This window comes from Acinetobacter populi (assembly GCF_002174125.1).
GTDB classification, from domain to species: Bacteria; Pseudomonadota; Gammaproteobacteria; order Pseudomonadales; family Moraxellaceae; genus Acinetobacter; species Acinetobacter populi.
In genome coordinates this window covers 1-57,671 of sequence record NZ_NEXX01000004.1, presented here as the reverse complement: position 1 = coordinate 57,671, position 57,671 = coordinate 1, and the positions used below count along the sequence as shown (strand labels likewise).

The 57,671-nt window shown below is 39.4% G+C and carries 54 protein-coding genes and 4 tRNA genes; 35 read left to right on the top strand and 23 right to left on the bottom strand.

Annotated features, from left to right (window positions below; translation table 11 throughout):
- The first annotated feature begins 166 nt into the window (after positions 1-166).
- From CAP51_RS11415 to CAP51_RS11395, 6 genes are all read left to right on the top strand, one after another.
- Positions 167-427, top strand: coding sequence for an FAD assembly factor SdhE (locus tag CAP51_RS11415; RefSeq protein ID WP_087620890.1), 261 nt, complete (start codon positions 167-169; stop codon positions 425-427).
- A complete protein-coding gene (locus CAP51_RS11410; protein WP_087620889.1) occupies positions 424-822 on the top strand; it encodes a hypothetical protein in 399 nt (132 codons plus the stop codon). The genes CAP51_RS11415 and CAP51_RS11410 overlap by 4 nt, the downstream gene beginning before the upstream one ends.
- Before the next feature lie 206 nt (positions 823-1,028).
- Positions 1,029-1,160, top strand: coding sequence for a hypothetical protein (locus tag CAP51_RS17615; protein ID WP_281249278.1), 132 nt, complete (start codon positions 1,029-1,031; stop codon positions 1,158-1,160).
- Between the two features lie 219 nt (positions 1,161-1,379).
- Complete coding sequence (locus CAP51_RS11405; RefSeq protein WP_245809143.1) at positions 1,380-2,552, top strand: hypothetical protein; 1,173 nt, start codon at positions 1,380-1,382, stop codon at positions 2,550-2,552.
- Positions 2,553-2,564: 12 nt separating this feature from the next.
- Positions 2,565-3,155 (top strand): rhombosortase, encoded by a 591-nt coding sequence (gene rrtA / locus CAP51_RS11400; protein WP_087620888.1) that lies wholly within the window; start codon positions 2,565-2,567, stop codon positions 3,153-3,155.
- 171 nt (positions 3,156-3,326) lie between these two features.
- A complete protein-coding gene (locus CAP51_RS11395; RefSeq protein WP_087620887.1) occupies positions 3,327-5,498 on the top strand; it encodes a TRAP transporter large permease subunit in 2,172 nt (723 codons plus the stop codon).
- A gap of 77 nt (positions 5,499-5,575) precedes the next feature.
- Here the strand turns inward: CAP51_RS11395 and CAP51_RS11390 are convergent, their stop codons facing one another.
- The 4 genes from CAP51_RS11390 to CAP51_RS11375 all read right to left on the bottom strand — a co-directional run bounded on the left by CAP51_RS11390 (position 5,576) and on the right by CAP51_RS11375 (position 9,253).
- Positions 5,576-6,442 carry a DMT family transporter gene (locus CAP51_RS11390; protein ID WP_087620886.1) on the bottom strand — a complete coding sequence of 289 codons (867 nt, stop codon included), beginning with the start codon at positions 6,440-6,442 and terminating at the stop codon, positions 5,576-5,578.
- Positions 6,443-6,526: 84 nt separating this feature from the next.
- On the bottom strand, positions 6,527-6,958 hold the full coding sequence (locus CAP51_RS11385; protein WP_087620885.1) for a hypothetical protein: 432 nt from the start codon (positions 6,956-6,958) through the stop codon (positions 6,527-6,529).
- 21 nt (positions 6,959-6,979) lie between these two features.
- Entirely contained in the window at positions 6,980-7,189 is a 210-nt protein-coding gene (locus CAP51_RS11380) for a YheV family putative zinc ribbon protein (RefSeq protein WP_087620884.1), read from the bottom strand.
- Between the two features lie 36 nt (positions 7,190-7,225).
- Positions 7,226-9,253, bottom strand: coding sequence for a M3 family metallopeptidase (locus CAP51_RS11375; protein ID WP_087620883.1), 2,028 nt, complete (start codon positions 9,251-9,253; stop codon positions 7,226-7,228).
- A 169-nt stretch (positions 9,254-9,422) separates the two neighbouring features.
- Here CAP51_RS11375 and CAP51_RS11370 point away from each other — a divergent pair, with 169 nt between their 5' ends.
- A complete protein-coding gene (locus CAP51_RS11370; protein WP_087621145.1) occupies positions 9,423-10,031 on the top strand; it encodes an alpha/beta hydrolase in 609 nt (202 codons plus the stop codon).
- 27 nt (positions 10,032-10,058) lie between these two features.
- Here CAP51_RS11370 and CAP51_RS11365 read toward each other — a convergent pair whose 3' ends face one another.
- On the bottom strand, positions 10,059-10,745 hold the full coding sequence (locus CAP51_RS11365; protein WP_087620882.1) for a FadR/GntR family transcriptional regulator: 687 nt from the start codon (positions 10,743-10,745) through the stop codon (positions 10,059-10,061).
- Between the two features lie 187 nt (positions 10,746-10,932).
- Here CAP51_RS11365 and CAP51_RS11360 point away from each other — a divergent pair, with 187 nt between their 5' ends.
- Positions 10,933-11,826, top strand: a complete 894-nt coding sequence (locus CAP51_RS11360; protein WP_087621144.1) for an ATP-binding protein — start codon at positions 10,933-10,935, stop codon at positions 11,824-11,826.
- Positions 11,827-11,913: 87 nt separating this feature from the next.
- Here the strand turns inward: CAP51_RS11360 and rnr are convergent, their stop codons facing one another.
- A complete protein-coding gene (gene rnr / locus CAP51_RS11355) occupies positions 11,914-14,553 on the bottom strand; it encodes a ribonuclease R (RefSeq protein ID WP_087620881.1) in 2,640 nt (879 codons plus the stop codon).
- Positions 14,554-14,765: 212 nt separating this feature from the next.
- On the opposite strand from rnr, the gene CAP51_RS11350 reads away from it, so the two are divergent.
- From CAP51_RS11350 to CAP51_RS11305, 10 genes are all read left to right on the top strand, one after another.
- A tRNA-Ser gene (locus tag CAP51_RS11350) sits at positions 14,766-14,857 on the top strand.
- A gap of 63 nt (positions 14,858-14,920) precedes the next feature.
- A tRNA-Arg gene (locus CAP51_RS11345) sits at positions 14,921-14,997 on the top strand.
- Between the two features lie 38 nt (positions 14,998-15,035).
- A tRNA-Arg gene (locus CAP51_RS11340) sits at positions 15,036-15,112 on the top strand.
- Positions 15,113-15,536: 424 nt separating this feature from the next.
- Positions 15,537-16,061, top strand: a complete 525-nt coding sequence (locus tag CAP51_RS11335; protein WP_087620880.1) for a ClbS/DfsB family four-helix bundle protein — start codon at positions 15,537-15,539, stop codon at positions 16,059-16,061.
- 88 nt (positions 16,062-16,149) lie between these two features.
- Positions 16,150-16,226 (top strand) — tRNA-Arg (locus CAP51_RS11330).
- Between the two features lie 234 nt (positions 16,227-16,460).
- A complete protein-coding gene (locus CAP51_RS11325; RefSeq protein WP_087620879.1) occupies positions 16,461-17,462 on the top strand; it encodes an AraC family transcriptional regulator in 1,002 nt (333 codons plus the stop codon).
- A 138-nt stretch (positions 17,463-17,600) separates the two neighbouring features.
- Positions 17,601-18,785, top strand: a complete 1,185-nt coding sequence (gene acmB / locus CAP51_RS11320) for a methyl acetate hydrolase AcmB (protein WP_087620878.1) — start codon at positions 17,601-17,603, stop codon at positions 18,783-18,785.
- Between the two features lie 55 nt (positions 18,786-18,840).
- Positions 18,841-19,710: a transporter gene (locus CAP51_RS11315; RefSeq protein WP_087620877.1), complete on the top strand. Its 870-nt coding sequence runs from the start codon at positions 18,841-18,843 to the stop codon at positions 19,708-19,710.
- Positions 19,711-19,861: 151 nt separating this feature from the next.
- Entirely contained in the window at positions 19,862-20,362 is a 501-nt protein-coding gene (locus tag CAP51_RS11310) for a hypothetical protein (RefSeq protein ID WP_087620876.1), read from the top strand.
- A 75-nt stretch (positions 20,363-20,437) separates the two neighbouring features.
- Positions 20,438-21,076: a fumarylacetoacetate hydrolase family protein gene (locus CAP51_RS11305; RefSeq protein WP_087620875.1), complete on the top strand. Its 639-nt coding sequence runs from the start codon at positions 20,438-20,440 to the stop codon at positions 21,074-21,076.
- A 47-nt stretch (positions 21,077-21,123) separates the two neighbouring features.
- Here the strand turns inward: CAP51_RS11305 and CAP51_RS11300 are convergent, their stop codons facing one another.
- Complete coding sequence (locus CAP51_RS11300) at positions 21,124-21,723, bottom strand: NAD(P)H-dependent oxidoreductase (protein WP_087620874.1); 600 nt, start codon at positions 21,721-21,723, stop codon at positions 21,124-21,126.
- Positions 21,724-21,822: 99 nt separating this feature from the next.
- On the opposite strand from CAP51_RS11300, the gene CAP51_RS11295 reads away from it, so the two are divergent.
- On the top strand, positions 21,823-22,173 hold the full coding sequence (locus tag CAP51_RS11295; protein ID WP_087620873.1) for a winged helix-turn-helix transcriptional regulator: 351 nt from the start codon (positions 21,823-21,825) through the stop codon (positions 22,171-22,173).
- A gap of 34 nt (positions 22,174-22,207) precedes the next feature.
- Here CAP51_RS11295 and CAP51_RS11290 read toward each other — a convergent pair whose 3' ends face one another.
- On the bottom strand, positions 22,208-23,452 hold the full coding sequence (locus tag CAP51_RS11290; protein WP_087620872.1) for a YihY family inner membrane protein: 1,245 nt from the start codon (positions 23,450-23,452) through the stop codon (positions 22,208-22,210).
- Between the two features lie 118 nt (positions 23,453-23,570).
- Here CAP51_RS11290 and wrbA point away from each other — a divergent pair, with 118 nt between their 5' ends.
- The gene (gene wrbA, locus CAP51_RS11285; protein ID WP_087621143.1) at positions 23,571-24,164 is read left to right on the top strand and encodes an NAD(P)H:quinone oxidoreductase; all 594 of its coding nucleotides are present in this window, start codon (positions 23,571-23,573) and stop codon (positions 24,162-24,164) included.
- Positions 24,165-24,211: 47 nt separating this feature from the next.
- Here wrbA and CAP51_RS11280 read toward each other — a convergent pair whose 3' ends face one another.
- The 4 genes from CAP51_RS11280 to CAP51_RS11265 all read right to left on the bottom strand — a co-directional run bounded on the left by CAP51_RS11280 (position 24,212) and on the right by CAP51_RS11265 (position 27,328).
- Positions 24,212-24,880 (bottom strand): O-methyltransferase, encoded by a 669-nt coding sequence (locus CAP51_RS11280; RefSeq protein WP_087620871.1) that lies wholly within the window; start codon positions 24,878-24,880, stop codon positions 24,212-24,214.
- A gap of 204 nt (positions 24,881-25,084) precedes the next feature.
- Positions 25,085-25,660: a xanthine phosphoribosyltransferase gene (locus CAP51_RS11275; RefSeq protein WP_087620870.1), complete on the bottom strand. Its 576-nt coding sequence runs from the start codon at positions 25,658-25,660 to the stop codon at positions 25,085-25,087.
- Between the two features lie 150 nt (positions 25,661-25,810).
- Complete coding sequence (locus CAP51_RS11270; protein WP_087620869.1) at positions 25,811-26,509, bottom strand: DUF3108 domain-containing protein; 699 nt, start codon at positions 26,507-26,509, stop codon at positions 25,811-25,813.
- A 141-nt stretch (positions 26,510-26,650) separates the two neighbouring features.
- A complete protein-coding gene (locus CAP51_RS11265; protein WP_087620868.1) occupies positions 26,651-27,328 on the bottom strand; it encodes a hypothetical protein in 678 nt (225 codons plus the stop codon).
- 296 nt (positions 27,329-27,624) lie between these two features.
- Between CAP51_RS11265 and CAP51_RS11260 the strand changes: the two genes are divergently transcribed.
- The 4 genes from CAP51_RS11260 (at position 27,625) to CAP51_RS11245 (ending at position 34,891) form a co-directional block, all read left to right on the top strand.
- Complete coding sequence (locus CAP51_RS11260; protein WP_087621142.1) at positions 27,625-28,434, top strand: energy transducer TonB; 810 nt, start codon at positions 27,625-27,627, stop codon at positions 28,432-28,434.
- 237 nt (positions 28,435-28,671) lie between these two features.
- Entirely contained in the window at positions 28,672-31,851 is a 3,180-nt protein-coding gene (locus tag CAP51_RS11255; RefSeq protein ID WP_087620867.1) for a TonB-dependent receptor, read from the top strand.
- A gap of 607 nt (positions 31,852-32,458) precedes the next feature.
- Complete coding sequence (locus tag CAP51_RS11250; protein ID WP_087620866.1) at positions 32,459-33,307, top strand: Slam-dependent surface lipoprotein; 849 nt, start codon at positions 32,459-32,461, stop codon at positions 33,305-33,307.
- A 72-nt stretch (positions 33,308-33,379) separates the two neighbouring features.
- Positions 33,380-34,891, top strand: a complete 1,512-nt coding sequence (locus CAP51_RS11245) for a surface lipoprotein assembly modifier (RefSeq protein WP_087620865.1) — start codon at positions 33,380-33,382, stop codon at positions 34,889-34,891.
- Between the two features lie 81 nt (positions 34,892-34,972).
- Here CAP51_RS11245 and CAP51_RS11240 read toward each other — a convergent pair whose 3' ends face one another.
- Positions 34,973-35,173, bottom strand: coding sequence for a hypothetical protein (locus CAP51_RS11240; RefSeq protein ID WP_087620864.1), 201 nt, complete (start codon positions 35,171-35,173; stop codon positions 34,973-34,975).
- Between the two features lie 814 nt (positions 35,174-35,987).
- Positions 35,988-36,254 carry a GIY-YIG nuclease family protein gene (locus CAP51_RS11235; protein ID WP_245809142.1) on the bottom strand — a complete coding sequence of 89 codons (267 nt, stop codon included), beginning with the start codon at positions 36,252-36,254 and terminating at the stop codon, positions 35,988-35,990.
- A 599-nt stretch (positions 36,255-36,853) separates the two neighbouring features.
- Here CAP51_RS11235 and CAP51_RS11230 point away from each other — a divergent pair.
- On the top strand, positions 36,854-38,044 hold the full coding sequence (locus CAP51_RS11230; RefSeq protein WP_087620862.1) for a Fic family protein: 1,191 nt from the start codon (positions 36,854-36,856) through the stop codon (positions 38,042-38,044).
- Positions 38,045-38,103: 59 nt separating this feature from the next.
- Here the strand turns inward: CAP51_RS11230 and CAP51_RS11225 are convergent, their stop codons facing one another.
- Together CAP51_RS11225 and CAP51_RS11220 are read right to left on the bottom strand one after the other, a co-directional pair.
- Positions 38,104-39,132 carry a FecR family protein gene (locus CAP51_RS11225; RefSeq protein ID WP_087620861.1) on the bottom strand — a complete coding sequence of 343 codons (1,029 nt, stop codon included), beginning with the start codon at positions 39,130-39,132 and terminating at the stop codon, positions 38,104-38,106.
- Positions 39,125-39,676 (bottom strand): sigma-70 family RNA polymerase sigma factor, encoded by a 552-nt coding sequence (locus tag CAP51_RS11220; protein ID WP_087620860.1) that lies wholly within the window; start codon positions 39,674-39,676, stop codon positions 39,125-39,127. The genes CAP51_RS11225 and CAP51_RS11220 overlap by 8 nt, the downstream gene beginning before the upstream one ends.
- Positions 39,677-39,954: 278 nt before the next feature.
- On the opposite strand from CAP51_RS11220, the gene CAP51_RS11215 reads away from it, so the two are divergent.
- From CAP51_RS11215 to CAP51_RS11200, 4 genes are all read left to right on the top strand, one after another.
- Complete coding sequence (locus tag CAP51_RS11215; RefSeq protein WP_087620859.1) at positions 39,955-40,878, top strand: energy transducer TonB family protein; 924 nt, start codon at positions 39,955-39,957, stop codon at positions 40,876-40,878.
- A gap of 100 nt (positions 40,879-40,978) precedes the next feature.
- Positions 40,979-41,566, top strand: coding sequence for a biliverdin-producing heme oxygenase (locus CAP51_RS11210; protein ID WP_087620858.1), 588 nt, complete (start codon positions 40,979-40,981; stop codon positions 41,564-41,566).
- Positions 41,567-41,575: 9 nt separating this feature from the next.
- On the top strand, positions 41,576-42,004 hold the full coding sequence (locus CAP51_RS11205; protein WP_087620857.1) for a YbaN family protein: 429 nt from the start codon (positions 41,576-41,578) through the stop codon (positions 42,002-42,004).
- Positions 42,005-42,312: 308 nt separating this feature from the next.
- Complete coding sequence (locus CAP51_RS11200; protein ID WP_087620856.1) at positions 42,313-44,460, top strand: TonB-dependent siderophore receptor; 2,148 nt, start codon at positions 42,313-42,315, stop codon at positions 44,458-44,460.
- A gap of 51 nt (positions 44,461-44,511) precedes the next feature.
- Here the strand turns inward: CAP51_RS11200 and ybeY are convergent, their stop codons facing one another.
- Genes ybeY through miaB form a run of 3 tightly spaced genes read right to left on the bottom strand, consistent with a single transcriptional unit; the run spans position 44,512 to position 47,589 of the window.
- Positions 44,512-44,991: an rRNA maturation RNase YbeY gene (ybeY, locus tag CAP51_RS11195; RefSeq protein ID WP_087620855.1), complete on the bottom strand. Its 480-nt coding sequence runs from the start codon at positions 44,989-44,991 to the stop codon at positions 44,512-44,514.
- Between the two features lie 3 nt (positions 44,992-44,994).
- Positions 44,995-46,092, bottom strand: coding sequence for a PhoH family protein (locus CAP51_RS11190; RefSeq protein ID WP_087620854.1), 1,098 nt, complete (start codon positions 46,090-46,092; stop codon positions 44,995-44,997).
- A 39-nt stretch (positions 46,093-46,131) separates the two neighbouring features.
- Positions 46,132-47,589 (bottom strand): tRNA (N6-isopentenyl adenosine(37)-C2)-methylthiotransferase MiaB, encoded by a 1,458-nt coding sequence (gene miaB / locus CAP51_RS11185; RefSeq protein ID WP_087620853.1) that lies wholly within the window; start codon positions 47,587-47,589, stop codon positions 46,132-46,134.
- 465 nt (positions 47,590-48,054) lie between these two features.
- Here miaB and CAP51_RS11180 point away from each other — a divergent pair, with 465 nt between their 5' ends.
- The 4 genes from CAP51_RS11180 to CAP51_RS11165 all read left to right on the top strand — a co-directional run bounded on the left by CAP51_RS11180 (position 48,055) and on the right by CAP51_RS11165 (position 52,222).
- A complete protein-coding gene (locus CAP51_RS11180) occupies positions 48,055-49,962 on the top strand; it encodes a lytic transglycosylase domain-containing protein (protein WP_087621141.1) in 1,908 nt (635 codons plus the stop codon).
- Positions 49,963-49,969: 7 nt separating this feature from the next.
- A complete protein-coding gene (locus tag CAP51_RS11175) occupies positions 49,970-50,650 on the top strand; it encodes a ribonuclease T2 family protein (protein ID WP_245809140.1) in 681 nt (226 codons plus the stop codon).
- A gap of 171 nt (positions 50,651-50,821) precedes the next feature.
- Positions 50,822-51,811, top strand: a complete 990-nt coding sequence (locus CAP51_RS11170) for a malate dehydrogenase (RefSeq protein WP_087620852.1) — start codon at positions 50,822-50,824, stop codon at positions 51,809-51,811.
- 162 nt (positions 51,812-51,973) lie between these two features.
- Positions 51,974-52,222 (top strand): DUF2789 family protein, encoded by a 249-nt coding sequence (locus tag CAP51_RS11165; RefSeq protein ID WP_087620851.1) that lies wholly within the window; start codon positions 51,974-51,976, stop codon positions 52,220-52,222.
- 29 nt (positions 52,223-52,251) lie between these two features.
- Here CAP51_RS11165 and CAP51_RS11160 read toward each other — a convergent pair whose 3' ends face one another.
- From CAP51_RS11160 to CAP51_RS11150, 3 genes are all read right to left on the bottom strand, one after another.
- Positions 52,252-52,776 carry a hypothetical protein gene (locus CAP51_RS11160; protein ID WP_087620850.1) on the bottom strand — a complete coding sequence of 175 codons (525 nt, stop codon included), beginning with the start codon at positions 52,774-52,776 and terminating at the stop codon, positions 52,252-52,254.
- Positions 52,777-52,935: 159 nt separating this feature from the next.
- Positions 52,936-53,928 (bottom strand): hypothetical protein, encoded by a 993-nt coding sequence (locus tag CAP51_RS11155; protein WP_087620849.1) that lies wholly within the window; start codon positions 53,926-53,928, stop codon positions 52,936-52,938.
- Between the two features lie 170 nt (positions 53,929-54,098).
- Positions 54,099-54,704 (bottom strand): 2OG-Fe(II) oxygenase, encoded by a 606-nt coding sequence (locus CAP51_RS11150; RefSeq protein ID WP_087620848.1) that lies wholly within the window; start codon positions 54,702-54,704, stop codon positions 54,099-54,101.
- 115 nt (positions 54,705-54,819) lie between these two features.
- Between CAP51_RS11150 and CAP51_RS11145 the strand changes: the two genes are divergently transcribed.
- Together CAP51_RS11145 and pssA are read left to right on the top strand one after the other, a co-directional pair.
- Complete coding sequence (locus CAP51_RS11145) at positions 54,820-55,677, top strand: 23S rRNA (adenine(2030)-N(6))-methyltransferase RlmJ (RefSeq protein ID WP_087620847.1); 858 nt, start codon at positions 54,820-54,822, stop codon at positions 55,675-55,677.
- Positions 55,678-55,698: 21 nt separating this feature from the next.
- A complete protein-coding gene (gene pssA / locus CAP51_RS11140) occupies positions 55,699-56,499 on the top strand; it encodes a CDP-diacylglycerol--serine O-phosphatidyltransferase (protein ID WP_087620846.1) in 801 nt (266 codons plus the stop codon).
- Between the two features lie 77 nt (positions 56,500-56,576).
- Here the strand turns inward: pssA and CAP51_RS11135 are convergent, their stop codons facing one another.
- Positions 56,577-57,347 carry a class I SAM-dependent methyltransferase gene (locus tag CAP51_RS11135; protein ID WP_087620845.1) on the bottom strand — a complete coding sequence of 257 codons (771 nt, stop codon included), beginning with the start codon at positions 57,345-57,347 and terminating at the stop codon, positions 56,577-56,579.
- Positions 57,348-57,671: the final 324 nt, after the last annotated feature.

The window sequence follows — 57,671 nt, the reverse complement described above, 5'->3', positions numbered from 1 at the left end:
TGTTCTTTTCTGCAATATGCGGATTGCTCAATTCGGTGGTTTAATTGGTAACTTTTGCCAAAATAAGATTATCTTATACCTGAACTATTTTTAAGATTTAACTAGAGAAGGGCAGCATGCTTGCGTTACAATTCAACCTGATATGTTATGGTCAAGGAATAATAAGATGTCGTACGAACCTACTCTGGAAGAGCGCAAGGTCATTTACCGTTCTCGACGTGGCTTAAAAGAGCTCGATATTTATTTTGATCCTTATGTCAGAAATCATTATCTTAATGCACCAAGTGAAGAGAAAGCCTTATTTGCCGAGCTTATTGAGCAGGAAGATCCGGATTTACTGGATTGGTTCATGATGGTTGACGAACCGCCAAAACCAGAATTGAAAGCACTCATTATCAAACTGAAAAAACAATTGCATGAGCAATGAGTTATCAACTTTTATCTTTTCATTTAAGACCAAGCCTGCTGAAAGTTTTTCTGCGTAGCATGGTAGTGCTGTGTTTTGTCGTATTGGCCGCAATGATGTTGCAGCCAATACTACTTTACGCCACAACAGCCCTATTGCTGGTACTGGTATTTCTATGTCGCGATAAAAATCAGGTCGCTCAACTGGCATATCTGAGCGATGATCTCTGGACCCTGCAACTGCAATCCAAGACTTCTCTGTCCATGCAGTTGAGTGCTGTACAGCAGTTGGGTTATATTATATTTTTACATTTTGTTGATGAAGATCAGCAACAATCACGGTCAATCTGTATTGCTCGCGATCAGTTAAATTTAAAACAATGGCAGATGTTAAAACGCTTTGTTTATTTAAGATAAATTATTTTCCAGTTTTTTGTTCAACAAAAAGATGTTTTTAACCATATAACAATTTGAATATTAACCATTAAAATAAATTGTCTAACAATCTATCTAACCATTAATCGTATTTAAAAAATTGTCGAACAAAACTGGCGGTTTCATCCGTAAATATTGCTATGTTAGTTCATACATCGACTGAGATGTTTTCCTATCGGAGGTATAATATGATGATTCCTACATATGCGTTTCTTGCAATCGCCATTATTTTAGCCATTGTCATTGGTCGTGCTGGAACGATTTTAAGAGAAAATATCACGCATGATCTGAAAAAATCACGCAGTGAGAAGCTTCTTTAAGTTTTACTTATCCTCAAAAATACAAACAAGTCTATTCTCCCATAGGCTTGTTTTTTATTTAAAAAGAATAAAAATTTAAAAACATTTATTTTTTGGCTAGGGACGATTGACTTTATTGCGCATAATTTTTGGCAAAGTGGTCTTTTCATGCGTAATACTCTTTGTTATGGTGTGACAAAAGGACATTCATCAAAAAACGATTAGATAGAGGACGTCTACATGTCTAAAGTCCAAAAACTGTGCCAAGGTATGGCGCTGGCTGTGACGACTATGGTTACTTTTTCCGGTTGTTCATATGTGGTTAAGACTGGTGCAAATGTAAGTTTGGGATTTGCAGAAAATCATATTGTTCCCCCTATTTTGGCCATGGACGATGCCGATATGGCTTGTGCAACGGGGAATTCGCTGACACCAGCGATTATGGCAACCAAAGATATGGGTGCAGATCCAACGCGTATGGCAGTGTTAATGTATTCTGCTGCGGGTTTATGTGCAGAAAATCATGCACTGGAATCCGAGTTGCGTTATATTCGCTCCTCTAAAGCAGGTAATGTCACAGAAGCACAAGATGCTAGAGTAGAGCAAAAGCGCTGGGCTGCGTTGGCTGCCAAACGACAATATAGTGGTTATCTACTTTTTGCAGAACGTTGGGAAAGCAAATACCGCTTTAAACTGGGTGAATCTTGCCCAAGTATGAAAAAAGATCTGGACAAGACCGTTTATCTGCTTGGTCTAATCAGTGGTTTACAAGCCGTGACCAATGATATTAATTCTGGTGGTCAGGTCAATGTTCCCAAAGATATTGCCGCGATTGTTGAGCGTGGAATGGCGTGTCTGGACAATAACCAGTTCTGGGGCACACCAAATGCAACACGTGCGGTGATCTGGACCTTGTTACCGGGTGCAGGTGATAATAAACCTGATCCTTATCAGACCTTAAAACAATCCATGCAATTGGGTGAACGTGGTGGCGTGCGCTTACCGCATGCCTTATATGCAGTTGCAGCACAAGCCAGCGGTGATAATGCCCGGATTCGTGATGCTTTACGGAGTTATGGTCAATCTATCGGTGAGGACAAAGCCGTCAATCCGGATTATCGGTTACTCAATACTATGGCTGGTTTGATGGTTCGTGCTGTTGCCGATCGTTATTGGACTGAAAATACTGGCGTGCGTATGGCAGATGATAGTGGTTATAGCACTTTCTGGGATGAAACACCTGATGACGGTTTAGGTGATTTGGGTATTGATTTATTTGATGATGGTCCATCGACACCCGCTTCAGATGAAACACCGGCAGAAGAATTACAGGAAGCGTCAGAAATTGATCAAGATCAAAGTCAGGATTCTGAATTGGATCAATCGATTGATGACCAATCCGAAGCACCTTAATGTTGTTAATCTATGATGTCTGTTGAACAGCGAAATAAAATATGCTTTATTGCAGCAAGTGTCCTACTTGCTGCAATGCTCCAAATCAAGCCAGAATGGTTTATCTATTCAAAATTCGAGATGATATCGCAACCCTGGCGTTTTTTTACAGCACATTGGGTTCATGTCGGATGGATGCATTATTTCCTCAATATGATCGCTTTTGTCTGCTTACCTTTTATTTTTCCAAAAATCAAAACTTCCATATTGCTCATTTTGGTGATTTTATTACCTTTATTGATCAGTTTAATTTTTTATTGTTTTTATCCTAATATTGAACTTTATGCGGGTTTTTCCGGTGTATTGCATGGTTTGTATTGTATGGCTGCGCTGATCAGCCTGACTGATCACAAAGAGCGTGGCTTTGCAGTTTTAATCCTATTTGGTTTAATGATTAAGTTATTGTGGGAAGCAATTGTTGGTGAGTTATCTGCGACGGCACGTTTAATTGGTAGCCCAGTATTGATTGAAGCGCACCAGTTAGGTGTTGGGATTAGTCTAGTGTTATTTATTATTTTGATGATATATAAGAAGAAAAAATTAAAAGTTGATTTTTTAAAATAAGCGAATTGACTAAATAATTTTTGTAAAGTGCTTTTAAAGCTATTTTTTTAGGGTGTGATTTAAGGCAAAGTGACGATAGGTATATCTATACCGAAACGGACAGCAAGATTGTAGGACGACAATAAGAGCAGGCTATTGAAAGACATAGTCTGTATATAAAGTGGGATGCTTATGCAAGAGAATGCTTTAGAAAAACAGGATCATGGCAAGCCTAAGAATGGCTTTGAATGGCTGTCTACAGTCATTATTTTCTTCCTTTTGGTCTTGACCCTCATTATCGGTACTGGTGAGATGATCCATGGGCAGTTATTGCGCATGGGTGAAAAACTCTATGGTGATCCAGATACAGGAATGCAGTATTCATTCTTGCGAGCTGAACCACAACAACCGAGCTGTGAGCGTAATATCAATATTGATGCACAAGTGCAAAAGCAATTGGCTGCCAATAAAAATGACGAATTTGCAGATTTTTTTGGTGTGGCTTCTGCCGAAGAAATCCGGGCATCTTTGGTCGCTGCTCAAGCCTCGTGTGAAGAAAAATATCAGTTTTATGAGCAGACATTAAAATATATAGATAAAAATCCAAGTGTACGGACTTATCGTGCATTTGAAACCACGTTCTTTGGGATCTTTAAATTTGGGACCGAATATCGTGCATTATTATTGATGTTGATCTTTGCAATTTCTGCCATCATGGCAACATTCAATACTCATCATATTGGATTGCGAGCGCCAACGTCCAAGCTTGATTACAAGGTGTATGGCGTATTTATGATTCTCGGTAATTTATTTTTACTGAGTGCATCAATTTTTCAATATCAATCAGCGATGAATGCCGGGGTAGAGGTTGCTCCCGATTTAAAAATCATTTACTGGATCTGGATGATCTTATTTAGTTTGCTCAGTCTGATCAGTTTATTCAAAATGATTAAGCCACCTGTAGCAACGACAACGCATCGTTCGATTGGTTTGGCGCTGCTTAGTGTACCGTTATATGCATATATGGCCATTTTGACCGGTACAGCCTTTAGTTTCTTTATGAACTATCCTATGGGGCAGGCAATTTATCTGGGGCAGTTGATTGAGTTTTCAAATATTTTCCTGAGCTTGTCATTGTTTATCTGGGCCGGTATGTTGCTGAAACAGACCAGAGTCGTGGATTTATTCCTGAACATTTTGCGTCCATGGAACTTTGCTCCGGAAACATTGACCTGGTTAATCCTGCTTGCGGCAGCATTACCGACTGCCTATACCGGTGCATCGGGTATTTTTGTAATTGCCGCGGGTGCGATTATTTACCGTGAAGTATGGAATGCTGGTGGCCGTCGTCAATATGCCATTGCTGCATCGGCTATGTCCGGATCGTTAGGTGTGGTTTTACGCCCCTGTTTGTTGATTGTGGTGATTGCCTCACTGAATAAGGAAGTCACGACAGACTTGCTCTATCACTACGGGATTTATGTCTTTTTATTAACCTCTACAATTTTCTTGTTGATATCATTGATACTGGCCAAAGAGAAGTTCCGTATTGCTTCGCCAGCCATTGCATTACCGAATTCCGTTCGTGCTTTGGTACCGGTATCACCTTATATTCTGATTGGTATTTTGGTCTGGGCCTTTTACAAACTGGCACTAGATACCAACCTGAATGAGTTTACTGCACCGGTGATTATGCCGATTATCTTATTGGCACTGGTGTTATTTGATACCTTGCGTCGTGCGCCAGAGCCTCTTCCACCTGTTGGACATTGGGATGAAACCTTAAAGGATTATGAAACGGCCAATGCACCTTCGCCTAAACCAAGAGAGCGTATTGGTTTCTTTAAATCGGTGGGTTATGCAACCAATGAAACCATTGGTCATATTGGTGCATTAATGGTACTGATGGCATTGTCGGTGAGTGTTGGTGGTTTCTTTGAACGTGTTGAAATCATGCATGTGATGCCAACCGATTTAAGCAGTATTTTCCTGGCGATTACTTTGCTTGCAGTGATGATGGTATTGGTGGGGATGGTCATGGATCCATTTGGTGCCGTGATTCTGATTACTGCAACGGTTGCGCCTGTGGCTTATGCCTATGGTATTGACCCTGTACATTTCTGGATGATTGCACTGGTGTCATTTGAGCTGGGTTATGTTTCACCACCTGTGGCATTGAATCAGTTATTGGCGAGGCAGGCGATTGGGGATGCCGAGGTTACCGAGGCAGATGCCGAAGTCAAACACTTGTCATTTTACTACCGTTACGAGCGATGGATCTTACCGTTGATGGTCATGATTCCGGCACTCTTTGTGGTCGCTTATGTGCCTTACCTGTTTAAGTTATTTGGCTGGTATCATTAGTCAGGCTGATGTATTTATAACGACTTAGTTTTAATGTTACACCCGAAAAGTTGGATTCCGACTTTCCGGGTGTTTTTTTAACGGCTAAATTTTTGTTGAATACTGGGAGAACACATAAATAATGCCAGAAAGATAAAGATAAAACCGATACAGCTATAGAAATCGGGATATTCCTGCCATAAAACAGCCGCCCAAAGGCCTGCAAAAATAATCGCCAAATAATTTACCGGACCGATTTTTCCTGCTGGCGCAAGTTTATAGGCATGTGACATCAGTAATTGACTTGATGTTGCCAGAATTCCGGCAGTGATTAAATATAGCCATTCTTGTACGGTATAACTGCGCCAATGCCAGAACATTGGTATTGCGGCAACCAAGGTTGAAATCAGACAAAAATAAAATACGATGCGTACAGGGGGCTCAGTATCGGTTAATGCTCTTACTGTAACAAATGCCATCGCCGCACAGAAACTTGCTACTAAACCAACCAAAGACAATAGATTAAATAATCCCTCATTAGGTTTGGCAACAAACAGTACACCGATTAAACCGACAACAGCCGTGATGCACATCCATACCGTCATTTTTTCCTTTAAAAATAGCCAGGCAATGAGCGGAATAAAAATAGGCGAGGAATAGGTAAATACCATGGCATTGGAAAGTTTCATGTGAGCAATGGCATAGAAAAAACCATACATTGCAATCAGACCAATGATGCTGCGCCACAGGTGCATCCATAATTTTGTGGTCTTTAGATTATTAATACCTGAACGTAGTACCAATGGGAGAATAAATAACAGGCCAATTGCATTACGGAAAAATACGATAGTGGCGTTGTCAACGGTAACTGAGGCCAGACGAATTAATACCCCCATACTGGCAAATAAAAAAGCCGAGCTTGCCAAAAGTAATAAGGCAACACGCAGGTTTGAGTTTTGATTCATGGGAGATAGCATACGTCGGGGGTATCTCACATTTTAAAGTAAATCCATTAAAATGCGAGATGATACAGTATGAAAATAGTCCGACTATTGTGAGTGGAACTGTTTTTCCAGATCGGCCAGTTGTTGCTCTTTAAGCTGAAGTAATTGATCTGCATCATGATGCTGTTGCTCTAGAATATCTTTCTGCTCTTTGAGCTGGTTTTGGATATCTTCTAACTGTTTTAATTCATCCTTCACCAATGCCGGATCTTTAGCAATAGGCTGAGTGAGAATCGAATCATCAATTAAGCCTTCTGGCTCGGAACTTTGCTCATCTGCTGTCGTTTCCTGAGCGATTTTTGCCAATTCTTCATCATTGATAGATGGCTGTATTGCTGCTGATTTTTCTGTTGGGTTTGGTGTTGCTTCTGAATGTTTATTGAGATAAAAATAGGCAAAAATCGCAATAAAAATAAGAACGATCAATAGTGCACAAATGATGCCTATTGTTTTGTTGATTTTGAGATTCCCCAGCATCTTGTTACCTGAATATTGACATTATTTTTGACGTGGTTTGAATTGAATTACCCCTACATCATCTGGTACTACAGTTTCTTTAAACTCTTCTTCAGTTGGTCTACGTTCACTATAGTCACATTCGATGCATTCAATCCATTCGGCAGTATCGGTAGTAATCATCACGACTTTATCCTGCGCCTGACATCTTGGGCATTTTGCACCAGCAATAAAGCGTCGTTTGGTCATGATGATTTCCTACGGTTAAGCTGCGTGTAGTTTATCGGATTAGTTTTTTATCGTCCAACCATTATGACGTAACAGAGCATCTATTTTTGGCTCTCTACCACGGAATTGTTTAAACGCATCCAGTGCTTCAATCTGTCCGCCAACTGCCAGAATGGATTGACGAAATGCCTGACCGGTTTCGCGATTAAATACCCCTTCCTGTTCAAAACGATCAAATGCATCACTGGCCAACACTTCCGCCCATTTATAGGAATAATAACCGGCAGCATAACCACCAGCAAAAATATGGCTAAAGCTATGCTGGAAGCGGTTGTAGTCAGGTGTTTTGGTGATCGCGACCTTAGCGCGTACATCATCCAGAATATGCTGAATGCCCTGAACATTTGGTACAGGTAGCGCATCATGGATATTTAAATCAAATAAGGCAAATTCTACCTGACGTAAAGTTTGCATACCAGTTTGGAAATAGCGTGCGGCAAATAAAGCATCCAGTAAATCTTTAGCCAGTGGTTCACCAGATTCGATATGGGCACTGATTAGATCAAGACCTTGTGCTTCCCATGCCCAGAATTCCATAAACTGGCTAGGTAATTCTACCGCATCCCAAGCAACCGCATGGGTACCAGCCACACCAATATGATCTGCTTCCGTTAAAATATGATGTAGTCCATGACCAAATTCATGGAACAGGGTGGTGATTTCATCATGGGTTAATTGTGCTGGTTGGTCACCTACAGGCGGTGCAAAGTTACACACCATAAAGGCAACCGGTTTTTGATCCTGATGCTGGTCTTTGACTTTAGAGCGGAAACCACTCATCCATGCACCGCCACGCTTGCTATCACGGGCATAAAGGTCAAAGTAAAAGCCACCGATGACTTTGCCTTGCTCCTCAACTTCATAGTATTTGGCATCTTGATGCCAAAGATCGGCTTGTTTTTCTACAATCTGGATACCATAGAGTTTTTCTGCAATCGCAAATAAACCACTGACCACTTTATTAATTGGGAAGTACGGTTTTAAGGCTTCTTGTGAAAGGTTGAAATTTTGCTGTTTTAGTTTTTCGGCATAATACCCAGTATCCCATGGCTGTAATGTGTCTATGCCATCTTTTGCAGCAAAAGCCTGCAATTCTGCAAACTCCGCTTTGGCTGGTGTTTTGGCTTTTTCGGCCAAATCCAGTAAAAATTCACGTACTTTTTCTACACCGGGTGCCATTTTACGTGCCAAAGACAGTTCGGCATAAGTGTTAAAGCCGAGTAATTTGGCTTGTGCCTGACGCAATTGCAGGATTTCCTGCATCAATAGACCATTATCAAATTCCGGATGATCGGATAACTCTGATGCGCGTGTGGTATAGGCATGATAAAGGGTTTCACGCAACTGGCGGTCATCGGCATAGGTCATAATGGCAAGGTATGCGGGAATATCCAGTGTTGCCGCAGCCTGTGTTAAACCTTTTTGCTGACCATATTGTTTTAATAGGGCTTTGCTGCTTTCTGGTAAACCTTGTAATTGTGATTCTTCCAAAGGTAATACATAAGCTTGTGTTGCATCTAAAACATGATTGGAAAAGTCAGATGAAAGCTGTGATAAACGTGCAGCATTTTTGGCAAATTCAGCTTTTTTATTGGCAGGTAATGCCACACCGGAGAGTTTAAAATCTTTAATGGCGTGACGAATGGCACTTTGCAGTGCAGGACGTAATTGCTGAAACTCTGTTTGATCGGCCAAATATTGATAGTTTTGATACAGTGTCTCGTTTTGCCCGATCTGGGTATAAAAATCACTGATTTGCGGTAACAGTGTCTGATAGACTTCGCGTAATTCAGGCGTATTCATGACCGCATTCAAATGCGATAGCACACCAAATAATTCGCTAAAATTATTTTCAAATACATCAAAGCCTTCCACCGTATTTAAGGCCTGCTGAAAATCTTTGGCAGGTTGGACCTGTTCGAGTTGTTGCTTTCCTTGTCCAAGTAATTTTTCAATGTCTTGTTGAAGTGTATGGATATTTAAATCGCTAAATTGGGGTAAGGGTAAAGTGGCTTGGGCAAGGGTCATCGTTATTTCTCTCAGCATCATTTTCTTTGTTATGTAATAAGTGCTTTGACTGCAAAATTCAAGGGGTTATTTCATTTTTCATACCAAGTATTGCTGATTTATAGTGGACAGCAAATGTGTATAAGCACAATATCATTGACGAAATCAATTTTAAAAAATGGAGGTGGCTGTGAAAAAGTCATTGGTCATCATGTTACATGGTGTTGGCAGTAATGGTGCAGACCTTGAACCGATTGCAGAATTTTGGCAGCAACAGCTTGAGGTCTTACAAATTGCTTCTCCAGATGCACCATTTCCTTTTATGAATAGTCCACAGGCATTTCAGTGGTTTAGTTTAAATGGCATCACTCAGGAAAACCGTTATCCGCGTATCGTCGAAGCACGAGCTGCATTTGATCAGACCATTACCGATATTTTGAAACAGCATGAGATGCTTGAACAACTGGATCGCGTGGTATTTTGTGGTTTTTCACAGGGAACCATTATGTCGCTAGATGCCATTGCATCAGGACGCTGGAATATTGCTGGTGTAATCGGTTTGTCGGGACGTCTGGCATCTCCAATTGAACAAGATGCTGCATTAAAAAGCAAAATCCTATTGATGCATGGCAATGCCGATCAGGTGATTCCAGTTCAGGAAAGTCAATTGGCTTATCAGACCTTTCAACAAGCAGGTTTCGATATCAACCTACAAACGTTTGATCATCTAGGACATAGTGTCAATCAGGCAGAAGTACAGCAAGGTTTATTATTCTTACAACATCTCTTGTATGCTTAAGTTTGTCGGTTGAAAAACACAGATGATTTATGTGGTCGAGAGTTGCTCAAGTTGCTGAATCGTTGGCATTAATAAAGCACGTGCATATGCCGATGCTTGATTTTCATCACCTGAAATAATGGCTGCCACTAATGTTTCGTGTGCAGGATGGTCGGGTTCGGCTAAATCCTCATCCTGTATAAATAATTTGGTGTATTCATAACTGGTACTTAAAAAATAACGGTAGGTCGCATGCAAGGCTTGATTATGACTTGCAATCGCAATCGCCAGATGTAAATCTCGATCCCGTATCCAGAATTCTTCCAGGTCCTCAAGTGGATTGATTTTTTCCCGTAATGCCAAGAGTGCCTGCAAATTCTGAATGTCTTCTGCATTTCGTCGCCGTGCAGCAAAACGGGCGATTTCAATTTCCAGCAAACAACGTGTTTCCAGATGGTCGTGAAGGCTGGCACGGTTTAATAATACAATGGATTCAGAAAAATCATCTACAGCCCTGACATATGTTCCATCACCCTGACAGACATCCAATACACCCAAATAAGCCAGAATCTTGATCGCCTCACGAATGGTATTACGACCAATCCCAAACAATTCCACCAGTTCTGCTTCGGAGGGAATACGTTCATTCAGCGTCCATGTCTGTTGACGAATGTGCTGGCGAATGGTCCGAATCGTTTCATCCACTAAAGAATTTTTTTTGATTGGATATTGCATAGGGTTTTGACGAAATCCGCATCTAGAGAATCAATATATACTATGATACTATCATCCTATGTTTAACTGGTCAATTTGAAGTTATTTAATTATTTGTATTAAGTTATTTATTTTAAATAACTATTTTAACATTGCGAATTGTATCGGTTAATAGACTTGGCGAAGAATGAGTAAAAAGGTTGTGGTTATGCGTACAGATCAAAATTTGGATCAATTGATTGCAGAAATTCAAAAACTGACACAGGCGGTAGAAAAATTATCTAATCCGGGTCAAGTATCACTTGATGTGCTGGATGAGGCCATCGCTTTTCGTTGGGACAAAGAAAATAATGCTCCGGGCCAGTTTTTTGCCGTTAAAAAACCACAACTGATTTCGTTTCAAGACCTTTGTAATGTTGATACGCAGTTAAATAAAGTCAAGGACAATACCGAGGCCTTTGTCAAAGGTTATTTTGCCAATAATGTTTTGTTGACTGGTGCGCGTGGAACAGGGAAGTCCTCTATCGTCAAAGCCTGTTTGGCATCATTCCATCAGCAAGGTTTGCGGGTGATTGAGTTGGAAAAAAAATATCTCGATGATTTACCCAAAATTGTGAACCTATTACAGGATCGACCAGAACGCTTTATTATTTTTTGTGATGATCTGACCTTTGAAGCAGGCGATACCAGTTATAGCGGATTAAAAACTGTATTGGATGGTTCGTTGGCGACCAGTGCAGCGAATACTTTGATTTATGCTACATCCAATCGTAAGCATATGGTGACAGAGTATAATAAAGATAATAGTGAAATCCACGTTGATGATGAAGGTGAGTTGCATCCTGGGGATACGATTGAACAAAAAGTTTCTCTGGCGGATCGTTTTGGTTTGCAACTGCATTTTTATTCATTCAATCAAAATCAATATCTGGATACGGTGGCATTCTGGTTGCAAAGCTACGGCTGGAATGAAGAAGAAATTGCAGACATTCGATTACTGGCAATTCAATATGCAACGCAAAAAGGCAATCGTTCCGGACGTGTGGCCAATCAGTTTGCAAAAATGATGGCTGGACAAAAATTATTAAAGGCAGAAAAGTAAGGACGTGTTGATAAAATTTAATAATTAAATTAAAAAGCCTTAACCATCAGCTAAAGCAAAGCAATAGCTGATGGTCAGTGCTTGGATTTAATCCTCTGCCTTGGGCTTGGCATTGGATTTTTTACTTTTTTTGGTCTTTTTGACTTTATCGTCTTTATCTTTTTTCTTGACCTTGTCTTTTGCTTTACCTGCTTTTTTCTCTTTGGTTTCAGCTTTTACTTTTTTCTTTTTCGCTGGTTTTGCCTGCTCAAATACTTGCTCTTGAATCGGAGCTTGTACAATAACGTCTTCGACCACTGCTGCGGCTGGTACTTTCTCTACGGCTGCTTTAACGCTACGTTTATTGCGTGCAGAAGAGGGCACATTGTTTTGTGCTGTTACCGTTGCAGGTGTTTTTGGGGCTGTTGTTTTATTTTGAGCTGTATTGGTATTACGTCTTGCCGGTTTTTTCGCAGTAGCAGTCGATGTATTTGCTGGGCTGGTTTGACGTGCAGGTGTTTTTTGTGCTGCTGTCTTCGCAGTCGATACTGCACCAGTACGAGGGGCTTTGGCACGTACAGCACGACCTGCGGTACTTAATTGTTTAACCAAGGCAAAATCAATTTTACGTTCTTCCAGATTGACGGCTGCAACTTTGATTTCGACTTTGTCACCAAGTGCAAAAATCTGACCATGATGTTGTCCGGTTAAACGTTGTAAGCCTGCATCATAGACAAAATAATCATCGCCCAACTGGCTGATGTGAATCATGCCGTCAACATAGAGATCAGTTAAGGTGACAAACATACCAAAGTCAGTCACTGCGGTAATGATACCGCTAAATTCCTCACCAATATGTTGCTGCATATAATGGCATTTCAACCAAGTTGTGACATCACGAGAGGCTTCATCGGCACGACGTTCGGTTTGGGAAAAATGCTCGCCTGCGGCTTCAAGTGCAGCACCTTGCAATGGATAAGGTTTGGCAGCAAGTTTGGCTTTGATCGCACGATGTAACAACAAATCCGGATAACGACGAATTGGTGAAGTAAAGTGTGTATAGGCATCATAGGCCAGACCATAGTGTCCGGCATTTTTTGGCGTGTAATATGCCTGCATCATGGAACGCAGCAAGACCGCATGGATACTGGTGGCATCAATACGGTCTTTGGTCGCATCAATAACCCGTTGATAATCGGCCTGAGTTGGTTGCTCCGGGAAACTCAAACCAAGTAATTTAACGTAATCGCGCACTTTCTGGATACGTGAAAACTCTGGTGGCTCATGCACACGATACAACATCGGTACTTCATTTTTAATGGCAAAGTCTGCTGCGGCAACATTGGCCAACAACATACACTCTTCAATCAGACGATGGGCATCATTACGTGTGCGTGGCAGAATTTGGGTAATGGCACCTTTATCATCAAAGGTCATGTAGGTTTCGACCGTTTCAAATTCCATCGCATGACGTTCGGCACGTAATTTTAATAAAGTCTGATATAGCTGGAATAAAGTGTTGACCGATTTATGCACCGCTTTGTTATCGGGAATTGCTTGTGTATCACCAGCCAGATAACTGGCAACTTGTGTATAGGTTAGACGTGCCTGTGAATGCATCACCGCCGGATAAAATTCATATTTGGTGACTTTACCTAAACGTGAAAGGGTTAAATCACAGACCATACACAAACGATCGACATCAGGATTAAGTGAACATAATCCGTTAGACAATGCTTCAGGTAGCATCGGCAAGACATAATGCGGGAAATAGACAGAAGTACCACGTTGCTGTGCTTCATCATCCAGTGGTTTTCCGACTTTGACATAATGACTGACATCGGCAATTGCCACAATCACTCGATAACCACCGCCCGGACGTTTCTCTGCATATACTGCATCATCAAAATCCCGTGCATCTTCACCATCAATGGTTACTAACGGTAATTCGCGTAAATCAACCCGATCTTTGCGATCACGTGCGCTTGGTTCTTTAAAACTTTCTGCTTCTCGAACAACATCTTCGGGAAATTCGTAGGGCAGACCATATTCCAGAATCGTGGCAGGGATAATAATCTGGGTATCTGCTTCACCTGCCAGAGATTGGACAATATGACCTGTAGCAAATTCTTCACGTGTTGGATAGTCATCAATGGCAATACGAACCGAATCACCCACTTTTATGCCGGCATGATCGACCAGTTCTTTTTCTAGTGTAATGGGCTGGTGTATATTGGGTGCAGATGGCTGAACATAAAATTCACCTTCATGTTCACAGAGTTCACCAATCACTTCTTTTACTTGATGTTTGATGACTTCGTTGATAAAACCCTGGGTGCGACCACGACGGTCAACGCTGGTTGGACGTACCCGAATACGGTCGCCATTAAAGACTAGACGGAGTTCACGTTCCGTTAGTAATAAGTCATTATGTTCCTTGATGACAGCAAATCCCTGACCACGCTGGTTAATTTCAACCACCGCATCAAATTCTTGATCATCATTACACAGTTGATATGTCTGGCCGATACGAATGAGTTGTCCATCACGTACCATGGCGCCTAAACGGCGGCGTAATGCTTCCAGACTGTCTTCGTCTTTTAATTGAAAAGATTCTGCCACCTGATCATAGCTCAATCCCTGCTCTGATTTTTCTATAAGAGATGAAATCAGTGTCCGACTTGGGATAGGATTATCGTAACGCTGTGATTCAAGCAAGGCTTCAGGATCATTCCATTTCTTCATCATTATTTCGCATCAATTCTAGGTTTTCATTAAAGTTTATCATACTCGCATTTATCTCTTCTGTGAATTTTTAAAGCGTGTGTCGTGTTGTGATGTAGAAGTTTTTTTGCTGAGAATTGTACAAAAAATATATAACCAGCCTGAAAATGAAAAAAATATATGAGGCAAGGGCTTGAAGAAAGGAGATTAAGTTTGTATTATGGCGACCTCGTTACGGTGAGATGTCCGAGTGGCCGAAGGTGCTTCCCTGCTAAGGAAGTGTGGGTTTTATAGCTCACCGAGGGTTCGAATCCCTCTCTCACCGCCAACGAGATAATCTTTTTAAGGTGATACTTTAAAAGATTAGTTGTTTAAAGATAATTTCTTTGATGCGCTCATAGCTCAGCTGGATAGAGCACTTGGCTACGAACTAAGGGGTCGGGAGTTCGAATCTCTCTGAGCGCACCACTTAACAGTGAAATGAAAGAAATTAGATTTAACGGTTTGCGCTCATAGCTCAGCTGGATAGAGCACTTGGCTACGAACTAAGGGGTCGGGAGTTCGAATCTCTCTGAGCGCACCACTTCCTATATAAAGGAAAACAAGCAACTGCAATCCAATCGGATCTGCGGTTTTTTTGTGTCTCAAATTTGATATTTTTAAGTGGATTGGTTATTTACTTTATATTAGGGTCTGTTGACATTTGATAAATAAATTGCGTTGTAGGCTAAAATTTCTTCAGATGAGGAGTGCACTCCGCAAGACAAAGCGAAGGCAATGGCTATTCCCTTGTCGAGATTTGTAACGACGTATGGGGGAATTTTAGCCACAACCCTTTGGGACAGGGTTGTTTTTTGACACTACTGCGTTATGAATAGTTCATTTAGAATAACTAAATTTCACTATTCATGCCTTGTATTGCCTAAAAAACAACCACTGTCGCAATCATAGACGAAATGTCAACAGACCCTAACAAGAAATATTTTTAAAAATTGGAGAACATTAAAATGGCTGTGCCTGAGAATAAACAACAACTTTTATTGGCGATGGATAAAAACTTTAATCTTCTAATGAAAAAATTGCGACTGGTACCTCCTCAATACGCATTTTTACAGGAATTGGAGGGACATGCCAAAAATACCCGTATGAGTGTGGCACAACTAGTCTCTTATCTGATTGGCTGGGGTGAACTGGTGTTGTCTTGGCATGAAAAAGAACGTCAAGGTATTCATATTGATTTCCTTGAAACTGGTTATCAATGGAATCAACTGGGATTATTAGCACAAAAATTTTATCTAGATTATGCGGATATTAGGGATTATGCGGTGTTGTTGCACAAGTTGCAGCAGAATAAAGATGCATTGGTCGCATTAATAGACAGTTTTGATGATCAACAACTTTATGCGCAAACTTGGTATGGCAAGTGGACACGAGGCAGAATGATCCAATTTAATACTGCATCTCCCTATAAAAATGCTGTAGCACGGTTAAATGCATGGTTTAAGTATGCTCAAATACTTCAAAATCATTGAGATTGTTTAGCAATTCGGCAATTAACAACGCTATATTTAAAAAATAGCTGGTATAAAATTCTGAATCCTCTATAATACGCCCCACGATGCGCTCATAGCTCAGCTGGATAGAGCACTTGGCTACGAACTAAGGGGTCGGGAGTTCGAATCTCTCTGAGCGCACCACTTCCTATATAAAGGAAAACAAGCTACTGCAATCCAGTCGGATCTGCGGTTTTTTTGTGTCTAAAATTTGATTGAATGCAAATTTCGACGAATAGTGCATTTCTTTTTCTCTGATTTTTGTTTATAGATAAAAAACCATTACTCACGATGAGTAATCGACAAAGACGTATTCATAGATGAATATCGCAAAAAGTACAGAACATTTGTATGCGAGATTAGAATGGAGTCGGACGCATGCTGAATAATTCACTGTTAAATGATGTGCAAAATCTTCCGGTTTTACAGCCTTATAAACATTGTTCGGAAGATTGGGATGAAATCAAATGGTGGTCTGACCAGATGTATATGCCCTATACCGTACAACCGATGGGTCGGGGTTTAAAACCGCAGTCCAGTATGCATTCGCTACAGGTTGGCAGTATGATTGTGACCCGTTTTAAATATGGTATTCCGGTACATATTTACGATTGGGATCAGGCCGCAGGCAATATTTTATTATTAACCACACTAGAAGGTCAGGGTAGCCATGCAGTGAATTCTTCGCACTGGCAAACCACAAAAATCGGTGAATCCTTTTTGGCAGATTGCAGTCGTAATGATGACTATGCCATTAAGTTTGATCCAGATCATTTGCAATTGAATCTGACCATTCCGCATCAAAGTATTGCCGAATTGGTACTACAAAATTTTGGGCATGAAGCGCCGGATCGTTTATGGCAATGTAAGACGTTTTTTGGTGGAGAAGGTTCAAGCTGGCTGGTATTGTTACGTTATCTGATGCAAAGCATAGCCGAGATTCCATCGGCACAGTTAACCCAGCGTGCCGGAGAGCATTTACAGCAGATGGTGAGTCTGCATATTTTAAATGAATGGGCGTTAAGGGCAAAAATAGATTTAACGCAAAAAGAAATAATTACACCCAAATACATTGAACGTGCCGAGCAGTACATGCGGGAATATCTGCATTATAGTCCGACCATTGCCGAAGTAGCACAGGCAGTTGGGGTAAGTATCCGGACATTATCCGCAGGATTTAAAAAATATCGGCAGAGAACAGCCAGTGAAACCATTCGTGAAATGCGCTTGCAACAGGTTCGCCAGCAATTATTAAATGCGGATAAGACACAAAATGTTGCCGATATAGCGCATGGTTGCGGCTATATCAATCTAGGCGATTTTGCCCGTCAATACCGTTTGCGATATGGCGAATTACCATCACAAACTTTAAAAAAATAATCGGCTGGAAAATATTTGCCGATTACCGATAAGGTTTGCCGATTTGCGGTAGCGTTTTCAATGACTGTTTCCTTACACTCAATCCGGATATCGGAGATATCCAGCAATTGATTGAGCCATATGGAATGGAGCATTGAAATGAAACAACAATTACAGCAAGCACTTGATCCTATCTTAAACCACGTTACACAGGGTGATCGTCCTGTTGCCGGAGTCGTTGCTGGCGTGATTGATCGCGATGAAGTGTTGTATTTGAATCATGCCGGTGAGCGTGATCTTTCTACCCATAGCGCGATGACCGACGACAGTGTTTTTGCAATTTTCTCGACCACCAAAGCCATTACCACGACTGTGGCATTACAGCAATATGAAAAAGGTTTACTGGATCTGGATGCGCCAGCTAGAGAATATGTACCGGAAATTGGGGAACTTCAAATACTTGAAGGTTTTGATACAGAAGGTAAGCAAATCTTAAGAAAACCCAAACATGAGATTAGTACCCGTATGCTATTGCTACATACGGCAGGGTTTGGCTATGATTTTTTTAACGAAAAATATTTTAAACTCACTTCCGAGCAGAATTATCCCAGCATTATTTCTGCGACAAAAGCATCTATTCAAACCCCATTGTTATTTGATCCCGGTACACAATGGGAATATGGCACCAATCTGGATTGGGCCGGTCTGGTTACCGAAGCAGTAGGACAAAAACGTCTGGGTCAACTGATGCAGGAGCAGATTTTTGATCCTCTTGCCATGAATGATACCGCTTTTATCCTGACGCCAAGTATGCAGCAGCGCCGTGTCAGTATGCATCATCGTTTGCCGGATGGGACCTTGATTGCTGATCCGGAGTTTATTTTGCCACAAGAACCGCAAATTCATATGGGCGGGCATGGCTTGTACTCGACTGTCAGTGACTATCTGAAATTTATTCAAATGTGGCTGAATCGTGGCACGGTCAATGGCAAACAAATCTTGCAGGAAAGTACCATTGAACTGGCATTAAAAAATGGTCTGGGTGAGGTCGCCATGAAAAATCTGCCGGGTGTTATTCCAACCTTATCCAATGATGTGGTGATGTATCCGGAAGCCAAGCAAGGCTGGACACTGGGTTTTATGATTAATGAAACAGCAACCCATTCCGGTCGTCCGGCAGGCACGATTGGCTGGTGCGGTTTGGCCAATCTATATTATTGGATTGATATTCAAAATAATGTTGGCGGGTATTTTGCTACGCAGACCCTACCTTTTCTGGATGCCACAGCATATAACGGATTTTTGCAATTTGAACAGGCAGTCAATCGTATCGTCCAGCAGTAACAATAAATGCTTAGCAATGATCAGTGAGATCAGTCGTTTGCACAAAGGAATGAACATGAAAAAATTAAATAATTTGGCATTAAGCCTGATGAGTCTATGTACAATCACCATGTCGGCACATGCAGTTGATGTCGATGCCGGTGATTATGATTATGCGCCAAGTGGGGTAAATCTTGGCATTCTTTATTATCAGCATGCCACACGTGATGCGATTTATGCAGGAAGCGATAGAGTCGCGGGCAATCCTGAATTAACCTCAGATATTGGCATTGCCCGATATGTGCATTATATGGATGTCGCAGGCGTGCATATTGCACCACAGATTCTGGTCCCGTTTGGCCGTCTGGATGCAGGCAAGGATATTGCTGCATTGGGGCGTAGTAGTGGTATCGGTGATATTATTTTAGCCAATACATTTTTTGTCTATCATGATCCGCAATCCAGTACCACAGTAGGAATTACCCCTTATCTATATTTACCTACTGGTCAATATGACAAAAATGATGCTTTAAATCTTGGAGAGAATCGCTATAAGTTGACCTTACAGGGCGCTTATACCACCAAACTGAGTCCGCAACTTGCATGGGATGCAATTGCAGATGTCACCTTCTACGGAAAAAATGATGATATTGCTGGCGGTGGTGATTTAAAACAGGATATGGGCTATCAGTTACAAACCAATTTGCGTTATAAAATAACCGATAAAGTCGATATACGCGGTGGCTTATCCTATGCTGATGCCGGGGATAGTAAGCTCAATGGTATAAAATCGGACAGTAATACACAAAGCAAGTTCTGGATTGGTACCGGGATTAATCCTACAGCCAGTACACAATTGATCGTTAATTATGGTCGGGACTTTAAAGTGGAAAATGGCTTTAGAGAAGATAACCGGATTAACTTGCGCTTTATGAAAGTTTTTTAAACGCTGTTTAAAATATAATTCTCCTTAAAGAGAGGCTTCTTGTTTAGATCATGGCAAGAAGCTTTTTTAATGACAGGCATTAAGGTTCCCTCTTGTCATCAATCCCGCCATACAGTAAGGTTATGCCAAATCTTTAATTGACGTGATTACAATGACAGACATCGTGCCAAGTTTTAGCTGCCGTTATCATTTAAGTTTGGAAGAAGCCAAAGAAGGTTTTGCGTTGGCTACATTTGGCAAGAAAAAAATTGCCCGCTTTGTTACACCGTTGATCAGTATTGCCATTATTATCTGGGGTTTGAGCCTTGGCGTGACCGGTGTTGGTAAGTTTTATGTGATACTGGGTGTGACATTTTTAATCTTGCAACTGGTTTTGCGTTTTATCTTTTTGCCAAAAATGTTTGCACGTCAATATACCAAATATAAATTTGGCGAAATGGAGCAGGGCATTGATCTGTATCAGAATCATGGTGTTCTCATTGCCGCCGATCGCCAGCAGAATTTTAACTATAGTGATGTGGTGAAATTTGTGATTGGCAAAGTAAGCTACATGCTGGAATTAAAAGATCGCACGGTGATTATTGTATCCAAATCTTCAGTGGTGCAAACAGGGCAGCAAGCGCTGTTTGAATCGGTATTTAAGCAACGTTAAGATGAAATGCAGGTCAGTTCTATATCTCGGGTTCAGGCCATAAGCCAAAAAACAAACATATAAGGAGTCATAATCATGTCTGTTCAACCTTCAAAAATTGTCTGTGTCGGGCGTAATTATGCAGATCATGCCAAGGAATTAGGCAATGCTATTCCGGATTCTCCGGTACTTTTTATCAAGCCACCAAGCAGCCTGATTTCGCTAACGGATGGGATTGAATGGAATCAGGCATTGGGTGAATGTCATTTTGAATGCGAATTATGTTTGCGTATTGATCAACCCTTATCTAAACAAAATGATCCACAATTGGCATTACAGGCTGTAGGTGCTATTACATTAGGACTGGATCTGACCTTACGTGATTTGCAAAATACCTTAAAAAATAAGGGACAACCATGGGAGCGCGCCAAAGCCTTTGATGGTGCTTGCGTACTTGCAGACTGGGTTGATATCAGTGAGATTACCAACTGGCAAAATATCGAGTTTAGTTTTGCTCAAAATGGTCAAATCAAACAACACGGTTTTACGCATGATATGCTGTTTGATGTGGCAACTTTATTGGTCGATATCAGTCAAAGTTTTAGCCTACAGGTTGGTGATGTGATTATGACCGGTACGCCAAAAGGTGTTGCGGCATTACATCCCAAAGATCAACTGGTATTGACCTTAAAAACACAAAAAGGTTCGCATCAGTGGCAAACCTTTTGTAAATAAAATATAAACTTGATTTTTTCGATCCAGAAAGTATTTGTTTGATCAATTCAAATACTTTTTATATATTCATCTACGGATAAGTGTGTTTCTGCTGGTAAAAACTTTTGTAAATATGCAAGATATTCCTGAAAACCTTTTTCCAGCTTTATTGTATTTAGTTTCTGTTGGGCAATATCTGGACTAATTTCCGTGCCATAAAATGCAAAAAAAGACTGATAATCGGCATGAACATAACTAAACGTTATTTCAAAAGGACGCAAAATTTCTGCAAGAGAATAAAGGTAACGACCTTCTTTTGAATAATCTTCTTCGCAAATACCTGTTGAAACGGCTAAACCCACTTTTTTATTGAATAGTTTTTTGCCCTGAGAACCATATGCCCAACCATAACTCAATACCTGATCTAACCAACTTTTTAATAAAGGTGGACAATTAAACCAGTAGATAGGAAATTGTAAAATAATGCTATGATGTTCTTCAATTAATCGTTGTTCAGCAACAATATCAATTTTGCCATGGGGATATATCTTATCGATATGATGCAAGGTGAACTGTTCAGGATAAGACTGTAATGCCTTAATCCATGTTTGATTGATAATGGAGTTTTCAATATCTGGATGAGCGATAATGATTAAAGTTTTATGCATGAAAAAAACTCTGAAATTGATTAATTTTAGATTATCGAAATCAAAGCTATTTGAATAGTACGGTAAAAGAGGTAAGCACTTACCTGAAGGTTAGTATAGATGCAAAATAAATTAATATGCAGTATTACAGATGTAGAGTTAAAAAATACACCTTTTGGTTATACTTTATCTCTTATTCAGGGTAAATATAAAATGATTATATTATATTGGTTAAATGAAAATAATGGCGTCATGCGATTTAATGCATTACAGCGAAAGATTGGAAATATATCTTATAAAACCTTAAGTAATACCTTAAAAGAACTAGAGAAAGATCATTTGGTTTTACGCAAAGAATATGTACAAATTCCGCCTAAAGTGGAATATATAATGACAGCCCGTGGACTGTCATTAATTCCTATTCTGGATATGATGTGTACTTGGGGTAAAACGCATAAAAATAAGGTTTGAATATTAGGTATGATCCAATCCATTAGTGGGATATTTATTTTGTTTCAAAAATACGGGAAAGTGGCATAGACAATTTTGCCGATAAATATTCATCGGTTTCGGCAAGTGCTGGTCCCAATACTTGCATCCACTCATCATCCGGATGGATATTGCCCAGATCCTTGCGGTGTGGCAACTGGAAGGGCAGCGCAGTAGCAAAACTCCAGAAATCCACCTGACTTAAATTACGGATGAGCACATATTCATTTTTATCGGTTTCGGCAATCAGCTTTTGTTTTTCCAGTAATTCAATATAGTACGGCCAGCGACCAATTTCACTACGGCCTAGAATATCCAGTGCTTCTTTATCGGATACCGATTCACCGATTTTTTGTTTTTTATAAAACAATTCCAGAATATCTAATAACATCACAATCGGATGACGGGTAATGGTAGTTTTTGAACTAAATGCAGTTATGCCATAACTGATCTCTACACCCAGTAAAATGACATTCCAGGAAATAAAAATCCATAATAGGAAAATTGGAATTGCTGCAAATGCACCATAGACCAGTTGATAACTGGTAAAGTTACTCATGATAAAACCAAACAGGTTTTTCAGTAATTCAAATACGATGCCACTAAATATACCTGCAATAAATGCCGAGCGAATCGGCACACTACGATTGGGAATAGTCCAATATAACAAGCTAAAGCCCAGACAGGTAAGGAAGAAGGAAACTGAACGCAGCAGAAAGGCAAAATCCAGTTCATAACCGCCAATCGTATTGCTGAGTAAGTTGATTGAAGTGACGGTAGAAGAAAGGACAAATGCGGTGCCGAGGATAATGGGTCCCAAAGAAATAATGGTCCAGTAACGCATAAAGCCAATAATACCACCACGCGATTGGCGTACTCGCCAGATCCGGTTGAAGGCTTCTTCAATACTGGACAGCATCATCACTGTGGTAACAAATAAAAACAGGATACCGATAATGGTTAAATTACTGGAATTGGCGGTAAATGAACTCAGGGCCTGATCAAAAGCAATCGAGGTTTTGGGTAGAAAATTATTATAAATCCATTCCTGTAATTGTTGCCGTGCAGGTTCTAGGGCTTTAATCGAAGAGATGATCACCAGAAAGACTGTGAGCATCGGAACTACTGCAAATAGTGTGGTATAGGTCAACGATCCAGCAAGCTCACGACAACGATCCGCCTCAAAACGACGAAAGATAAAAATAATAAATTGAACCCATTGCTGCTCCAAGATAGGCGAAGCTTTCAATTTTTCTAGCATAAATTCATTTCCCCATGAAAATTTAGCAGTGAATGGCAAGCATGCTTTTATCAGATTTGGCGTAACACTTAAAATTTCGTATGATGTGTCTCAAATTGATTATAAAGCGTTGAAAATGATGCAATGTTATATTTTGGTTCTATATTACAGTAAATATGGTAGCACACGGGAATTGGCGCATTTGATTGCCGAAGGCATTGAAAATACGGGCTGTGCGGTCAAAATCCGCACTGTGCCAGAGATATTTCCATCAGTAGAACATGCGGAACCAAGCATTCCCACCGAAGGCGATTTGTATTGTAGCTTACAGGATTTGCAAAATTGTGCCGGCCTGGCATTGGGCAGTCCAACACGTTTTGGCAATATGGCCAGTCAGATGAAATATTTCTGGGATCAAACCACCAGTCTTTGGTTAAGTGGCGCATTACAGGATAAACCTGCTTGTGTATTTACCTCGACCGGTTCGATGCATGGTGGACAGGAGACGACTTTACTGAGCATGTATCCACCATTATTACATCATGGCATGTTGATCATGGGGCTAAGCAATGCAGAGCCGGCATTATCCAATACCCGAACTGGCGGCACGCCCTATGGTGTCAGTCATGTCAGCGGACCACGTCATGATCAGGGTTTATCTGAGGATGAAAAACGTTTATGTGTGGCACAGGGCGAGCGGCTGGCCAAGCTGGTACAAAAGATTGCAGTTTAATATTTTGCAGCTGCAATCTTTTGTTTTAAAGCATCATCTTTTTTTGATCATGCAATGACGCGGGCAAGAATAAAACCATCGTAGCTTTTCTCGCCAACGGTTTGCAGCGCAGTGGCACTGATTCGGGGTTCACGGGATAAATAGTCGGTCAGTTGGCGTACACCTTCAACATCAGGTTCATGATTGTCCGGATTGGCAACCTCGCCCCGACGAACCACATTATCTACCACAATTACTGTTCCAACATGAGCTAGTTTTAAAGCCCACTCAAAATAATACAGATTATTCTGTTTATCTGCATCGATAAAGATAAAGTCAAAACTGGTACCATGTGTATCAAATAGCTTTTCCAGTGAGGGCAATGCTGCACCGACCTGAATTTCTACCCGGTCCGCCAGTTGTGCGGCAGCAATGTTTTGTGCTGCGATATCGGCATGATGTGGATTAATTTCCAGACTAATCAGCTTGCCATTTGGTGGCAACGCACGGGCTAACCAGATAGTACTGTAGCCGCCCAGTGTTCCGATTTCCAGAATATGTTTGGCACCCTGAATTTGTGCCAGTAGGTGTAAAAACTTTCCTTGATTGGCTGCAACCTGAATAGCGGGCAAACCAGCATCCTGACTATTTTGCACAGCATGTTGCAAGGCAGGATCTTCATTGATGAGCAAGGTATTAAAATAATGATCGACACTTTTCCATATAGACAGACTCATTTTATCCCTCTTTGTCGTATGTTGTTGCGGCTAGACAGATCGATTTTTATGTGAAGAATCAATCATAATACAGGACAAGGGGATTGTTTATAATGAATAGATGTAATGACCCAGGCAATCTGGAATAAGCAAAAGAAAATCGACAGGATTAAAATCGTATTGTCAGCGTATCAGGGGATATCAATGACAATACGATGTTCAGACTTAGGATTCGACAAAGCTCACTTGACCATCGGTCAGCGATTTTACCCGAGCCAGCGATTCGACTTTAAAGCCTTTTTCATCCAGTAATTTACGACCAGTCTGGAAGGATTTCTCGATCACGATACCAATTCCACAAACGGTTGCATTGGCTTGAGAAATTAAATCTACCAATGCCAGTGCAGCATGTCCATTTGCTAAAAAATCATCAATAATCAGTACTTTATCTTCTGAATGTAAATATTTATTGGAAATGGCAATGGTACTTTCAGTCTGTTTGGTGAATGAAAATACTTTTGAGCGATATAAATCGTCTTTTAAAGTCAAAGACTGATATTTTCGTGCAAAGATCACAGGTACGCCTAGAACCAATCCAGTCATGACCGCTGGTGCGATTCCCGATGCTTCGATGGTAATGATTTTAGTGATACCAGCATCTTTAAATCGTTCTGCAAATTCGACACCAATCTGCCGCATTAATTCCGGATCAATTTGATGGTTTAAAAAAGCATCAACTTTTAAAACTTGTTCAGAAAGAACAATACCTTCACTTAGTATTTTTTGTTGAAGTGCGTACACGGGAGAATCCTCTAAGACGGATGCTTTTTCGGGATTGTTAACATCTTGTGAGGAAAAAGTTAACAGTCCCTAAGCAAAGGCATATTTTAAAAAGTAGATTTTAAAAAGCAAGCCGCAAAAGAGAAATATTAATAGATTTACGATGAATTGCTAAAGTGCTTTTAACAATAAGCCATAGGATTGATCACCATCCTGATGTGTTACTTTCACAGGTAAATAATCCAGACTCGGTGCCAGCCAGAAAATGGTGTTTTTATTGGCACGATCATGTTTTAAACGAATTTTAACCGTATCATAGCTTTTGCCATCGGCAGCCTTAATCTTTTCCGAACCTTCTTTGACAAATTGGCGTGCTTCAACTTCCTTATAATCGGCAATCAGATAGCTGGATTTTAAACCACTTTGTTTAAGGTCTTCACGCACTTGTAACTCGGCATTTAAATCATCCAGTACGCCATTTTGCCAAGTTAACACACGTGAAGTGCCTTTCCGGCTGGTCTGGATTTGTTTTTGCTGCGGTTTGAAATTCATACTAACCACATCATTATGCACCAGAATTTTGGTCTGACGTTGATAACTGACAGATTGAATTTGTCCTTGGCTAAAGCCAAATTTACTGGTTTCCATCGCACTGCCAATCAATGGAATCTTGGAACTGAATTGATACTGCCATAGATTGCCTTGCTTACTGAGTTTGCGTGTCGCATCGCCCATGGTTTTATTGCCATAAGTGAATTGATAGGTTGCCGAAAACGGTGTTAATGCATGGCTTGCTGCGGCAAAAGTGAAGCTTGCTGCGACGAAAGTCGTCAATGCAATTGTCCGTATTGCAGCAGAAAAGGTCTTCATAAAATGCCTCTCAAATATAATTGTTTGATTTACCAAAACTTAGCTTAAGAAGCCCACATACAAATTACGATGGGATAAATGTATCAAAATGTGAGCGAAGTATTAAAATGTGAAGAAAGTACTTGGCGAGTTCTAGACATCCTAGTCTTTAATCGGGCTGATCGTGGTTTTACCGTCGTCGTCCAGTTCAAGATCATCAAAGATATTGTCCTGTTTGTCCCGATTGAATATTCCGTCCAGATTGACATTGGCAAGCAGTACCAGTTCGGTTTCTTTTAAAATACCGTGATTGATATGCACCTTACGCAAAGTCCGCATTACACTTTCTATATCGCCTAACCAGCGATTTAGATCAAGATAAAGCAAACCGTGTTTGACCTGCACAATATTATAATGCTGCAAGATCGGCCCTAAAGGATCTTTATCCAGTACTTTTTGAAATACGAATAAGGCAAAATTTGCGCCTAATTTTTTATACATTTTATCAAAGCGGGCTTCGATCACCTGAGTTTTGCTGATTTGTTCAAAGACAACCAGTTGAGTTTCTTTATTGAACTCCATTTGTACCAGTTTTAAATCAACAGAAAGTGCAGCATAGATACCGACGACATCGACAGTGGCATACAGTCTTAACCAGTCGTCATAGACATCGGCATGCAAGTCTTTGAGTAAATCTACATTGTCGGTGACATATTTTTTGAAGGTGGCATTGAGTAGATTCTGTGAAACCGAAAAGTCTCTTTCTTCTTCGATTAAATCTTCTGCACGTTGATAAAGTTGCTGGACAGATGATGTGATTTTAGAAAAAATACGCGACATACTGGCTCACTATAAAATAAGGGTGGCTGATTGCAATGATCGCAGGTTTATATGCTATGCAGTTTGCTTTAATATAGATTGTGCTTAAAATACGTTTCTTATACAAGCGATGAAAAAGCGCTAATAAAACATGTATAAATCAACATGTCGTATGATTATACGTGTAAATCAATTGATTTCAATGTATCAAGGGGTAGGGATACTTGGCAGAACAGTCAAAGCAGGACTATTTACAGTTTTTACAGGCAGCAGTGGTCAACAAACACTGGTGGAAAGATCCTGTTTTTCTTGTGGCAATGATGATCGCAGTCCTTTTGCATCTTGCAATCCTGAGTATTCAGTTTATCTTCGGTTCATCTTCGCCGATGTCGACCAAAGATGTGACCATTGCTGTACATTTGAATAACGATAAAGTTGAAGATGCAGATTTTTTGGCACAAAAAGATCAAAAAGGTGATGGCGAACTGAAGCAAAAGTATAGCAAAACAACACCTATTCCAGTGACCGCACCAGACAGTTCAATGGGGGAGCAGCAACAGGAAATGCTGGAGCAATTGTCTCAGAAAAAAGCACTGGATTTTCAGGAAAGAATGTTGATGACCACATTAAGCTGGCAGAAACAGAGTCAGGATGAAGAACGTAAAAAAGTACAGGATCAACTTGAAAGTCAGCGCCAATCCCGTGCAGCCATGATCGCCAGTATCGAAGCGCAGTTTGCACAGCGTCAGCAAATGTATGCCAAGAAACAAAAAGTGAAAACTGTAACGGACATTCAATCCAAACAGGATGCCTCGGCAGCGTATCTGGATCGGTTCCGCCAGAAAGTGGAAATGTTTGGTAATCGCTATTATCCGGAAGCTGCAAGGCAACAGGGATTGTCGGGAGATGTCCGTTTGATGGTCATTCTCAATGCACAAGGGGGAATACGTGCGATCCGCTTACTGGAAAGTTCAGGACATCCGATTCTGGATGAAGCAGCAAAAGCATCGGTACGTCGGGCCATGCCATTTGGAAAGTTTGATGCCGGTATGAAAGATATCAGTGAACTACGGATTGTACGGACATGGCGGTTTGATGCAAAAGATTCGATGTTTAATGTGCAGTAGTAAAATTTCTGAACTTTGCATTGGATACTTGCCCTTAGTAAGTATGACGAAATAGTAAGGTATGCCACATACATAACCCTGAATTAAAAGTAAAAAAACAAGATCGTGTAATTTCTCTAAATTTTTATGTAATTTTTTTGCGTAATTTTTTTATCTCATTCGTCATATTAAGTATAAACCAAGGCTTTTTTGTAAGTCTTCATGATTAATGATTCTCATTTGTATCTGGAACGGGGCATGAACAGTTTTTTAAAACAACCAAAGCAATTGATTTTTAAACAGTTGAGTCTAAGCATATCACTTGCAATTGCATCTTCTTTATTGATAGCACCTGCTCATGCAGCAACTTCTTCAACAGAGATTAATTACCAGATTCAAAAAGGTAGCCTTACGGATGCTCTCAATGCCGTAGCACAACGGGCCAATGTCACATTATTACTAGATACCAATAAAACCAATACTTATCAGGTGGAGGCCTTATCCGGGCAATATACAGTCGATCAGGCTTTACAGGCATTATTAAGCAATACGCCATTCCAGATCCAAAAAACACCAGCGGGCTATATTGTGCAGGAAGCACCAGCCAGTGCTGTGCAACAAAATAACAATGCAAATTCAGTTTTAATGCAAGCAAATCAAACTGCCGAGAATAATAACAATATTACAGAACAACAAGAGATTCAGCGCATACAACAAGAAGCAGTACAGCTTGCACCTTTAACCGTATATGGAGAAAAAGACCGTGATACCCAAGGCTATGACGATGTTTACGATAAAAACCGTTCTTCTGTATACGCCGGTAAAGAATATATAGAGCGATTTAAAGGGACAAATCCAGCTGATGTTGTAAGAGGGATGGTAGGCGTATATAGCGGCGATGCAAGAAATAGTGGCGCACTAGATCCAAGTGTTCGTGGGATCCAAGGTGTGGGACGTGTACCTTTAACTATTGATGGTACCGAGCAATCCATTGCCGTATGGCGTGGCTATAATGGCGTAAATAATCGTAATTATATTGACCCAAACTTAATTGGCGGTATTGAGGTTATAAAAGGACCATCATTAGAAGCAAATGCAACTACCTCAGTTGGAGGTGGCGTACTGGTCAAAACATTGGAAGCGGATGATATCGTCCGTCCCGGGAAAAAATATGGTGCAGAAATTAAAATTGAGGGTTCTAGCAATTCCATAGATCCTAATCTGCCAACATTACAATATGTTGGTCAGAATTATGCTGATACACCAGCTTGGACTCAAATAGGTACGGCATTATATGATCCTGATATTTACAAAAAAAATCGTACTGGTAATGACAATAGTTTATTTAATGGTGATGATGTAGCTGGACGTATTGCTTTAGCAACTAAACAAGATAAATTTGATCTATTGGCTGTATATGCAGAAAGAAAACGAGGCAATTATTTTTCGGGGACAAATAATTCAAGTTTTTATGATCAAGCAGAACCTTCAAGCAGTTTAGATTATATTCCCTATTTTGCATCTGTTTATAAGCCTGGGGGTGAGGTAGCAAATACATCAAGTCATATGACTTCATGGTTATTGAAAGGAACGTATCGTCCTACGGAAGATCAAAATATTAAGTTAACTTATCGTCAAACCAAGAATGAATATGGAGAAATTTTACCGTCACGTATTACATGGTCTGTGACTCCAGAAACAGGCGTACCACAGTGGCCTTTAAGTGTAGTTGAATCAAAAGCATATAGTGTAGAATATAAATATAAACCAGAAAATAATCGCTGGATTGATTTTTCGGCTAATATTTGGCAAACAGATACTGAAAGTAATACTTATACTCGTGGTGGTTGGCCAACATTTATTATGCCAACGACAAATATTATTACCAATACAGCAGTCGCTAATTCTGATAATACCCGTAAAGGAATTACAGTCAGTAATAAGATTAATGTACTGGATAATCTAGATTTAACATTAGGGGGAAGTTTCTTAAAAGAAAAACTTAGTTCTGATGATATTTATGGTGAATATGGTACAAATGTTACAACTTTTCAGGCATTACCACGTGCAGGGCGCAGAGAAGAAAAGACATTTGATTTTAACTTTAATTATCGCCCCATTGATTGGTTAACGTTAGAGGCAGGAATGCGGTATCGTAATTACTGGGCATTTGACGATTTTTTAAATAGTAATTTAAATACAACTGGCACATCTTCTAGTCAATTAAAATCTAGATATCAGCTAACAGGGTATACTGTAGAGTATCTTACTGTACCTGAAACACGAACGTCAGCACAACAACGACTATTAACTCTTGCTGAAACTAATTATAGAAATAGTAATCCTGATTGGGATGGAGATTATGCTACAGTTGATCCGAGTAGTACCTTATATACTAGGTATTGGTCTCAAAGTAATACATTGGCATGGACAGCAGATGCCAGTGGGAAAATGAATATTGTAGATAACCCATTAGATTCTCTAGATACTACCTTAGGTGTGGAAGGTGTAGATTATGTTTTAACCTCTACAACGCCTCGAGCTACGTATAACTTAATTCCTATTACGGAAGTAACAAAGACTAAAGACAGTGCATGGGCACCACAGTTTAGTGCAGCAATTCAACTTAATGAAAATAACAGGATTTATGCCCGTTATGCAGAAGAATACCGGATGCCGAGTTTATTCGAAAGTACTGTTGGGTTTTCGGCAAATTTACCTTATTTAGGTTTAAAGCCAGAACATACATTTAGTTCGGAAATTGGTTATGTTTATGACGCTCGTAACTGGTTTAAGACAGTTCGCAATGCAGATATTAAACTTGCATATTTCCATCACAAAACCAAGGATGTTATTGAGCGTGATCGTAATTTAATGTTTACTAATCTTGAAAAACAGACATTAGAAGGACTGGAACTACAAAGCCGATTTGATAATGGAGGTTTTTTTGCTGATGCGAGTATCGCTTATAATTTAAAAAACAAAGTTTGTGATGAGAATGTAGCTGTACAGCAAATGTTATCTAGTTCTACCTATGCCACTAATACTTATCAAAAATGTGTGGATGATGGTTTTCCGAATGGTTATTTAGTCACTATGGCTACACCTAAGTTAAGTTTTAATGGATTAATTGGTGCAAGATTTTTTGATGAGCGTTTAGAGTTTGGTGCAAGAGCAACATTTTATAAGAAATACGAGAGTTACTTGAGAAAAGAAGGTAGCTTGGATTTAAATGCTGGTTATTATCTAAATGTACCATTAGCTTGGGACGATACATGGATATTTGATGCCTATGCAAATTATCAGATTAATGAACAAGCAAGAGTGGAACTCGTCGGCACAAATTTGAGTAATCAATTTTATATTGATCCATTAACACGTAGTGCAATGGCAGCCCCTGGACGTACATTTAAACTGGGTTTAACTTATAAATTTTAATTGGAGAGTTATTTGTCGGAAAATATATTTAGTATAGATATATTAGAATAGATATATTGCTTGTCTAATTATTAAATAATAATTGGATGGTTTTAATTATTTATTTGATAATCTGGAATAGTAGTAATCTATTTTAATATGCTTAATATTTGATTATTAGATGTGGATTTACTATTAATTTAAAAGTAAATTAATAGTGTTTCTACAGTTTTAATATTATTTGTGATGGCTTTATTCGTCTTGGACTAATATTATATATGATTAGTATTTATATAAATTAATTAAAAAATAAATATAAAAATGTCTTGATATTGTCATCATTATTTTATATCTTAATTAGGCGGGATAATATTGGTAACGATATTGACCAGTGAGCTACAAAATGTAAAATTGATATATTTAGATTTTATCTTGATATATCAGTCTAAGCGGTGATTATTGTTATACGCAATAATTACCTGATCCTTGGTAAAAAATAAAATGTTGTCTTTCCATTTACACACTATAAAGCAGGATGAGAAAAGCATAGCATTTTATTTAAATAAGAATCACTAAGTTTATCATTATGATTGCTTAGTAAAATTTAACGAAAGATGAGGAAATACTTATGAAATTTAATCAAATTGCGTTTGCCCTAGTTACTACACTGGGTTTAGTTACTGCTGCAAATGCAGGTATAGACGGTGGTTCAAGCAATACAGCAAATATTGCGATTGGTACGGCAGAAGCTGGTGGTACAGCTCCTTCTGATCATGTGGGTGGAACGGCTGCACTTTCTGTAGCTTCAGCAACAAGCCCATGGAATATGTATATTGGTTTCTCTGCTTTAAAAGGTTTGGCCAGTGCATATACTTCTTTGGGTACTTCTAATACTAATGTAACCGTACCAGTGTCTAGTACAGAAAATCTATATTTAAATGTATCAAGCATTCCGGTTTCTGCAATGCCAGCAAGCCATAGTGCTTTGGGTAATTTTAATTTTGCTCAAGTTCTGGAATCTTCTGGTAATCAAGGTAGTTTACCAGAAGTATTTTTTGGTGAATGGTGGGGTAGTTCAGACACAGTAGATGGTTCTACCCGTACAGTTTATTATGCTGGCGATAATACCAATACAACAGTGCCAACCTCTGGAACTGCTGTATATAGTGTTGCAGGTATTAATAATGGTGTAAGTTTGGTTGGTACTTTTGATGTTAATTTTAATGACAATGGGGTTGGTACATTGTCTGGTACATTAACAGGTTCCAGTACAGTAACTAGCTTATCTGTTGATGCTGGATTTGACGTTGGTGATTCCGCATTTGCTGGTAGTGCTACAGCAGTTGGTACTTTGGGTACTGATGCATCTGGTGAAGTTGAAGGTTATTTCTACGGTGCAAATGCCGCAGCATTGGCAGGTATTGCGAGCTTTAATACTACAGCATACAACACTGCCTTTGGTGGTGTAAAACAATAATTTTTATAAAGAAAGATTTGCTTCGGCAAGTCTTTCGTTTTTGCTTTCTTATTTTGCTAGCGGTATCTATTAATGAAAAAAATATTTTTATTCTGTACATTATTATCGATCCAGCAATTAATCCATGCTGCCGATAACGATACCCAACTCAGACTTAATCAGGATATTCAACAACAACAAATTCAGAAAGATCAATCTTTACAGGAACAACAACGAATAGATAGAAATGTTTTACCAAGCATGGTGATAAAAGGGGAAACAATTAAAGTTGAACAAAATGTGGAAGATGTTGGTCGGGCTTTATATATTGCCGTGATGCAAAAGCAATGGCAAGCCGCAGCAATTTATCTGGATGCCTATTTAAAACTGGAAGGTTACGATCAATCTCTGGCATTATTTGCACAAGGTGCATTGGCACGGGTTCAGGGCAAAGCGGAACAGGCTGAACAGGATTTTAGAGAGGCGCTAAAGTTACAACCACAAAACCAGATGATTAAACTGGAACTGGCACGAGTACTCACAGAAAAACAAAAAAATAGAGATGCAAAAAGATTATTCTTACAAGTTAAAGATCAATTATCTTTGTCCGATGATAAAACGGCACAAAATATTGTTAAAACCATTAATACTTATTTAAAGGGATTGGATCAACGTGATGCATGGCAAGGTTCGATTGCCTTTGGTGGACGTTATGTTACCAATCTCAATAGTTCGGCAGAGTATAATAATACGACATTTTGGTATGCAACAGATGCCGAGGGTGAATATTTGCTTGATGATGAAGGCAATAAAATTCTGGTATATACAATTAATCAAGGCAGTCCTGACCCGATCAATACAACAGGACTGGATTATGAGGCAACTTTAAGTAAACGCTGGTCACTCGCAGGCAATCATGGTATTGCATTCCGTGGCTTGGGTTATGGACAGGTCTATCCAAATGAGTCGGATTATAACGAACTTACTTTTAACTTTAATGCCGGCTATAGTTATCAGGATCAAAAAAGTCAGATTTTAATTGCACCTATATTTGAACATAAATATTATGGACGTGAAGCACTCTATAATGCTTGGGGTGGACGGGCAGAGTGGATGCACTTTATTGGCAAAGATAAAGCCTTAAAGCTGGAAACAGAAATTAAAGATTTTAACTATACTAATTATACTTCGCAAAATGGTGTGGAATATTCGGCTTTTTCTACGTTTTGGAAAATCTTACCCAAGCAATGGACTTTATTCGGTGGACTAGATTATGTCGATCATAATACCGAAGAACAATATATTGCAGCCTATCAACAAGAAGGTGTAAGGATAGGCGTTAGTAAACAGTTTCAAACTGGTTTTACTGCTACACTTTACAATTCATATCGTTGGCGACAATTTGATAAATATGCTACGGTTTTTGAAACTCGACGCCATGATTTTGAACAAAATTATAATTTAATTGTTTCTGCACCGAAATGGCAGTTTTATGGTTTAACACCAACACTAAACTATCGTTATAATCGTAATAAAAGTAATGTTGATTGGCTGTATAGTTATGATAAACATAATATTAGTTTAAAACTAGAGCATCGGTTCTAAAGATAAAGCAATAAAAAATCCGGGGAGTAAAATATCCGCCCCGGATCATTGTAATTTCAACATATTAAATAATCATCGTGCTTAACGCTGTTGATTATTTTCATTGTGTTGATCAGAATTTTTTTGGTTTTGACCATGTTGGTTTTGATTCGAATCTTTTTGATTTGAACCCGGTTGTGAGCGTTGATCATTTTGTTGTTGCTGCTGATTACGCTGCTGGTCGTTTTGCTGTTGTTGGTTACCATTTTGCTGGTTACGTTGTTGATCGTTTTGATTAGCCATGATTATTTACCTCAGATGTTATTAAATTTAATGACCTGATCTAAATCCATAGAGAATTTATCAGATGTATTTATTCAAACATAGATTTGATGATGAAAGTAAATGTATGCTGTTAGCAAATGTTTATTTGTAAAGCTAATAATTTAAAGTGTTGAATTTGAATATAGAATTTTAATTTAAAACTTACATAAATAACAAAGCATAATAATTATTGCTCTTATATATAACAATCAATAAATTATTTTTATTTGCTCAATAAAAATTAATTTAAAATATTTATCTCTTATTTTGATATATATTTCTCATATTATTAGTTGACTAAAAATAATAGTCTTTATTAAATTCTAATATTTTACTAGCTCAGATTTTTAATCTTTTCATAAGTTACAAATTTACCTATACTCAGATCATGAGAAAATACATACAGGATAGTTTCATAAGTAAATTAATTTAAAGGTATTTTTCGAAATTAGTGTATGGGGTTAATAGTGATTTGACCATAGCAAAATTTAAAATGTAAGCTATATTTATGTCACGCTGGACTTGATCCGGCATCCAGAGCAGATGAATAGTTATTAACCGTCATCGTCATGCTCGGCTTGATCGAGCATCCAGAATGAACCCGCCATCGTCATACCGGACTTGATCTGGTATCCAGAGCAAACATAACTGGAATAGAACTTTAACTACAAATAAAAAAACTGAAAACTGTGCACTGGATTCCTGCGTTCGCAGGAATGACGAATACTAATTTAATACTGAAATCTGTTTTGCTGGATACCTGAGATATTCTTCATAGGGTAGTTATATAACATCATTTTATAATTTCAGGGTATAAATCTAACCATTGCGGATTATTTTCTTCTATTAAGTGTAACTTCCAATTACGTTTCCATTTTTTTAATCTACCTTCCCGTAGAATTGCTTCTTCCATAGAGCTATGTAGTTCATAATAAACTAATAAATGTACATGATATTTCTGAGTAAATCCTTGAATAATACTATTTTTATGTTCCCATATACGTTTAACTAAATCCGAAGTTACACCAATATATAAAGTCCCATTGCGCTGACTTGCCATAATATATATTGCGGGTTGTTTTATTTGCATGCATACCAGATTAAGCAATAAATAATGAATATGTTTCTTTTTTAGGCATTAGTCAAGTGTAAATAATTAGATTTCTTATGGAAAAGTAATGTCATTCTAATGAACTTATAAAATCTGTTTTTAGCTTGTATTTTTAAGATATATCTCTCAAGGCAGGAATGACGAATATTAAGTCCTAGCCGTCATCGTCATGTTCGGCTTGACCGGGCATCCAGAGCTGGTGCAACTTAAATAGGAATTTAGATACTATTGAAAAGATGCAATTTATTTTGGATTCGATTTTGCAATACTGCTGAACTTTGCACTGGATTCCTGCGTTCGCAGGAATGACGATATTCTAATTTAATGTTGAAATTTGTTTTGCTGGATACTTTGAGAGATGTATCTCGCAAGGCAAGTATGACGAGATGATATGTAGCCCATAAACCGAATTTTGTTATATATCATCTGACTATCTGATGATAAAATTAACGACATATTTTTTGACATAATTACAATTAAAAATTGACTAAAATAGTGATTTATAATAATAATATGTTGACATTTTATTTGACAAAATTTTTGACAAAATGCCTGATCAAAGTAAAATTTGGCTAGATGACACTACTTTAAGGGTAATGACCTATAAGTCAGGTTCTTTTACGTTTCAGCTTGGGTTTGACCTACAACAGGTTAAACCTATGCTTGATCGTGTAAACGATGCACAAAATAGATTTAATAAGATGCCAAGCTTGCCCCAAATCCTAGACCAAGTACAAGAAAAGGTTTTAGCAAGCAGTATCTATAGTACAAATACCATTGAGGGTGGTCAATTTACTGAGCAAGAGACTGAAGAAATTTTACGATTAGACCCTAAAACAATACAAAAGACTGAGGAACGCCGTCTAACCAATCTAAAAGAGGCAATTGACTGGATTAAGCAATTTAGTCAAAAAAGATTACAACCTGTAGATGGACAAGATATATCTTTAACATCTGTTATTAGGTTGCATAGCTTGGTATCAAAAAATTTAGATGAGCACCATAATCCAGCTGGGCAGTTTAGAAATAATCAACCTAGCCAAAAAACGATTGTTGGGAATAGTGTACATGGTGGAACTTATCGCCCACCTAAATGTATCGAAGATATTGAATATCTGATACAAGCTTGGATAGAGTGGCTAAATAGTCCCAATATTATTAATCAGCCTGCTATTGTACGTGCTTGTCTAGCGCATTATTACTTTGAGTTGATCCATCCTTTTTGGGATGGTAATGGTCGGACAGGACGTTTAATTGAAATGCTATTGCTTGAACAATCAGGTTATAGATTTAGTTCATCAGCAATATGGGCATATTATCAAACTAATATCCATGAATATTTTGCATTGTTTAATGCATGTCGAAAGGCTACTGATAAAAAAGAACTTTTGCCTAACCAAGCTTTTATTGAGTTTGTATTAAAAGGGATGTTTGAGACAATTAATAACTTGCATGATCAAAGTAATGGCTTGATCAGCTTTTTGTTATATCAAACGGCTTTGAATGATGCCAAATTTAGTAAACGCATATCTGATAGACAGTTTAATTTGATCCAAACCATTATGCTTGTATCCGGACAAACTAAAAAGTTTTTAACCCAAGCTGATTTGTATCGGATACCACAAATTCAAGTTTTGTATACGGGTAAAACAGAACGTACTTTTTACCGTGATATTGCTAGATTGATTGAGCTTAACTTTTTAGATGACCAAGATGGTTTGATTGTTGTAGGCGACTAAATTTAGATGTAATGAACCTTACCAGCATGACACAAATGTAGCTTACATTTTGAATTTTACTATAATGCTGATTTTTTAATTCTCGCATAAGTTACAAATTTACCTACCTGAATAAAGTCTATTTGTGGGTATTGTGTTTTAAGTAAGCGCAAAGTTGCATTTAAATCCTGTTGGGTATTGATGACACCAGTAACTTTAATGTCGCTTAAACCCTCCTGATCAAAAATAATATAACTGTCATAATAAGCATTTAAGCGTGACAATAAATCTGAAAGTGGTAAGTCATTGGCTAGAATTTGGTGCTGCTGCCAGGCTATTTTTACCGATGCAGGATTGATGTGTTCAACTTTACCCAGACCTTGTTGATTGACCTGTATCTGTTCACCCATACGAATCACTTGTGATTGCTGCGTTTGTGACGGTTTTGCCTGTTGAGGAAGGTCATTATTTAGAGATACTTTAACTTCCGAATGTAACATACTTAAGGTGCTACGGGTTGGATAGCGATTAACAATAAATTGTGTACCCAGTGCCTGAAAATCAGCTTGTGCTGTCTGTACGACCAAAGGACGGGTTTTATCTTTGGCGACATCAATATAAATATCACCCTGAATTAAATGAATACGGCGTTCGCGGGTACTGTAATCGAGCTTAATTGCAGATTTTGCACTTAATGTTATTTTTGAACCATCTGGTAATGTTAAATTTCTGCTTTCTGCAATGCCGGTTCTATAGTCGGCCGTATAATATTGCAGTGGGAAATAAGCATAAAATAGATAACCAATACAGCTAATTCCCGCCAGAATAAACGTGGTTTTACCCAAAATCTCTAAAATTTTTGGTTGTTCTTTTTCGATTGCCTGAAAAGTGTGTTGTATTGTTTGGGCATTGATATGATGTTGATGCGGTAGATTCTGCATTTCTGTATTAAAGTTTTTTAATTCTTCAAAATAATCCAGATATTCTGGATGTTCAGCTTTCCATTGTTCAAATTCTTGTTGTACTTGTAAGCGTGCGACCGGATCATCACAATTTAGGCGAATAACCCATAGTGCAATGTCTCTCTGGATATTTTGTGTATTATCCATGCAGATTTAGCTCGGTATTAATTCTATCGCGTGTTTCGTAGCACAAGCTCAGACAGTCCGCAAGATACCCTTGTATGCTGCGTAAGGACATGTTCATTAATGTTGCAATTTCAGTCTGACTATAACCTTCAAAATAGTACATCACAAATGCCTGCCGTGCCTTGGCATGAGTTTGATCCAGAGCAATAGACAGAAAATCCAGAACCTGAACAACATCTTCAATGGCATTTTCCGGTAAATCTTCTTCATGGACGAGCATTTGTTGACAGAGTGAATCCAGGTAGCTCTTTTCAATGATGTAACGTCTATGCTGATCAATCAGCACATGTTTGGCGATATTGAGTAAGTATGCTCTGGGTTCTTGGATGGCTGTGATTTTTTGTTTTGCCTGTAATAGGCGCAGAAATGTATCTTGTACGATATCCGCTGCACTCATGGGGTAACTGATACGATATTTTAACCACTGTAAAAGCCAGTCATGATGTTTGAAATACATTTCGCTGATGAGATGTTGCTGTGCTTTCGATGAAGTTGAGGAGGTCATAACATTACCTGCACAGTTCAAATAGGAATGATTATCTTTTAAAAAGATAAAAATTGCAATGCATTAAAAGAGGATTGCAAATTAAAAAAGGAAGTAATAATAAATTTCACTATTTTTTTGCGTATTTTGATCATTTCATTCGTCAAATCTAATGAATACAGTTTGTTTTTTGTGATGTTCGTCGTACGCATTGAGCTTTTGTTTTTTAAGTGTGATGAAGTTGCATTTTAACTTTTTTTATTGATTGATGTACTCACTTGGGAAGGTCACATTTATTCATGTCTTATTCTGTTAATGCATCGGCAGTACGTGCATTTAAGCCATTGAAAGCAAATGGGATAGGTCGTCCTGTGATTTTTATTGCAGTATTGTGCGGTCACTTATTGGCATTATGGTTATTGGTCTATTTACATCGGCCTTATCAATTGAGTGCATCACCGCAAATCAATGCCATCAAAGTACATTTTATTTCAATGAGCAAATCCGACACCTTGGCGCAACAAAGCTCGGCAGCGCAACAAGCTGCACCTGAAAAAGCGACTGATCCACAGCCCAAGGTCGAAAATCCTGTTAAACCCGCCATTATTAAACCGGTAGAGCAGGTTAAAACGCTTACTGCGACTCAATCGGAAAAAATAGTGAGTCGCTTGCAAACCAAAAATGAAACTGTACAAAAAACAAAAGTTACAGAAAGTACTTCTTCGCCAAGTCCAACGCTGGCGATTAAGGAAAATAAAGCGAGCAATCAGAATTTAAGCAGTACAGACAATGGGCAAGGTACAGCCATACAGGGGAGCAAAACTGTATCGGTGGGCCAAGGCACTGCACAAGGTGAAGATCAACATGCAGGTGGTCGTCAGGAAGGCAATGATAAAACATTAAGCCGGGCACAAGCTGCGCCACTTGCACAGGAAGATCCGATCCAGGTTAATACGATAGATGTATTAAGTTTTCCACTGAAATATCAGGATAGAGAACTGCAAAATCAGGATCGACAAGTCATTTTAACCATTTATGTCGATAGTAAAGGTAATACCAGTAAAGTAATGATCAAGCAAAGTACAGGTATTGCCTATCTGGATCAACTGGCTGTTAAGGCTGCACAGAAAGCCAGATTTAAACCGCATAAAATCGATGGGAGAGCTGTCCCTATCTTTGTCAATTTACCGATTGATTTCCGTATGAACCAACGGGGTCGATGATGAAATGAATTTATTTTATTTGTTTTGTCACATTTTAGGTTCTAAACGGGTAATAAAGAGATAGCAGCACTTAATTTTTTAATAAGGAGTAATCAAATTCATGAATGCAACAGTAGAGGTCGGTAGTTTATCGCAACGGCTAAAAACCGAAACCAGCCACGAACATGACCGCATGGAACAGTTAATGGAAAAGGCGCAAGTCTTTGCCAATCGACATAACTATGCACAGCATACATTGGCACAATACTATTTCCAGCAGGATGTGGAAAATCTGTATCGACATGCAGACGTAGAAAAAATCATACCGGATTTAGAGGTGCGGGGACGTTCACAGGCTGCGTTACTGGATCTGGAAGACTTAGGACTTGAACCACAAAGTGAAGAGATTGCCACTTTAAATGTAGGCTATCCAGAAGCCTTGGGCTGGATCTATGTCTCAGAAGGTTCGACATTGGGTGCAGCCTTTTTATTTAAAGAAGCACAAGCCAAATTAGGCTTATCGGCAGAATTTGGTGCAAGAAATCTGGCAGCCTATCCGGAAGGTCGCATGCGGGTTTGGAAACGATTTAAACAGGCTTTAGATGATGCAAATTTTAGCAAGGAAGATCAGGACAAAGTGATTCAAGGTGCTTTGGACGGTTTTTCCCGTTTTGGGGCATTATTGGAAAATCTGGATCAATTGAAGTAAATAGGGATCATGATGCCGATGCAACCAGCCAAGCCAGATCAAAAAATTGGAAAACAACCAAAACTGGCAAAATCAGCGATCATTCGCTGGTTATGTATCATCTTGGCTTGGGCGTGTATCATCATTGGTACGATAGGGATTGTCGTGCCGGGCTTACCGACCATTGATTTTTATATACTGGCAGGTTTTTTTGCCGCCAAAGGCTCACAGCGTTTACATTTCTGGATTTATCACAATCGTTTTATCGGACCGATCTTGCAGCAGTGGCATGAACATCGCAGTATTCCAAGAAAAGCCAAATATATTTCCCTGATCAGTATGAGTATTGCAGCAGGGATCATGATCTGGAAGGTACCACATCCATTGTTTGTTGGGATCACTATTGGTTGTATGGTGCTGGTACAGGTGTGGTTGTGGACGAGATCTGAAAAAATCTGACATTTAGTTTTTTTGTGTAAAATTATAATCAATTGATTTTTAATATAAAAATATAGGGGGAAACTTGTTTTACTTAAAAGTTAAATATTATGATAATTACTTTCATTTGATACTAAAAATTATTACAATGTTTCAACATTTCCAAACTGGCATGTGTAAATGATTGAGAATGGCAGAATAAACGAGTTATTAGGTTCGAACCTTACGATAAGCGTCATTTGAACACTACATATGTTATCTGTTGATAAGTTCTTGTTTTTAAGTATGGAACATATCTCTATTATCTTGTTTTTAATGAAGGTTAATCTATGAAAGGATCATTTGCTCGAAATCGTTTTCATCCTTTAGTTATCGCTATTTCAGCAGTAAGTGCAAATGTTGCTTATGCAGAAGACACTTCAAATATTCAAACTCTGCCAGTGATTACAATTGAGGCGGAAGAGGATACATCAGTTACGGAAGGCACAGGAAGCTATACTGCTAAAAGTGCTAGTACAGCAACAAAATTGAATTTATCTTTACGTGAAACACCACAGACTGTGAAAGTTCTCACTCAAGAATACCTTGAAGATCGTAATCTGTCCTCTTTACAGGATGTTTTTAATACGATTACAGGGGTATCTACCCCTCGTACTGATGAGCGACAAAATGTTTATGCTCGAGGTTTTCAAGTTGATTATTATTTGGTTGATGGTATGCCAAGTACAACGAATATGGGATCAAATGATTTAGATTTAGGGATTTATGATCGCATTGAAATCATTAAAGGGGCTAATGGTTTAACAACTGGAGCAGGAAACCCTGCAATGGCAACGAATTTAATTCGTAAACGTGCAAATAGTAAAGAGTTTACAGGAAATCTAAATACTTCTTATGGTTCTTGGAATGCATGGTCAACTTCTGCTGACCTTTCTGCACCACTTAATCAAGATGGATCTCTACGAGGTCGTATTTATTTAAAGCACTCTGACGAAGATTCGTTTATGGATTCTTATCATAAAGAACGAAATGTTGCATATGGTACAGTAGATTGGGATATTAGTGATAAAACCAGTGCTTATTTAGGAGCGACATATCAGGAATTAAATCGATCTGGGGTACGCTGGGGTGGAATACCAGCTTTTTACACAGATGGCACACGAACCAATTTTTCTCGTAGTTTAACTGTAAGTGCACCTTGGACATATTGGAATCAAGATGACGTGATGGTTTTTGCTGGAATTAAACAGAACTTGTTTAATGATATTAAGCTAAACATAGCTTATACATGGCGACAAACTGAGATGGATACTCAGCTCTTGAATGTTGGTGGACAAATTGATAAGGCAACTAATACGAGTGCCTTCAGTAATACTTCGGTATGGAAAGCACAACAAGAAAATGTTGAAAATAATATTGATATTTATCTTAATGCACCATTCACCCTGTTTAATCAGCCGCAAGAAATTATTGTAGGCGGATCATGGAATAAAAATGAAGCGACTAAATATAAATATGGTGGTTCGTATTATGCTGGCGGTGCAGCAAGTTATTTAGAGAATCCTTTTAGTTATACAAGTGGTGTTGGCAATTTATTAAAGGAGATTCCATGGCAGCCTGGTTCTTATCTAAATCAATATCCAAGTAATACGACTCAAAGTGGTTTTTACCTTGCTGGGAAGTTTCAACTTTTAGATCATTTAAAAACTGTTGCAGGTGTTCGTCTTTCTAATTGGAAATATGAAAGTGTAACTGGAAGTGGTAATCGTGAATTTAAAAATGAAGTCACACCATATTTTGGTGTGATTTATGATGTTGCTCAAAATCATTCTCTGTATGCAAGTTATACGGATATTTTTAAGCCACAGGATAAAAGAAAGACAGATGGTAATTATTTAGATCCAATTCTGGGTAAACAGTATGAAACAGGCTTGAAAAGTCAGTGGTTTGATAATCGTTTAAATACCGCTTTCTCTATATTCAGGATTGAGCAGAGTAATTATGCTGAAAAAATTGATGGAGTTTTTGTCCAAAATTCTTCGGAACAAGCATATCGTGGTGTTGATAATGTAAAAAGTGAGGGCTTTGAATTTGAAGCAGATGGTGAAATTAATGATAACTGGAGCGTAAATTTCGGTATCGCAAATTTTGAAGCAAAATCGCAAGGCGTAAAAGTTAATACTAACAATTCAAGAACTAGTTCTAATTTGTTTGTAAAATATAAAACAGGTAAATGGAAAGCAGGTGCAGGTGTTAGTTACAAAAGTAAGTATTATAATGGTACAGGGGTAAACTATGTCGAGCAAAAGGCAGTGACACTGGCAAATGCAATGTTGGGTTATGAATTAGATCAGAATATTAGTATACAAGCTAATATCGAAAATATTTTTGACAAAAAATATTATGAGGGTGTTGGAACATCTGTGAGCTATGGCGAACCACGCAATGCAACATTAACCTTAAGATATAAGTTCTAATCAATTAAAAAATAAAAACGGCTGAATTTTCAGTCGTTTTTATAAACAAAACTATTGTTCCTGATAAGGATTTTTTAAGCCAAGTTTTGCCAAAATCTCAATTTCCAAGGCTTCCATTTCTTCGGCTTCCTGTTCGCCTAGTTCATGGTCATAACCGAGTAAATGTAATACACCGTGTACCAATAAGTGGCTGAAATGATCCATATTGGATTTATGCTGTTGTTCGGCTTCGCTTAAAACTACAGGAATACAAATGACTAAATCGCCAAGTGGTCGAGCGTCAAGCATGGGCAGAATTTCTGCGGGAATATCGCTTGGAAATGACAGCACATTGGTTGGTTTATTTTTTTGACGATAGAGCAAATTCAGTTCGTGACTGGCGGCAGTATCCACACAAGCAATACCAATTTCACAATTATCCGTGATATTGACATGGCGTAATGTGGTTTCGATGATCTTTTTTAAGTCGCTACGCTTAGGCTTAAGCAGGGGCGTATTAAACCCCTGCTGTATGGATAGACTGATTTTCACAGATTATTCTTCATCACTGTTGAGATGTTGGGCATCGGCGGCCTGATTGTGTTCATTCATCAGCGCTTCCTGTAATGCTTTACGTTCAGCACGTTTTTCGGCACTGAGGCGTTGTTGTTCATCATCAAATTCTTCGTAGGCTTCCACGATTTTTTGTACCAGTTGATGACGTACCACATCACGAGAATGGAAACGGGTAATATGAATTTCCTTGATATTTTCCAGTACTCGTAAAGTATGTGCCAATCCTGATTGATGACCACGCGGTAAATCGACCTGCGTAATATCGCCTGTGATCACCGCACGGGAACCAAAACCAAGACGGGTCAGGAACATTTTCATTTGTTCCGGTGTGGTGTTTTGTGCTTCATCGAGGATTACAAAAGAATGGTTGAGGGTACGACCACGCATATAAGCCAGCGGAGCAACTTCAATCACTTGACGTTCAATCAGTTTGGCTACTTTTTCAAAACCTAGCATTTCATACAGGGCATCGTAGAGTGGGCGCAAATAGGGATCAATTTTCTGGGTTAGATCACCCGGCAGGAAACCGAGTTTCTCTCCGGCTTCAACTGCTGGACGTACGAGCAGGATCCGCTGGATTTCATTGCGTTCTAGCATATCCACAGCAGCGGCAACTGCAAGATAGGTTTTACCTGTCCCTGCCGGACCGACACCAAAGGAAATATCACTTTGCAAAATGCGTTGCACATAACGACGCTGATTGGCGCCACGTGGATTGATGCGTCCTTTACGGGTTTGTAAATACACATCCATGGGTGCGTCATGACTTTCGGGTTCTTCACCAATCAACTCAAAATCCCGTTCAGTCTGACTACCCTGAATCATCAAATGAAGTTGATCTGCACTAATACTCTGGGTGTTTTCTGATTCTTCAAAGAGACGCTGTAAAATGGCTTCGGTGCGTTCGACCTGATCCATATCACCTTCAATAAAGAAACTGTCACCACGTTGTGTAATGGCAGTCTGTAGTCGTTGTTCGATCTGTCGCAGATGGGCGTTGTATGCGCCCAACATGCTTTTTAATTGTTCAAGAGGAATGCCCGCAAATTGTACCGTACGACGAATTGTAGCAGTCAAAGATGAATCCTTTTTAAGTGATTGGCGTATGCTTATACATTACGCCACGTCAGGCTCAATATTCAAGAGTTCACCATAAACTAAATTCAAAGTTTTAATTTCAGTGATTTCAATTTCGGCAAAACGACCAATCCACGCTGGATCACCAATAAAGCTGACCAGGCGGGTATTGTCGGCAGTTCCAATCAACATATTTGGATCGTGATCGGAAATTTTTTCAACCAGTACCCGTTCAATTTTACCTAGCATCGCATCAGTTTTGGCAATACTAGATTGTTTGATGACTTGTTGTACCTGTGCCAGACGGGCTTTTTTGATCAACTCGGGCGTATGGTCTTCCAGTTCTGCGGCCGGTGTGCCGGGACGTTTTGAATAGATAAAACTGTAGGAGTGGTCAAAATCCAGATCCTTAATAAATTGTAAGGTTTCCTGAAAGTTTTCATCGGTTTCACCGGGAAAGCCAATAATAAAGTCGCTGGATAAATGCATATCCGGACGAATTTTGCGTAAGCGGGCAATTTTATCGATATAAACATCAATGCTGTGATTACGTTTCATGGCTTTGAGCACATCATTTGAACCACTCTGAACCGGTAAATGTAGATGAGATACCATTTGTGGTAAATCACGATAACATTCGATCAACTCATCAGAAAACTCTAAAGGATGCGATGTGGTATAGCGAATACGACCAATGCCAGGAATTTCGGCAACCAGACGAATCAGTTCGGCAAAGGTACAAATCCCACCTTCAAAGGTTTCGCCACGATAACCGTTAACATTTTGGCCTAACAGGTTAACTTCACGTACACCTTTTTCTGCCAGTGTTGCGATTTCTGCTAATACATCATCCAGTGGACGAGATACTTCTTCACCACGGGTATAAGGCACCACACAAAATGAACAGTATTTTGAGCAGCCTTCCATGATGGATACAAACGCTTTATAGCCTTCAACTCGCGGTTCAGGTAGAAAATCAAATTTTTCGATGTCCGGAAAGGAAATATCAACCAGTTTGATTTTATCCTGCTTGGGTTTGTGGATTTGTTCGTGATGCTGATCCAGCATTTGTGGCAGGCGATGCAGGGTTTGCGGACCAAATACCATATCGACATATGGCGCGCGTTTTTGAATGGTATCGCCTTCTTGCGATGCCACACAACCACCGACACCGATAATTAAATCCGGATTCTGTTCCTTGAGTTTGCGCCAGCGACCCAATTCACTAAAGACTTTCTCTTGCGCCTTTTCACGAATGGAACAGGTATTCATTAAGAGGATATCGGCATCTTTGGGGTCATTGGTTAATACATAACCATGCGAATCGCCAAGTAAGTCTGCCATACGGTGACTGTCATATTCATTCATCTGACATCCCTGCGTTTCAATATACAGTTTTTTGACTGTATGTTGCGCTAAACTCGGGATGTGCGATGGCTGGTGAACAGTGTTTTCTGAGGCAGCTACAGCATTTGGAATGAAGGTTTGAACCGTCATGTAGGCTCCTAAATTTGATGCGAACTGTGTTAATTGAATAACACAATAAAAAATAAGCCGCATATTTTAACAGTTTATTGACGTAAAAGTGAGAAAATCGGGTGAAAAAACAATTTTAAAATCTAAATAATGTTTTGTGTTGTGGCGAATAGCGGCATATCTGGATTTTGATCTGATAGATTTTGTTTGAGGAAATTAGAGCGTACATAAAAATTTTAAAGACATGGTGGGATAGGAGATAGATTAGCGATCTAAATTTATTGGCATAAGTTACACAACGATACAAAAAAAACGGGGTAAGCTGTTTAAAATGCAGCTATTCATAAAGTCAGTTTTAAGCTGGCAGGTTGTTATCAAAGGTATTGAGGAATTTTGTGCATGCTGCGAGTTTGGATCAGGCTATTCAAAGAAAAGCGACTCAAAGAAAAGCGACAGCCGAATTTGAAAATACCCGCACGCTTGACGATGTTGAGTGTATTTCTGGCAGCAAGTTCCAGCAGTTTTTCCTCTGATGAAGTCTTTAATGACGCTTATAAAGTCAGTAGTAGTGGTAATGCAGCATTGCTGGACCAATACCAGTATTCAATGCAGGACAGTACTTTGCAGTATTATCCGGAATATTGGAAACTCAATGCCAATTTAGTGCTTCAACCCGCTGCAAGTATTGTCGCATTCGCAAGAAAATATCCTGATTCGGCAATGGCAGAAAAACTGGCCGCAGATTATGTTGAAGAAAAAGTAAAAGCAGGGGACTTTAACTCTGCCGTTCCCGTGTTGCCATATGTCAGTAATGCAGATGATGCAGAAGCTTGTGCTGTTGCGCAGGTCCGTGCCAGCACTGGGGATCCGTTGGCTTTGGCCGAATTTAAAGACAAAATCTGGTTAAAAACCGATGCACAGCCGGATTCCTGTATTGGTCTGGCAAGAATGATGTTAAGTAGTCCCTTGCTTTCCGATCAGGACAAACAGCAGCGTTTATTTAGTTTGTTACGGGCAGGGCAGATGGGGCAGGCATTTGCAACTGCGGCAAATATGGGAATTCCAATTTCCCTGACGCAATTAAATCAAATCCAGGCCAGCCCTTTAAATTATCTATGGACTGCCCCCAAAGCAACACCGCAAGATTATGCCTATTTGATTTTTGCCATGGGACGTTTGGCAGATAGTGATCTGAATAATGCGATTTCCATGGTAGATCGTGTCGCACAAGGGACGCCAGATCAGGTACAAAAATATTTATATCGCACGGTTGCCTATGTTGGCGGTACTACGGTTTTAAAGAATAATTTTAATCCGGCATTACCACAGTATTTTGATAAAAGTTATGGTTATCCGTTTAGTCCGGAAGAAGCAGAAATTTATGCGCGTCAATCCATTCGCTTTAACAATTGGGAAGGCTTGATCCGTGCGATTGATAGTATGTCTGTATCGCAAAAACAGGAAGATCGCTGGCAATACTGGTTGGCCCGAGCCACTGAGCAACGTAATGATTCCAGCAGCAAAAAATATGCGCAGTCGATCTATAAAAAATTAGCCGAATCTGATGATTATCATGGTTTGCTAGCAAAAACACGTCTAAATGAAGGCTATTCGCAATTCCCGAAAAATTACGAACCATCCAATCGTGATTTTGAACGTCTGGCACAGGATATTAATTTTCGTCGTGCATTTGCTTTAAAAAGTATTCAAGCGCCGGATGCCTATACCAATCGTGAATGGAACTGGGCAGTCCGGCAAGCCTATCTGAAAAAGGATGACGGCTTAATTCTGGCTGCGGCAAAACGTGCCAATGATATGGGCTGGCTGGACCGCTCAATCTATGCCGCAGACCGTACAATTGATAAACATAATTATGCGTTACGTTATCCGACACCATACAAAAACTATGTGGTCAATCATAGCCAGTCTGCCAATATTGATCCGTCATGGGCCTATGGTCTGATGCGTCAGGAAAGCCGTTTTAATACTTCGGCAAGATCCGGTGTTGGTGCGGGTGGACTCATGCAGGTGATGCCGACCACAGCACAGCAAATTGCCAGACAACTCGGTGAAAGCTATAGCAGTGCGGCTTTAACCAATATGAATACCAATGTGCGTTACGGAACTTATTATCTCGGTATGATTCAGAGCCAGTTAAACGGTCATCCAGTTCTGGCGACAGCAGGCTATAATGCTGGTCCAAATCGTGCAAAACGATGGCAGCCAGCATCGCAACCCCTTGCCGCTGATCAATACACAGAATCCATTCCAATTCTTGAAACCCGTGATTATGTCAAACATGTACTGACCAATGCCGTGCATTATGGTGTGGTACTTGGCAAAGGTCCGCAAACGATTAGTCATTTTATGTACCCAGTACCTCAACAGTTTTGATGCATAAATGAATGAAAAAGGAAATAGCGGTTCGATGAAGCAATTACTCTGGCTAATCTACACAACAAAATGGTTGTTAGCAGGTACGTTCGGGTGCTTTTTGGCAGGGACTGTCTGGGCAGCTCCGACTGGATTTGTATTGCAAATTGAATTATCGCCCGCTGTGTGTAGTATTGACAGTACTCAAAAAAGAACACGCCAATGCCTTGAGGGCTATTCCCTCACTGTATCGGGATTAATGCCTGAAGGTGTCAGTGGTAAAAGCTGTGAAACTTCTAGTGTGCCTACGCTCACCCCTGTACAAAAACGGGTGTTGATGCGGATTATGCCGGATGAAAATGCACAGGCAAGATTATGGCGGTCCGTGGGTGGTTGTGTTTCCATGAATGCCAGCCAATATTTCCGAACCATGGTAAATTTTGCTGAAAAACTAAATATGCCATCTGAGGTCACTTCTCCAACCAGTATTCGGGTTAATCGGGAATGGTTACAACAACGCTTCTCGCAGTTGAATACAGGCATGCCAACTTCGGCATTGCAGCTGGGATGTGGTAGTGCCAATCGAAATTCAACCACTTTACTCACCGATATCCGGGTATGCTATCAAACCAATGGACGCTATAAAACCTGCCATGTAGAGCGTGTATCAAGCTGTCCAAGTCAATTTGTCATTCAGGGTTCATATTAGTGTGTTGATCTTGATCGAAAGTCCTGCATTCGACTTTTGTTGAAAATCATTGTCTTTTAGATGCAACTCTGGTGTGAATAGAGTACAATCTTGTCCGTTTATATAATTCAGATTAAGAACTAAAAACACTTCTTAATCCGTGTGGACGAACCTCTCAATTGGAGAAATTACATGTCAAAGCAACCCGTTCGTGTTGCCGTTACAGGCGCTGCTGGTCAAATTGGTTATAGCTTGTTGTTCCGTATTGCAAGCGGTGAAATGTTAGGTAAAGATCAACCTGTTATTTTACAGTTGCTTGAGATCCCGGTTGAGAAAGCTCAACAAGCGCTTAAAGGCGTAATGATGGAACTTGATGACTGTGCATTCCCATTATTGGCAGGCATGATCGGTACTGATGACCCTAAAGTTGCATTCAAAGATGCAGACTATGCATTATTGGTCGGTTCTCGTCCACGTGGTCCAGGTATGGAACGTGCTGACTTGTTGAAAGTTAATGGTGAGATTTTCATCGGACAAGGTAAAGCATTAAACGAAGTTGCTAGTCGTGATGTGAAAGTACTGGTTGTTGGTAACCCTGCCAATACCAATGCATACATTGCAATGAAATCTGCACCGGATCTTCCTGCGAAAAACTTCACTGCAATGTTACGTCTTGATCACAACCGTGCCTTGACTCAAATCGCTCAAAAAGCGGGTGTTGCAGTTGCTGACATTGAAAAATTAACTGTTTGGGGTAACCACTCTCCAACAATGTATGCAGATTACCGTTTTGCAACAGCAAATGGTGAAAGCTTAAAAGACAAAATCAACGATGCTGAATGGAACAAAAATGTATTCCTGCCAACCGTTGGTAAACGTGGTGCTGCGATTATCGAAGCACGTGGCTTATCTTCTGCTGCATCTGCTGCGAATGCTGCAATCGACCATATGCGTGATTGGGCGTTGGGCACCAATGGAAAATGGGTAACAATGGGTGTTCCATCTGACGGTTCTTATGGTATTCCAGAAGGCATCATCTATGGTGTACCTGTTACCACTGAAAATGGCGAATATACACGTGTTGAAGGTCTTGAAATTGACGAATTCAGCCGTGAACGTATGAATGCTACACTTCAAGAACTTGAAGATGAACGTGCAGCAATTGCTGATATGTTAAAATAATCTTTGTATTAAGATGATAAAGAAGCATCCCGTTTTGGGGTGCTTTTTTTATGGCAATAACAGGATAAAAATTAACAAGATAAAACAATAAATCATCATGCCCAAAAGCAGAATGTTTTAAACTAAAATCATCAATAACCAAGAGAGACAACGAGGTCAAAAATGTTAGGGGATATCGAACCTACTTTCGAATTATTATTTGAACAACTAGGGCTGGCTTCCGATACAGCATCGATTGATCAATTTATTAAAACCCATCAGATTGCGGCTGATGTTCGTCTAGTCGATGCGCCATTCTGGAATCAGGGACAACGCGATTTTCTCTCACAACAACTCAATCGTGACAGTCAATGGGCACTCATTGTTGATGGCTTAAATGAGCAACTTCATCAGGATAGTCAACCAGAATAATCTGATTAAATTCAGATTCCGGATTCATATCAGTGTATTTTGTGTTTGATCAGTTGTTTGAACCAGTCCTTATTGCGTAGTTCAATAAAGGCTGGATGAGTATGTAGCAACTCAGCATCAAAATCTGCTGTTGCTGCATATTTCTTAAGCCAGTGCTGAGCTAGCGAAAATTCTTTTTTTGAGGCAGAAGCATACGCCAGTAAAAAATAAATTTCGGCATCGGCATGATGTGCCAATGGTTTTAGAATTTGTTGGGTAATCAGCGCCAGATGATGTTCTTTATTGATTTCAAAATACATCATATAGGCTTTCGCTAGAAGCAAAGATAAATCCAGATAGAGACGCAAAGGGATTTCATCATATTCAATTCTGGCTTGTTCCAGTAAAACAATGGCTTCTTGTATAAAATGCAATTGTTCCTGACGAACATGACTCAGGCAAACCAATTGTAAGCGTAAATCCGCCCGCTCCAGCGCCAGTTCAGGTGTGTTCTCTTGTAAGAATAATTGATCGGTTTCCCCAACACGTTGAATAAGTTGTTTTGCTGTCGTCATATGTTAATCCCCAGTGGTTCAAGTTTATATGAGGTCATGACAATCCAATTTAAAGGCAGGCTTCTTTTCGCGTTGATAAAAAGTTCGTTGTCATCGCAGTTTTCCCTGATCCAACGATTCTTTTAGATGATATGCGGTCTATGTTTATTCAGGGTCGGGTTAAACAAAAAAACCTTCGTAAGGATGGCCTGCAATTCTAACCTGTACTTCCAGACGACCCGGTTGTACACGTAAATCACTAATCTCAAACTGTTCAGCCAATTGCCTTACTAGTGCTTTACTTTCTCTTAAAATGTTCAATCCGGGTAAAATACTAAAATCAGTCAGACTAATGAGCTTGTCGACCATCCAGTTGGGATTATTAATAAAGTCAATAAATCCAGCCTTTTGTAGATCAATATACCAATGACGATGTTTTTCCTGAACAATACCGGGAATGTCCCTTATTAAATGATTGATCAGCGTGACTAGCGGTAAATGATTGATGATTTCAAACCCGATATTTCCGACACGACGCGTTGCCCAGTTGGTAACGGAACCTGAATGTCTTAATTGCAAATCAAGTTTTTCATCATTTTGTAGTAAGCGTAAATACTTTTTTTGTCCGATCCGACATTCCAATACATGAAAGTCCAGAGTCAGGCGGTACAAAAATTTGCGGTAATGTCCGTCAATTTCAATTTGAAAACGATTATTTCCACATTGTACAGTGATGTGATCAATATCATCGGGATTGATGCGTTTACGAATTTGATTGTTTAATAACAGTTCGGGTAGATAGAGCGTAATCGGGGTTTTGTCGAGAAAAGTTTTGGCCATATGTAAGGCCACATCACGTGCAACTTCACTGGTTTCCGAGACCATTCCTCGTACCGTCTGTGCAGAATATTGTCCAATCTCATTAACACTGCGTTTGGTTTTACTGCTGACTTGATCAAAGCGTTCTTTGGTAAAATCGGTGGCTTGACCAATCAACTGGCGCACATCACCTGTGGTGTCTGTGGCAAAATCAATTGCGCCTTTGGCATGTTGCAGTGTTTTATCTACGGTTCTGTTGAGAATGCGTCTGGACAGCGCAGTCAATTCGGATAAGTCCAAATCGCTGTTTGAAGGAAGGTGGTCGGTTACTTCAGGTTTTTGTGCTTTACTCATACAATGTTCCTGGGGATTATTCTTATTGCCACTGTAACGGATAAAAGGGATTGTTTTTTTGACAGGAAAGAACGGTTTTATCCACTTACATCCTTTCTTTCCAGTTCATAATATCGCAATAAAGGCTGCTATTATGCTGCTTTATATCTTGCTTAATATTTTGCCAAAGATCAATTCAAAATCGGATTGTTATTGCGTAACCATGCGGTAATAGATAAACGTTGTTGTTTGGCAAGCAATACTTCATGTAGTAAATCACTTTGAAATAATGCAATACGATTGGTTTTTGGTGCAATAATGTGCCAATTGCCATGTTTATCCTGTAAACGTAATTCCCCACCCCAGTCATCTTGCCAGTCGGGATGCAGATAAAACACCACAGAAATCACTCGATCATTTTTTTGCTGTGGATTGTCACGATGCAGGGCATAAAATTCACCAGCATTGTAACAGGCAAAGTGTGCTTCCACATCTTTGATGCCCAAGAAGAAAGCACGATTTAATTGCTGGGAAAATTGTTCTAAAGTCAGAATGTGTTGATGAGCAATCGGTAACTGATCATTGATCCATAAAATATGATCGCTACGAATTTTGCTTACCACACCATTTTGAATGGCAGCATCCCGAAAGCGCTGGAGATTTTCGATACACTCGCCAGCGACGGCATGTAGATAATCCAACGGATAAGCATCATCAATTAAAGCAAAACCATATAGATTTAAATCATCTAAAATATCATCAATATTCCATGAGTTTAAGACAGAAAGCTGCTGCATGAGCGATCACTTCATCGAAAGTAAATAAACTCGGCTAGTTTAGTTGAATAGAAGCATAAAAAAGAACTTTTTTTTCATGCTAAAATGATATTTGAATTAAGGAATCCCAGATACAATGAATTATCGTCACCATTTCCATGCAGGCAATTTTGCTGATGTCATGAAGCATGTATTGTTGCTGCAACTGTTAAACCGTTTAAATGCCAAAGATAAGCCTTATCGCTATATTGATACGCATGGGGGTGCAGGTAAATACAATCTATCCGAAGCACCGGCACAAAAATCAGGTGAATTTCTCACAGGGATTCATCGTCTGGCGCAACTTGATCAAGCACAGAAAAAAAATGCCCCTGAAGCGATTCAGCAATATTTAACCTTGGTTGATGCTTTAAGAGAACAAGAGGGGAAGGGAATTTATCCCGGTTCACCATGGTTTGCCTTACAGGCTATGCGTGAAATAGATAAAGCCACGATTTTCGAAATGCAGCCTGATGTATTCCAGCAATTACGTCATCATATTCGTGATCGACGGGTTGGATTGCATGAACGCGATGCCTATGAAGGATTGTTGGCAGTCATTCCACCCAAAGAAAAGCGTGGTGTGGTGATGATTGATCCACCTTATGAAGTTGAACGTAAAGATTTTCCTCAACTGGTAGAATTATTACAAAATGCCTATAAAAAATGGGCAACTGGCGTTTTTGTGGTTTGGTATCCGATTAAAGACCGAGCCATGATTGAACGTTTTGAAAAGAAAATGATGAAAACAGGTATTCGCCGCCAATTAATTTGTGAAATTTGTGTTTGGCCTGATGATACACCCGTAGGTTTAAATGGTTGTGGACTTCTTGTGATTAATCCACCTTGGCAGTTTGCAGAACAAGCTGATGAAATACTACAATGGTTGCTACCACATTTAAAAATGACAGAAGCAGGTGCGAGTGCAACCGTGCGCTGGTTAGTTGGCGAGTAACTATAAATCAAGAAGGTACACATGCAAAATCAAAGCAATAAAGATCATGAAGACGACTTTGATGGAATCACGTTTGAAGTGGTAGAAGAAGAACACACCGAAACTGGCAAGGTTCGTCATCGAGGCATTTACCTCTGGCCAAATTTAATTACCACAGCAGCATTACTTTGTGGTTTTTACTCGATTATTGCCAGTATGAGTGGACAATTTCAGCAAGCAGTCTATGCCATTATTCTGGCGGCTTTGTTTGATGGACTAGATGGTCGCGTAGCACGTGCTATTGGTGCACAAAGTGCGTTTGGTGAACAGTACGATTCATTATCCGATTTGCTGGCTTTTGGCGTGGCACCTGCGATTCTGATGTATAGCTGGAGCACCCATGATTTGGGTCGTATTGGACTTGCCTGTTGTTTTATCTATACAGCTTGTGCTGCATTTCGATTAGCACGATTTAATGTGCAGATTGGCATTGTAGATAAACGCTACTTTATTGGTGTCGCCAGTCCATTGGCAGCAATCATTGTGATCTGTTCGGTTTGGGTACAAAAAGATTTTGCAGCTATCATTGATTTTAATCAACTGTGGATACAGGCTGTAAATGCTGCAACGATGGTCATCGTGGGCTTACTGATGATCTCCAACTTGAAGTATTATTCATTTAAAGTTATGGACCGTAAACGTGTGCCATTTGTGATCATGTTGCCGGTTGTCTTGATCTTTGCTGCCATTACTTACAACATTCCTGTTGGGATTTTAATTGTATCAGTGATTTATGCTTTTTCAGGTATCGTGACCACAATCATGAGCCGTAAGACTGCCTAGATTGATTGAGATAATGATGTATTTTAAGGCTAAGATCATAAATCTTAGCCTTTTTTATTGCCTATTCATGATAAAGATCAGGGTAAGCGGGTTGCCACCAGATAAATCACATGACTTTTAAAACTGCCATCGGGTTGAATCGCAAAATATTGTTTTACATTATCTGCTACATGCTGCTGTAAGAAATGTAGTGTTTGAATCTGTTCCGGTGCTGTATCCATCCGTTTCACCCAAGCCTGAAAATCTAGTTCCAGTTTTTGCTGTTCGATTCGAGTAATATCAAAATTCGTATATTCACATAAATGCGTCCATTCACTTAAACTATAATCTCGCACATGGCTAGGGTCCCGAATAAGTTCAATACTTTGTAAAAAAGTATCAAACATGGGAATATCCGAACCTAAAATATCAACCAGAATCAATTTTCCATTTGGTTTTAAAACCCGATGAACTTCTTGCAAAGCCTGTCCGACATGTTGCCAGTGATGCGCAGAATAGCGGCTAACCACCAGATCAAAGTAATGATCAGCAAAAGGTAAATGTTCAGCAACACCTTGTTGCACTGAAATATTGAATAAATTTCTATCCCGAGCAGTTTGTTTTACCGTATCAAGCATTTCAGATGATAAATCATAAGCAACAACGGTATTAACATAAGGTGCAAGCTGATAACTGACATGACCACCACCGCAGCCCAAGTCCAGAATATCTATTTTACTTTCGGCAAAACCGGAAATTTCCTCCACAATTTTTTGAAATTCGATTCCTTGCGCATGAACTGAACTTTCCAAATAGTGTTGAGATTTATTGGCATATTGATTTTGACTGACATCGTGTTGTGTTTTCATACTGTTTCTCCAAAAAAAATCAGCATAGGGAAGGAAATAGCAAAATAAAAATGATTAATTTTTTGTAAATACATAAAAAATGGTAATAATTGAGTGAAAATGTTGATAAAGTGACCATTTGGATGGGAAATCTAAAAAAAGTTAAGGAAAGGGGTTGCGTTGGTAGGGGAATACTGTAGAATGCACATCCATCGGCGGTGATGCAGATTAAAACTTGTTGAAAAACAGGGTGTTAGTTGGAACTTAAGGGTTTTTATTAATATTTGGTTTGAAGGAATAAGTTTAGAAATAATCGAAATTACTAGTTGACTTTAAAGAGATTTA

Excerpts from the sequence above, each read along its gene's own strand:
- rrtA (WP_087620888.1), top strand. The coding sequence starts at position 2,565 with ATGATGTCTGTTGAACAGCGAAATAAAATATGCTTTATTGCAGCAAGT.
- CAP51_RS11415 (WP_087620890.1), top strand. The coding sequence starts at position 167 with ATGTCGTACGAACCTACTCTGGAAGAGCGCAAGGTCATTTACCGTTCT.
- CAP51_RS11335 (WP_087620880.1), top strand. The coding sequence starts at position 15,537 with ATGGCTGTGCCTGAGAATAAACAACAACTTTTATTGGCGATGGATAAA.
- CAP51_RS11315 (WP_087620877.1), top strand. The coding sequence starts at position 18,841 with ATGAAAAAATTAAATAATTTGGCATTAAGCCTGATGAGTCTATGTACA.
- CAP51_RS11135 (WP_087620845.1), bottom strand. The coding sequence starts at position 57,347 with ATGAAAACACAACACGATGTCAGTCAAAATCAATATGCCAATAAATCT.
- CAP51_RS11200 (WP_087620856.1), top strand. The coding sequence starts at position 42,313 with ATGAAAGGATCATTTGCTCGAAATCGTTTTCATCCTTTAGTTATCGCT.
- CAP51_RS11215 (WP_087620859.1), top strand. The coding sequence starts at position 39,955 with ATGTCTTATTCTGTTAATGCATCGGCAGTACGTGCATTTAAGCCATTG.
- CAP51_RS11175 (WP_245809140.1), top strand. The coding sequence starts at position 49,970 with ATGAATGAAAAAGGAAATAGCGGTTCGATGAAGCAATTACTCTGGCTA.
- CAP51_RS11255 (WP_087620867.1), top strand. The coding sequence starts at position 28,672 with ATGAACAGTTTTTTAAAACAACCAAAGCAATTGATTTTTAAACAGTTG.
- CAP51_RS11165 (WP_087620851.1), top strand. The coding sequence starts at position 51,974 with ATGTTAGGGGATATCGAACCTACTTTCGAATTATTATTTGAACAACTA.
- CAP51_RS11210 (WP_087620858.1), top strand. The coding sequence starts at position 40,979 with ATGAATGCAACAGTAGAGGTCGGTAGTTTATCGCAACGGCTAAAAACC.
- CAP51_RS11220 (WP_087620860.1), bottom strand. The coding sequence starts at position 39,676 with ATGACCTCCTCAACTTCATCGAAAGCACAGCAACATCTCATCAGCGAA.
- CAP51_RS11250 (WP_087620866.1), top strand. The coding sequence starts at position 32,459 with ATGAAATTTAATCAAATTGCGTTTGCCCTAGTTACTACACTGGGTTTA.
- CAP51_RS11145 (WP_087620847.1), top strand. The coding sequence starts at position 54,820 with ATGAATTATCGTCACCATTTCCATGCAGGCAATTTTGCTGATGTCATG.
- CAP51_RS11360 (WP_087621144.1), top strand. The coding sequence starts at position 10,933 with ATGCGTACAGATCAAAATTTGGATCAATTGATTGCAGAAATTCAAAAA.
- CAP51_RS11155 (WP_087620849.1), bottom strand. The coding sequence starts at position 53,928 with ATGAGTAAAGCACAAAAACCTGAAGTAACCGACCACCTTCCTTCAAAC.
- CAP51_RS11390 (WP_087620886.1), bottom strand. The coding sequence starts at position 6,442 with ATGAATCAAAACTCAAACCTGCGTGTTGCCTTATTACTTTTGGCAAGC.
- pssA (WP_087620846.1), top strand. The coding sequence starts at position 55,699 with ATGCAAAATCAAAGCAATAAAGATCATGAAGACGACTTTGATGGAATC.
- CAP51_RS11170 (WP_087620852.1), top strand. The coding sequence starts at position 50,822 with ATGTCAAAGCAACCCGTTCGTGTTGCCGTTACAGGCGCTGCTGGTCAA.
- CAP51_RS11260 (WP_087621142.1), top strand. The coding sequence starts at position 27,625 with ATGATGATCGCAGTCCTTTTGCATCTTGCAATCCTGAGTATTCAGTTT.
- CAP51_RS11245 (WP_087620865.1), top strand. The coding sequence starts at position 33,380 with ATGAAAAAAATATTTTTATTCTGTACATTATTATCGATCCAGCAATTA.
- CAP51_RS11405 (WP_245809143.1), top strand. The coding sequence starts at position 1,380 with ATGTCTAAAGTCCAAAAACTGTGCCAAGGTATGGCGCTGGCTGTGACG.
- rnr (WP_087620881.1), bottom strand. The coding sequence starts at position 14,553 with ATGATGAAGAAATGGAATGATCCTGAAGCCTTGCTTGAATCACAGCGT.
- CAP51_RS11325 (WP_087620879.1), top strand. The coding sequence starts at position 16,461 with ATGCTGAATAATTCACTGTTAAATGATGTGCAAAATCTTCCGGTTTTA.
- CAP51_RS11160 (WP_087620850.1), bottom strand. The coding sequence starts at position 52,776 with ATGACGACAGCAAAACAACTTATTCAACGTGTTGGGGAAACCGATCAA.
- CAP51_RS11295 (WP_087620873.1), top strand. The coding sequence starts at position 21,823 with ATGCAAAATAAATTAATATGCAGTATTACAGATGTAGAGTTAAAAAAT.
- CAP51_RS11205 (WP_087620857.1), top strand. The coding sequence starts at position 41,576 with ATGATGCCGATGCAACCAGCCAAGCCAGATCAAAAAATTGGAAAACAA.
- CAP51_RS11410 (WP_087620889.1), top strand. The coding sequence starts at position 424 with ATGAGTTATCAACTTTTATCTTTTCATTTAAGACCAAGCCTGCTGAAA.
- CAP51_RS11180 (WP_087621141.1), top strand. The coding sequence starts at position 48,055 with ATGTTGAGTGTATTTCTGGCAGCAAGTTCCAGCAGTTTTTCCTCTGAT.
- CAP51_RS11300 (WP_087620874.1), bottom strand. The coding sequence starts at position 21,723 with ATGCATAAAACTTTAATCATTATCGCTCATCCAGATATTGAAAACTCC.
- acmB (WP_087620878.1), top strand. The coding sequence starts at position 17,601 with ATGAAACAACAATTACAGCAAGCACTTGATCCTATCTTAAACCACGTT.
- miaB (WP_087620853.1), bottom strand. The coding sequence starts at position 47,589 with ATGACGGTTCAAACCTTCATTCCAAATGCTGTAGCTGCCTCAGAAAAC.
- CAP51_RS11375 (WP_087620883.1), bottom strand. The coding sequence starts at position 9,253 with ATGACCCTTGCCCAAGCCACTTTACCCTTACCCCAATTTAGCGATTTA.
- CAP51_RS11310 (WP_087620876.1), top strand. The coding sequence starts at position 19,862 with ATGACAGACATCGTGCCAAGTTTTAGCTGCCGTTATCATTTAAGTTTG.
- CAP51_RS11230 (WP_087620862.1), top strand. The coding sequence starts at position 36,854 with ATGCCTGATCAAAGTAAAATTTGGCTAGATGACACTACTTTAAGGGTA.
- CAP51_RS11265 (WP_087620868.1), bottom strand. The coding sequence starts at position 27,328 with ATGTCGCGTATTTTTTCTAAAATCACATCATCTGTCCAGCAACTTTAT.
- wrbA (WP_087621143.1), top strand. The coding sequence starts at position 23,571 with ATGCAATGTTATATTTTGGTTCTATATTACAGTAAATATGGTAGCACA.
- CAP51_RS11235 (WP_245809142.1), bottom strand. The coding sequence starts at position 36,254 with ATGGCAAGTCAGCGCAATGGGACTTTATATATTGGTGTAACTTCGGAT.
- CAP51_RS11385 (WP_087620885.1), bottom strand. The coding sequence starts at position 6,958 with ATGCTGGGGAATCTCAAAATCAACAAAACAATAGGCATCATTTGTGCA.
- CAP51_RS11280 (WP_087620871.1), bottom strand. The coding sequence starts at position 24,880 with ATGAGTCTGTCTATATGGAAAAGTGTCGATCATTATTTTAATACCTTG.
- CAP51_RS11150 (WP_087620848.1), bottom strand. The coding sequence starts at position 54,704 with ATGCAGCAGCTTTCTGTCTTAAACTCATGGAATATTGATGATATTTTA.
- CAP51_RS11225 (WP_087620861.1), bottom strand. The coding sequence starts at position 39,132 with ATGGATAATACACAAAATATCCAGAGAGACATTGCACTATGGGTTATT.
- CAP51_RS11270 (WP_087620869.1), bottom strand. The coding sequence starts at position 26,509 with ATGAAGACCTTTTCTGCTGCAATACGGACAATTGCATTGACGACTTTC.
- CAP51_RS11305 (WP_087620875.1), top strand. The coding sequence starts at position 20,438 with ATGTCTGTTCAACCTTCAAAAATTGTCTGTGTCGGGCGTAATTATGCA.
- CAP51_RS17615 (WP_281249278.1), top strand. The coding sequence starts at position 1,029 with ATGATGATTCCTACATATGCGTTTCTTGCAATCGCCATTATTTTAGCC.
- CAP51_RS11240 (WP_087620864.1), bottom strand. The coding sequence starts at position 35,173 with ATGGCTAATCAAAACGATCAACAACGTAACCAGCAAAATGGTAACCAA.
- CAP51_RS11365 (WP_087620882.1), bottom strand. The coding sequence starts at position 10,745 with ATGCAATATCCAATCAAAAAAAATTCTTTAGTGGATGAAACGATTCGG.
- CAP51_RS11290 (WP_087620872.1), bottom strand. The coding sequence starts at position 23,452 with ATGCTAGAAAAATTGAAAGCTTCGCCTATCTTGGAGCAGCAATGGGTT.
- CAP51_RS11395 (WP_087620887.1), top strand. The coding sequence starts at position 3,327 with ATGCAAGAGAATGCTTTAGAAAAACAGGATCATGGCAAGCCTAAGAAT.